Here is a 57,671-nt window from a genome sequence, read left to right as displayed (position 1 = left end):
AAAGTCGATGGAGCCGGCTTGCAGGAGTATGGGCATGAGGCTGAGGGAGGGCGAACGGAATGGCTCGGCGCTATGTCTTCGCGACGGCATTCTGCGTGCGGATGACACCGGCAGCACCAAGCGCGGCGATGTGTTCGGCGGCGTAGCCGAGCGTGTCGAGAATCTCCGCTGTGTGCTCGCCGATGGCCGGAATCGACAGTGATGGTTGTGCCGGATCGCGCTGGAACCGGATCGCGCTGCCGAGATGCCGGCGGCCGTTCGCATCGACGTTCACCATCTGACGGGCCTGCGTGTGTGGCTGCGCTAGCGCATCGGTCAGCGTCATTACAGGCGCGACACTGATACGACGGCCTTCGAACCACGCAAGCCATTCGCTCAGTGTGCGTGTCAGGAACCTCCTCGTCAGGAAGGCGCTTAGCCCGGCTTGCGCTGCGCCGGCCGGTCCGACCGCGACGCTAATCAGATCCGGCCGGCCTAGCGGCGTCAGCAGGTTGGTCGCGAAGTCGAGTTCGCGTCCACCCAGGCAAAGCCACTGCGCATCGCGCGTCTGATACGCGGCGAGTAGGGCAATCGCGTTGCTGCCGTATGCGCTATCGACCGGACCGCTCGCTGCAGGGTTGAGCGCGCGAGCGGTCAAATGCGGCTGTGCGCACAGCGCTGCGTCGTACAGCGAAATATCGACGAAGTCTCCCTCACCCGTTTCACGCGCATGCAACAAGGCCATCAACACGGCGGATAACGCCGTCAACGAACCGGCCAGCGCGGCAAGCGAGGCGCCTGAGGTCACGGGCACGCCGCGCTCATCGCGCGGCAATGTGCCGGCCATGGCCTGGATGACCGGGTCGTGCGCGGGCATTTGCGCAAGCGGGCCGGTCTGGCCGAATGCGGTCAGCGAACAGTAGACGAGGCGCGCATTGGTGCGGCTCACCGTGTCGTAATCGATGCCCAGGCGCGCCGCCACACCCGGCCGTGACGACTCGATGACGACGTCGGCCGCGTCGATCAGTTTACGCGCGATGGCGAGGCCGTCGGGGTGTTTCAGATCCACTGCGATGCTGCGCTTGCCGCGATTGAGCGCCACAAAGAACTCGCTGTCCGACTCGAGCGGCCCGCGTGCCGCCTCGCCCGCCAGCGGTTCCAGTTTGATGACGTCGGCGCCATGGTCGGCAAGATTCGATGCGAGCATCGGCCCAGGCATGAACTGCGACAGATCGACGACGCGAACACCCGCAAGCTTCATGCGGCGGGCACCTCGAATGCGAAGGGCCGTTGCGCGATTGCGGCGGCCTGCTGCATGATTCGCGCGATCAGTTCGGCGCAGGTGGGCAGATCGTGAATCAGGCCTGTCACCATGCCGGCCGGAAAGGCCCCGCCTTCAACATCGCCACTCGCGAATGCGTCCATCCAGCGGCTCGCACCGGTCAGCGCATACAGGTCGGCGGCTGTGGCGCCGCCTGCGTTTTCCAGTTCGATTGCCGCGAGGCTGACGGTGTTCCTGATCACGCGGCTCGAATCGCGGAGCGTGCGTCCAACCAGCAAGGTATCGCGCTCGGTGGCTTCCAGCAGGCGTTGCTTGATCGCGGGATGCACGCGCGATTCCTGCGTGAGCATGAAGCGTGTGCCCATATTGATACCGTCCGCACCGAGCGCGAGCGCGGCCATCAGGCCCCGGCCATCCGCGAAGCCGCCTGAGGCGAGCAGCGGAATCTTCAGCTTGTCCGCGGCGGCAGGGATCAGGATCAGCCCCGGAATATCGTCTTCGCCTGGATGCCCCGCGCATTCGAATCCGTCGATGCTCACCGCGTCAGCGCCGAGCACTTCGGCCTTCAACGCGTGCCGTACGGCGACGCATTTATGGATCACTTTGACGCCGTTTGCCTTGAACGTTTCGATGTACTTTGCGGGATTGCTGCCGGCGGTTTCGACAACCGGTACCCTTCGGTCGATGATGGTGCGCACGTAGCCGTCATAGTCGAGCCCGGCGTTACTGCCGAGCAGCGTCAGATTCACACCAAACGGTTTGTCGCTGAGCGCGCGCACCTGGTCGATCTCCCGCGCCAGTGCGTCGGCGCTCGCATGGGTGTGCGCGGAAATGAAGCCGAGTCCGCCGGCATTACCGACCGCCGCCGCGAGTTCCGCGCGAGCCACCCAGCGCATGCCGCCCTGGATGATCGGGTAGTCGATGCCGAGCAGTTCGGTGATGCGATTCTTTTGAGAGCTCATGGTCGGTCGTGAAGCCAGGATAGCGAATGACAGGTTGAAAAGGATCAGTCGAGCGGGTGTCGTTCAACTGATTCAGGCGACTGCAAGTTCATGCGTGCGCATGGTGCTCAGCAATGGCGAAACACGGGTTTGCGCTTTTCGGCGAATGCGGCCATGCCTTCCTTGCGGTCTTCAGTGGCGAAGGTCGAATAGGCCATTCGCCTTTCGAACAGGATTCCTTCGGCGAGACTCGACTCGTAGGCGCGATTGACACATTCCTTCGCAATTGCAACGACAGGTTGCGAGAATCCGGCGATGACGTCCGCTGTCTTCAACGCTTCTTCCAGCAACTCATCGAGGGGCACGACGCGGCTGACCAGCCCGCAGCGTTCGGCTTCGACGGCATCCATCTTGCGGCCGGTGAGGATCATCTCCATCGCCTTCGATTTGCCGAGCACGCGTGTGAGACGTTGCGTGCCACCCGCGCCGGGGATGGTGGCCAGCGTGATTTCAGGCAGTGCGAAGCGGGCGTTGTCGGCGGCCAGAATGAAGTCGCACATCATCGCCAGTTCGCAACCGCCTCCCAGCGCGAGGCCGGCCACAGCGGCGATCACGGGTTTCCGGCAACGTGCCGTGCGTTCCCAGTTGGACGTGATGAACTGGTTCTTGAACACGTCCATGTAGGTCCACTCGCCCATCATCTTGATGTCGGCGCCGGCGGCAAAGGCTTTTTCACTTCCGGTCAGTACGATTGCACCGATCGCTTCGTCGGCTTCGAAAGCGTCGAGCGCAGCAGTCAACTCATTCGTCAACTGGTTGTTTAGCGCGTTGTACGCTTGCGGTCGATTGAGCTTGATGAGACCGGTCTTGCCGCGTGTTTCGACGATGAGCGTTTCATAGGCCATGAGTTTTCCTCGCATGAATCCGGATGAACACGTATGCCAGCATGCCGTCCCGGCGACGAGGCATGCATCGGTACCCGCAGCGAGTTCCGGCGCGCTGCATCGCAGCACGAATCTGGACGGATCGGCAGCGTGCAGGCTTGCTCGTTATTTGAACGGTGTTTATAATTGTGAATGCGCGATGAGGCTTTGTCAATCGAGCTTCGAGCTGGCGCTCCATCACAATGACGCAAGGAGGCACGGCATGACGACACGCCATGAGGACGGACAGGTACGCACGGAGCAGCGCGGTCACATTCTGTTGATCGGCATCGACCGTCCGGAAAAGCGCAACGGCTTTACCCCTAAAATGTTCGAGGAACTGGCCAAGGCGTACACGCTTCTCGAAGCGAGTCCCGATCTTTTCTGCGGGCTGCTTTACGCCGAGGGCGATCACTTCACCGCCGGCCTCGACATGCCGAAGATCGTGCCGTTGCGCCGCGAAGGCAAGCCATTGCTTCCGGTTGGCGAAGTCGACCCGTTCAATCTGCGCGAACCGTTACGCAAGAAGCCGGTGGTGATCGCGCTGAAGGGAATCAGTTTTACGGTGGCTGTCGAGCTGATGCTGGCGTCCGAGGTGGCGGTGGCCGCCGACAATTGCCGCTTTTCGCAGATGGAGGTCAAGCGCGGCATCATGGCAGGCTGTGGTGCGACGATCCGGATGGTGGATCGCGCAGGGTGGGGTAACGCAATGAAGATCCTGCTCACTGGCGACGAATTCACGGCACAGGACGCGTATCGCATGAATTTCGTGCAGGAAGTGGTGCCGGCGGGTGAGGAGTTCGGGCGGGCGCTGGAAATCGCGGAGCGTATTGCCGCGCAGGCTCCGCTGGCCGTGCAGGCTACCATGGCCAATGCGCGCGTGTCGCTTGGGTCGGGATGGCTGGACGCGTATTCGAAGATCCAGTCGACCCAACAGATTCTTTACAACACGGAAGACGCGAGGGAAGGCGTGCAGTCGTTTGTCGAAAGGCGTACCGCGAGATTCATTGGGCGCTAGTCTGGCGGCAAGCAAGGCAAACGGCCACGAAAAAAGGCGGGGCGCAGGCGAGCGCCCCCGACGCTGGAAGGCGACAGGTCCGGACGCAGCGTCCGGTACGAATTCAACGGAAACGATTCGATATGACGAAAGGTGCGTTGTCCGGGATTCGCGTGCTCGATCTGAGCCGCATTCTCGCAGGCCCATGGGGCGCGCAGATGCTGGCGGATCTGGGGGCGGAAGTGATCAAGGTGGAACGCCCGGGCAAGGGTGACGATTCGCGCCAGTTTGGCCCGCCGTTCCTGAAAGATCGCGATGGCAACGACACGCGTGAATCGACCTTTTTCATCAGCGCGAACCGGGGCAAGAAATCGATTACCTGCGACATCGCCACCGCGGAGGGGCAGGCATTGATTCGGTCGCTCGCGGCGAAATGCGACGTGCTGCTGGAAAACTACAAGGTGGGGGACCTGAAGCGCTACGGGCTCGATTATGCAAGTCTCAAGCTCGTCAATCCGCGTCTCGTTTACTGCTCGATCACAGGTTTCGGGCAGACGGGGCCGTACAGTCCGCGGCCGGGCTACGATTCGATCTTCCAGGCGATGGGTGGCCTGATGAGCATCACAGGCAACGGCGACGACATGCCCGGTGGTGGTCCCATGAAAACCGGTCCGAGCCTCGCGGATATTCTGTGCGGCCAGTACGCGGCGTCCGCGATCGTGGCGGCCCTCTATCATCGTGATGCAGGCGGCGAGCAAAGCGGCGAAGGGCAGTACATCGACCTCTCGCTGCTGGATTCGATGATCGCTGCAACGTCGCACTATGCGAGTCAGTACCTGGTGTCCGGCGAGGTGCCGGTGCGGCGCGGCACCGAGGGTAACGGCGGCATGCCGTCCCGGATGTTTCGCTGCGTGGATCGCGACATCATGATCGTGGCAGGGAACAACGAGCAGTACGCGCGGCTATGCAAGGTACTCGATCACCCGGAACTCGCCACGGACCCGCGCTTTAGCGAGATCGCGCTGCGAGTCAGAAACCGCCGGGCGCTCGGTGATGCGTTTGAGCCGCTGATCGCGCAGTGGCGGAGTGACGAATTGCTGGTTGCACTAGATGCCGCAGGTGTGCCGGCGGGTCCGATCAACAATCTGGAGCAGGTGTTCGCGGATCCACATGTCCAGGCACGGCAGATGTGCGTGGAGGTCGCGCATCCGCTGTCAAACGATGCAGTACGCATGGTCGCCAACCCAGTGAAGATGTCCGGCACACCGATCGATGCGTACATGCCGCCGCCGACGCTCGGCCAGCATACCGAAATCGTGCTCCGCGATCTGCTGGACATGTCGAGTGCGGAAATCGATGCACTGCGTGCACGCAAGGTCATTTGATCCCGCGGCGTAACTAAAGCATCGTCTGTCCGCCATCGACATTGAGGGTCTGTCCTGTCACGTAACCGGCGCTCTCGCTGCAAAGGAATGCAACGACTCGTCCAATATCCTTCTCCGGATCGCCGAAACGGCCCAGCGAGATTTCGGCCAGATAACGCGCGCGCTCTACCGGATTCGCTTCCAGATAGGCATCGGCGGCAGGCGTGAGCGCCGCGGGACACACCACGTTGACCGTGATGCCGAAGGGCCCCCATTCGCGCGCGGCGACTCGCGACAAGGCCCGGATACCTTCCTTGGCTGCAGCGTACGGCGCGAATCCCTGCGTACCTTCAATGCCGGTGCGCGAGGCGAAATTGACGATCCGGCCGGAACCTTGCTGCTTCATGTGAGGCAGTACGGCCTGCATGAAATACAACGTGCCGTAGAGACCGGACTCGAGCGTTTCGCACCAGTTTTCATCGGTTACCGCTTCCAGCGGCACGCCCGGCGTGCTGCTTTGCGCGTTGTTCACAAGAACATCGATACGCCCGAAATGCTCGATGGCGAGGGCCACCGTTTTATCTGCATCGGCACGCTTGCGCGTGTCGCCAGGCACCACGAGTACCTGAACGCCGTGTTCCTTCAGCGTAGTTTCGGCCTTTCGCAGCTTCGTTTCGGTGCGTCCCGTCAGAACGAGGTTTGCACCCTCGCTGGCCAGCGCAATTGCAATCCCCAGCCCTAATCCTTGCCCGCCGCCAGTGATGATGGCAACCCGGTCCTTGAGTGCACTCATGAATCAACTCCTTCGCGATACGACTATTGAACGCTCGCACGATGCGGATCAAACCGGCTCATGATGTAGGACAGCATCGTGTCGAACACATTTGTGAACGTCGTTCAATTATAATGCAAGCATGCCTTTTTATGGTCTTGGCGTAATCCCGAATCCTCCAGGAATATGTATGCTAAACCGGCGACCGACGTGAGACTATGTGAATGGTTCATTTATAATGGGTGCGATCAAATGGAAGGGGAGTGATATGTCGAAAGAAATCCTGGCTTCGGCTGACAAGGATGTAACCGGACCGCGTTCGCTGACTCGTCTGCTCGGGTTGTTCGATGTGTTGGCTAAAGCGTCGGACGGGATGTCGCTGGCAGAACTGAACGTCGCACTGGAGTCGCCCAAGAGTAGCTTGTTGAATCTGTTGCGGCCGCTTGTGGCAGAAGGGTTTCTGATGCACGACGGTGGCCGTTACCGGCTGGGGCCGTCCATTTTCCGGCTGTCCGCGAATGTGATGGCCGTATGGAATTTCTCGAAGATGCTGCGTCCGTATCTGGTCGAACTGTCGGAGCGGACTCACGAGACGGTCTATATCGGTGTCCTCGATCCGGAGCATAAGGTCATTACGTACGTCGACGTCATCGAAAGCGCACAGTCCATTCGATACTCGATGATTGTCGGCATGCGCCGGCCGCTATATTGCACTGCTGCCGGACGCGTTCTGCTGGCTTATGCGCCGGACGAATTTGTGACCGAGTACCTGCGCACCGTCAAGCTCGAGCGTCATACGGAGCAAACCACAGTCAACAAGAAAGTCCTGCGCGAGGAACTGCAGCATATTGTGGAGACGGGTTTGTCGGTCAGCCGCGGCGAACTGCTGCCCGACTCGGCGGGTCTGTCGTCGCCGATTTTCGGGCCGAACGGTGAGGTGATCGCGGCGATGGCAGTCGGTGCGCCGCTGGAGCGGTTCGATCGCCAACGCAAGCATCTCGAGGAACAGATGCTTGCGGTCGCACAGCGGGCCTCGGCCTTGAGTAAGGCGAGCGAAGAAGAGTAAGCCCGGCAAGGCGCCTCACGCTTCTTCACGGCGCTCTCACGGGCCCCAAACAGCGGCGCCCGTGAGAGGGTGCCGCTCTGATTCATTGCATGCGTGCAGGGCCGCTCAGGCCGGCGCCTTCGATAACATTGGGACGGTGTTCCGGGCCGCGACGCTTCGGCAACGCATACGCGATAAAGAGCCCTAGCAGCGCACTGCCGGCGACATATCCAAACACCACCACATAGCTTTGCGCCGCCGGAAACGAGGCGCCGCCGTTGCTCACGGAGGCGCCCTGCAATAGCGTGAAAACCGCTTGCGCGCCAACCGCGAAGAAGCACGAGAAAAACACGTAGAGCAGGCCGGTCGCTTCGCCTGTCTGTTGCGCGGGTGTCGCTTCGATAATCAGGTTGTAGACAGCGGTCTGCGCAAAGGCGAGCCCGAACGAACAGAGCATCGCGCCTGGAACGAACAGCACCACACTGCGATGAAGCGGGATCAGGCACGCCCAGGCAACCACCAGCATGCTCATGCCGATCAGCGCCGCCGGCCGCGCGGCATGGCGTGCGGCAACGCGACCGCTCCACGGACTGGCGAGCATCGCGGTGACGTTAAAGGTGAACATGAGGAGGCCCGCGCCGGTCGCTGTCAGTCCGAACCCGGCGCGTGTCCACGCCGGCTGTTGCAAAAAGAGCGAGAACACCTGTCCGAGTTGCATGGCGCCGACCGCGATGCACATCATGCAGGCGTTCGCGAGGATCACCTGGCGTTTGGCCAGTAAGCGGATGTTGATAAGCGGATCCGCCACGCTGCGCTGATGCCGCGCCCAGAACCACAGTATCACTGCGCCGCCGATCAGCAAGCCGGCGGTTCGCGGATCCCGCAGTCCCCATGTGTGGATTTGCTGCACCGCAAAGAGAATCGCACACAACGCCGGCGCGAAGGCGAGGCCACGCACGAAATCGATTTGCGTGCCGGGCCTGGCGCTCGATTTCGGCACGCACAAACGTACCGCCGCGATTGTCATCACGCACAGCACGACTTTCAGCCAGAACCCGCCTTGCCATGAGTAGCGATCTATCACGATACCGGCGCAAATGTAGATCAATCCGGCCGAGACCATGCCGGCCGCGGTGACAAGTCCGACTGCTGAAGGTATATCGCGGGCCGGCAGATTTTCGCGGACGAGCCCCATGGAAAGCGGTGTGATGCCCGACGCGATCGACTGCATCACGCAGCCGGCGATCAGCACGGCGAGGTTTGGCGCGCATGCCGACACGATGCCTCCCACGGTAGCGATCGCGAGTACCATGAGCAGGACACGCCGGTAGCCGAGCAGATCCCCCAGCCGTCCACAGATTGCCGCGAAGACCGCCGCGCCGAGCCAGTACGCGGTCACCGTCCAGCCAACCGAGGCTGATCCGGGGAAAACCCTGTAGAGCGTCACGAGCATCGTGTAAATCACGGTGATGCCGGCTGACGCCGAGACCGCCGATATCAGTAGCGCAAGCAGGAACCAGCGTCGAGGACCCTCGACGAGCGGTTGACGCGAAGACGATTGCGGCAGTGCATCAGCGTGCATTGGATGTCTCCTTTTTAGGTCGGCTTTTGTTCATTTTCTCATAGTTGAACACCGTGCGCATAGTTACATAAAATATTTCGCGTATGTCCTGCGCATTGTGATGGTCGCTTTCGCCGATATCAATCCGGTATCGGTCTTTCTGGTTTCGATATGGGGGTTTGAACGTCGACTGCGTGTGCCGATACTCTGGTATCAGCAGGCCAACAGGCGCGGCATTGATTGCTCGCTTCATATCGACAGGAGACTTTTTCATGCAGACCTACCAAGGAAAGATCTACGACGCCGACACGCATTTCTACGAAGTGGAGGATGCGTTCAGCCGGTACCTGCCCGAGAAGTTCAAGAAAGAATGGGGCTTTACCAGCCGGGTTACCGCAGAAGGAAACCGCTGCATGTACGTCGGCGATCGCAAGGTGGAGATCAGCGAAGGCTACACGTCGGCAGAAGGGCTCGTGCCGCCGCCGGGGAAACTGCACGAATGGCTGCGAGCCATGAAGGACGGCCAGAGCAACGTCGAAATGCGGGTGCCGCCGACTCCGGACATGTTCAACCGTGACGCGCGTCTGAAGAAAATGGATGAGTTCGGCGTCGAGGCGTGCACGATGTATGTCGGCGAAATGGTGGCGTGCATTTCCTATCTGAACGAACCCGTTGCGGCAAACGCTGTACTGCACGCATACAACCGCTGGATGCTCGACGACTGGACCTTCAACTACAAGGATCGTATTTACAGCACGCCGATCGTGACGCTCGACGATCTCGACTCTGCCGTCGCCGAAGCAAAATGGCTGGTGGCGAATGGCGTGCGTGTGATTCTGATGCCGATGGGTCCGTTCAATGGACGCGCGCCTGGCGACCCGTATTTCGATCCGTACTGGTCGATTCTGAGCGAGGCGGGTGTGTGCGTGACTTTCCACGTTTCAGAAGCCATCTACATGAAGGACCACATGGCCGTATGGGGCGAACCGGTACAGCAGTCGCGCCAGCGCCAGACCGCCTTTGTGTGGATGCATGGTTACGGCGAGCGTCCCGTGATCGAAACGCTGTCGTCCTTCATCTTCTACAATTTCTTCGAGCGTTTTCCGAACGTCAAACTGTGCAGCGCGGAAAACGGCGCGGAGTGGGTACCATCCATGCTGGTCAAGATGGACAAGTGCCGGGGTATGTCGAAAAATGGCTACTGGCCCTGTGGTCAGTTGAAGAGCCGGCCGAGCCAGATTTTCAAGGAAAATGTCTTCGTGGTAGCGTATCCGGAAGACGACCTCGCGCAGATCGTCGAGCAGACCGGTTCGGCGGACTTCCTGTTGATGGGCTCCGACTATCCGCACGCAGAAGGCGTTCCTGAACCCATCGATTTCGCAAGCGAAGCGTGCGGGCCGTTGTCCGAGGAGGACACCCGAAAAATCATGTATGACAACGGGCGCCGATTCCTGCCCGCTCGGGCCTAGGCGCTCGATATTGTGTCGCCACACGGGAGACATCGGGCTGCAAGCCTCACGAGCTTTTTTGACTGATCAAATGACTACGCAAGCGTGAGTGAGGAGCTGCAACGCCCCCGCACATTTGCGTCACTGTGGACAGGCTAGCCATGAATTTACTGGACTATCAGGCGTTGTTGCTGGAGCGTGACGGCGGCATCCTCACCGTTACCCTCAACCGGCCCGATGCGTTGAACGCGTTCGACGAACAGATGGACGTCGAGTTTTCGCGGCTCTTCGTCGACGTTGCGGAAGATCCCGAAACCCGGGTTGTCGTGCTCACGGGGGCCGGCCGTGCATTTAGCGCCGGCGGCGATATCGAGCACATGCAACAGGTGATCGACGATCCGTCGCAGTTTCTTGCCGGTATGCAGCGCGCAAAGAAAATCATCTTTTCGATGCTCGATTGTCCGAAACCCGTCATTGCCAAGATCAACGGTCACGCGGTGGGACTCGGGGCGACCATCGCGCTTTTTTGCGATCTGAGTTACGCGGCAAACCATGCGAAGATCGGCGATCCGCATGTGAAGGTGGGTTTCGTCGCGGGTGACGGCGGGGCGGTGATCTGGCCGCAACTCATCGGCTATGCGAAGGCCAAGGAATATCTGCTGACCGGCGATCTGCTGGGTGCAGAAGAGGCGGCCCGTCTCGGCCTGATCAACTATGCCGTTCCAGCCGACGAACTCGATGCGGTCGTAGCCACGATGGCGAAGCGTCTGGCATCGGGTGCTTCGCTGGCCATTCAGTGGACCAAGACCTCGATCAACATTGGTTTGAAGCAACTGGCGCACTCGATACTCGATGCGTCTATCGCCTATGAAGCACTGTCCAATCAGACCGAGGATCATCAGGAAGCGGTGAATGCATTTCGCGAGAAGCGCGATCCGGTTTTCAAGGGCCGCTAGGCAGCCTGCGCCTGGTTGGGACGGGGCCATTCCGTTACGAAACAGAGGTGTTTTACATGCAACGAGTCGTCGCGATTACAGGTGGATTCGGCACACTCGGACGGGCGGTTGGCGATGCGTTTGCCGCCGACGGGTGGAAGGTCGCGTTGCTGGATCGGGCATCGGCGCCTGACGCGTCGGCCCAGGAGGGGCAGGAAGGGCGGGACACCCAATGGCGGCTGGGTGGCGTCGATCTGACCGATCTCGGCCGCGCACGGACGGCGATGTCGTCGGTCGTCGAGCGGTTCGGATCGCTGAATGCATTGATCAACGTGGCCGGTGGCTTTCGCTGGGAAACGCTGGCTGATAGTGATCTGGATGCTTGGGATCTGATGTACCAGATGAACGTTCGCACGGCGGCGACGGCATCGAGGGCGGCGCTTGATCTGATTGGCGCCGAACCGCAGGGCGGCCGCATCGTCAATATCAGTGCAGGGGCGGCGCTGCGCGCGGGCACGGGGATGGGTGCCTATGCGGCATCAAAAGCGGGCGTGCTACGTCTTACCGAAGCGCTCGCCGACGAACTGAAGGATCGCGGCATTACAGTGAACGCGATTTTGCCAGGCACCATCGATACGCCGCAGAATCGCAAGGACATGCCTGATGCGGATTTTTCGCGCTGGGTGCAGCCTGCTGACATTGCGGCGGTTATTCTCTTCCTCGCGTCCCAGGCTGCCTCGGCCGTGACCGGTGCGGCCATTCCGGTCACTGGCCGTTCATAGAGCCGTGCACGGGGCGCCGTCTTCCGTAGGGTGATGTGCTGGTGGACGCTGCTTTACGCGGCGAGGGTCTGAAGCGGTCGGCGGGCCCTCGCGATCCCCTTGACGTCCAGGATCTCACGAGGGCCTCGCCACTCAGGTCAAACGCGTCAGGGAATCCGTGCTGAATCCGAGGAACGGCTCGCCCAGACGGGCGCGTCGAGCCCAGTGCGCGTCATGCAGCAGCGAGCGTCCCACTCCGATCAGATCGAACTCGTTGCGCAGGAACCGATCGAGCAACGGCGTGAGGTCGGGCTGGGCAACGGTTTCCGTCCCGGCCATCGAGTCATAGAAACCTTTGTTGATCCCGATGCCGCCCACGGTCATCGAGAGCTTGCCTGTCACCTTTTTCACCCAGCCAGCGAGATTCATCTCCGAGCCGTCGAACTCCGCGCGATTGAAATACCGCGTGCTTGCCTCGAAAATATCGACGCCCGCCTCGGCGAGCGGCCCGAGCGTCTGTTCGAGTTCGGCAGGTGTGGTCGCAAGACGTGCCTTGAAATCCTGCTGTTTCCACTGCGAAAAGCGGAAACTGATGGGCATGGCTTCGCCGATCTCCGCGCGGATTTCGCGGACCACTTCCGCGGCAAAACGGCTCCTGGCAGTCCGATCTTTGCCCCAGGCGTCGGCGCGTTGATTGGTCTCACTCCAGAGAAAGGAATCGATCAGGTAGCCGTGGCCGCCGTGAATGGCAATTCCGTCGAACCCCGCGGCCTTCGCGTATGACGCGCTGCGGCGATAGGCAGCGATGACATCTGCGATTTCTTCATCGCTCATCGCGCGGGTAGGGGCACTCACGCGCGCCAGATAGCCGGCATCGAGCGAGGTCAGGCGACCGGCCGGACCCCACAGTCCGGAAGGGCGCATCGGCGCTGCAGCAGGAACGGGACCGGTATTGGCTTCCTTCATCGGACCCATGTGCCACAACTGCGGAAAAATCACACCGCCACTCGTGTGTACCGCATCCGTCACACACCGCCACGCTGCGACCGACTCCGCTCCGGCCAGTGTCGGGATTGAGTTTTCTCCGAGACCGGCTTCGCCGAGCGCCGATGGATGATCGATGCCGACACCTTCAGTAATGATGAGCCCCGTCTCGCCTTCGGCGCGCCGCTGATAATACGAGGCGACATCAGGCCCGGGCATGCCGTCGGGAGAGAAGCCGCGCGTCATCGGCGACATGACGATACGGTTTGCCAGCGTAACTCCGCGGACCGAAAGTGGCGTAAAGAGTGGCGCTGTGATCATACCTGTCTCCGTGCGTATAGTTGACTTGCGTACGGATAATGATACGCTAGATTCCTGCCGCAAAAAAGCGTGCCGGCCCAGTTTCAGGTCGTGGGCCAGATGGATGCACAGACGAGGGCGGGACCTAAGTTCGCGAGTTGTGCTGGTGGTCGGGCAACTGATACCGCCACGCGGAGAGCAGCAACTGCTGAATGTGTGCGGCACGCTGCTCGCGTTGCGCGGGCGTGGTTGGAATGCCCATCAGGACTTCCACGCTGCCGGCTACGAGCGTCAGCAGGTCGCGGGCGGCCTGTGGCGCGTCGGAGACGTTTATTGTCCCGCCTTGAGCGGCCGAGGCGATGAAGGCCGCTACCGGTTCCAGCATCGCATTCACGTATTGCAGAAATCCTTTCGCTACATCCGGAAAGCGATGCGATTCTCCGACACTGACGCGGGTGATTTCTATCGTGTCCGTGGTCGCCATATGGTCCGTCAGTGTGCGCACCAGGACCAGCAATGTCTTCGCGAAGTCGCGGCGCGGCTTCAGCAGTTCTTCGATCCTGCCACGCAGATCCGACATGCCGTGCCAGATAGCAGCGCGAAACAGGTCTTCCTTGGTGCCGTACTGCCGGTAAACGGTGGTCTTGCTGATTCCCGCACGCTCGGCGATTTCTTCGACTCTGGCCCCGCCGAACCCTTCTGCCCGGAAAGTCTGCGTGGCTGCGTTCAGGAGCCTTTCGCGCAATTCGGCGGCGGCGTCCTGCGTGGGGCGCCCCGCGGAGCGCGGTGCGGCTGTCGCAGTGCCGTCAACGGTAGCGGAGCGCGAAGCTCGAAGTGCCGAGGGCTTGACCATGGGCAGAGGGACACGAGGGAAAAGAAGAAAGTGTACTCACGTCCCTGCCGGTCCGCCAGTGGGGCCGACCTTGGGCAGGCCGGCGCGCCAGCTACGTCACACGTCGATCATGCCGCGGACATAAGATTCCATCGTGCCCGCGCAGGACAGTTTGTCCTCGCCTTCCTCGAGATCCGCGTAACGGCCGACCTGCCTGACGAGCGGCCCCTTGAAACCGTCCGTGGCGCCTTCGGGAGAGAAGTCGACTGTCACCTTGTCGCCAGTGATGAATCCGCCCCAGTACCCTTCGGCGAGCAGATCGAAGAACGCAAATCGGCCTTCGACCACTCCCTTGCCATCGGCGGGATTCAGCAGTTTTTCGCCTGACTTGTCGAGTACGAACGGGACGATCCACGGACAGATCGCATAGCCTTGTGCCACCTCGGACCACGGGCCGGTGCCGATCATTTCGGACATGCCATAGCTGTTCTGGACGTTCTCCGGTTGAATGCCATAGAAGTCGATGATCTGCTTGCGGAAATCGGCCGGCGCCTGAGTACCCTTCAAGCCGCCGCCTGTGGTGATAACCGTTTCCGGATGACAGATGCCATCCGCCACGCCGCGCCGGCGCGCGTAGTCGACCAGCGTCCAGTGCAGCGACCAGTTGCCTTGCACGAGCACAGGCCCATCGCGGCGAGCGAGTAGTTTGTCGAGAAAACGGTCAATCATTGCGCCGGTGTGTCGCTGACGCGCGGCCGCCTGCTCCTGGAAAGCCGCTATCTCGCTCGGCTTTGCGCTGCCGTCCGCGAGCGCGCGGCGCATGCGGCCCATCGCGATCGTCGCGGAGGCGAGCGCCGGATCATCGAACATCAGCGTGTTTTCGCTGCCGAGCTGCGTGGCGGCGCTCAGGACCGGCCCGATATGACGATGCGCGCCGCTCGGCGGCATCATCAGAAACACCGCACGTTTGCCGAAATCCCGCGCGATCAGCTTGTTTCCATACACGCCGAGTTTTACGCACGACGCTGTTACGTGGTCCAGGTCGGCGCGCGTCTGATTGATGAAACTGCATTTACCGGAGGTGCCGCTCGAGCTGAACACATGGTGTCCTGCGTTATGCAGGCGATCCATCCATGCATCGACGTTGTCGACTCCGTCGACATTGACGTCAGTCACCGGTCTGCTCGTCAGCGTTTGCAGCCAGGTATTCAGATGCTTCCAGCGACCGCTTTCCACGAACTGTTCGGGATAGCTCTTGTAAATCTGATGCGCGAAAAGCAGCGGCACCATGTCGGCTTCGCTGCGGATTTCATCGACGCCCGTGTCGGCGGCGCGACGGCCTAGCAGGCTGATCTGTTCACGGCGCTGGGCGAAACGTTCCTGCATTGCCGTCAGTTGAAGCGCGCGCAAATTGTCGGCATGGTGGCGAAACGGGTCCCCGTCCTGTTCAAGCAGGCCGTAAAAGAGGTTGAGCGTCGACATGGTATCTCCGGCGTGACGTAACGTTGCGCCACGCGCCAGTGCGTTATTGATCGAAATCCGTGGCGCTCGAGACTTCGAGCCACGCGTCGAGGTTGTCCTGCAAGGACGCAAGTTTGTCGCGTACCACGCTCACGGCATCGGGCCCGAGCGGCAACCGCAACGGTGGCGGTTCGGCGCGAACCGCCTGAATAATCGCCGCCGCAGCCTTGGTCGGATCGCCGGACTGCGTACCGTGATAGTGGGACATCTGTTCGCGTATCCGGCCCACCGATTCCGCGTACGCAGGTTCGACGGCTTCGCTCCAGCGCAGCGAGTCGCCCGCAAAATTGGTGCGAAATCCGCCGGGTTCGACGAGCGTGACGTGCACGCCGAACGGTTTGAGTTCTCGCGCAAGCGACTCCGACAGGCCTTCGACCGCATGCTTGGAAGCGCAATAGAAGCTGCATCCCGCGATGCCGATCAACCCCGCGACTGAAGACAGGTTGACGATATGTCCGGAGCCTCGCTGACGGAAGTGCGGCAGCACGGCCCGGATGGTGTTCACGGTGCCGAAGAAATTCGTCTCGAAGACCTGCCTCGCCTCGGCGTCGGAGACCTCTTCCAGTGCGCCGAACAGACCGTATCCGGCGTTGTTGACGAGCACGTCGATGGTGCCTGCGTGAGAAAGCGCCTCTGCGATTGCGTGAGGCACGGCAGTTGAATCGGTGACGTCGAGCACGACGCCATGTGCGAATCCGTCAGGCGACATCTGTTCGAACGCCGCGATCTGAGATGCGTTGCGTACGGTACCGACCACCCGGTCGCCACGAGCCAGGACGGCTTCGGCGAGGGCGCGGCCGAAACCGGACGACACACCCGTGATGAGCCAGATAGCGGAGGGCGTCGGTATAGCGGTCATCAAAAATCTCTCCCGAATGAAAGCAAAGCGGATTTCACACGGGCCGGCCGGCTTCGGCTACGTCGCCCGCTTCTTCAGATATCCACTTCATGAAACGGTGGATGGGAAACATGCCGTCATGCGGATAGCCGCCGACGCCGTCCGAAATCGATTCGCCGAGCGTCACGATGCGCTGCACGCCGGCACATGCAAGGGCATCGCGTACTTCGACGACGCGATGCGGCGGATAAATGCCCACGGTCTGCGTCGCCACGGTGGCAAAGCGGGTGGCATCACGCAGGCTTTGCACCGGTACGACATTCACGGTTTTGCAGATGGGATGGAAGTCCACCCGCTCGTCAGACCTGATGACGAGGCCCTTGCCGTCGTATCCCCCGAACACGCGATAAAGGGGTTCCATCTCGCGCAATACGTCGACTGCCTCGCGGATGTCGGCCGGTACGAGAGGACCCTGACCGTCGCCATAGCGAAAGTCTTCGCCAAGCGCGGCTGCCAGATGTTCGCAATAGCGGTCGGCGTCCTCCTCATTGCCTTCTATGAACTGGTAGCGGCTCGCGTTGCACGCATCCTGATTGAACGATTGCACGTCGGCTGCACCGGCACGTGCCACCTGCTTCAGCAATTCGTCAGAGGCAAACGCTTCCCGGCCGATCAGCGAGATCGATACCTTGGGGTCGAATGCGACCAGTTCGAGACCGGGGCCGGCGTAACGCATCGCGTGGCGCACGGCGCTTTCGCCGCCCCACACGACAAGCTTGTCGAAGTACTGCGGGCGATACAGGATCGACTCGACGTTTTCGTCGCCACCGCGCCAGTAAGCTGCCGAAAACGACTGTGTCAACGGATGTGCCGGGTCGATCTCGGCCATCGTGCGCAGAATGGCGGTCGCGGTGAACAAATCGTTGGACGGCAGTTTCAGCAGATGCACGCCTTTGGTCAGTGCCGCGCGCATCACCGTCATCGCCGCCACCATCGGCGAATTACCGGCAAGTATGTGAACCAGTCTGGGCGGAAATGCGCGCAGACGGCTTGGGCGGCCACGCAATGTGCGCGGCACCCAGCCGTCAATGAAGCCGGCTTCGCCGAGGCTGAGGCGCACTTCATCTTCGATCACGCTGCGGGAAAACAGGTTCGGGATATCGCGGTAGCAATTCTCCAGAATTCGACGCCCGAGTGGGCTCACTTCGATCATCGATTCGAGTGCCTGTTGCATCAGCTGGTTCACGTCCAGATGCAGCCGCGGACCGAGCTCGACGAGGAAATCGGTGACTTGTGCAATCGGCAGATCGAATGCCGGACCCGCCTGCGCACGGGGCCAGACGAGATCGTCGAGATCTATCGCTGGCGTGCAGAATCCTTTGCCAAGATCGCGCGATACGTGCGTGACTGTATTGCCCACTACCGTTCGCCCGCGATAGACGTGCGGCACAGGCAAGGCCGCGGTGGCGTCACATTGCGGCGATGGCCCGGTTTCCCGGGTTGCTGATTCGACGTGATCCATGGGGTACTCCTGCGCGATTGAATGCAAATATATGCACGACATTCAGAAAGTGCAACGAATATTGTCGTGTGGTTTTCCCCAAGTTGTTAGCGGCCGACAACACGCGCAACGATGCAACATCCTCGGCAGGAGATGAGGTTGGAAGATCTGATGAGACCCTTCGTCACGAACCAGGTCCGGCATTTGCTCGTACTGATAATGCTACTGATAGTTGCATTAAATTGGGCTCAAGACTAGACTCGAATTCCGGGCGTCACGGGTGGGATATCGACCGCACGAATGAGCCGCGACGAACAATAAGGAGACGAAATGACCCCAGTACTGGAAGCTGGTGTGCTGCCGGCCATGCAGGAACTGCACGTATCGAACGATATTCTCGACAACCGCGTGGCACTTGAGGCGGCCTGGGATCGCGATGGCTACTGGTTCTTCCGGGGTGTGCTGGATACGGAGGCGGTCGAGCGCTTGCGTAGCAAATTTCTCGACGAGATCGCGCAGCTCGGCGTGATTTCCCCTGGCGATCCGATCGCTCGCTACAGCGGCAAGAGTCTCAGCGAATTCCCGTTTCGGATGGAACCGCTCGCGGCACGCAAGATATGGAAGCCATTCGTTGCCGAGCCGGCCATCCATCGCTTCTTTACCAGACTGCTTGCCGACGAGCCGTTCTGGATTCCGACTGTGGAATACCGCGCGACGCCGCCGGCACAGGATCGCTCCCGTCCCCGCTTCGATTACGTTCATCAGGACGGCTTCTACAACGCGGGCATACCGTTCCTCATCTGCTGGATCCCGCTCGCGGAAATTGATGCGGATGTCGGTGGGCTGGTACTTGCCGAAGGGCTGCATAAAGGGCCCTATTTGCATGATCTCTCGCAGCCGCCGCTGTTTCCGATCCCCGATGGCGCAGTACCCGCGCACGCGTGGCGTCGCACGACTTATCGCCCGGGCGATGTGGTCATCATGCATTTGAACACTCCGCATACGGGTGTGGCGAACTACTCGGATCGCTTCCGGCTCTCCATGGACATCCGGGTGATGGCGGCGTCCGGTAACACGCCGATCGTCGGCAATATCACCTCGATCACGCAGCGCGAGGTGGCAGTGCAGGGCGAAGATGGCCGCAGTGGAACGTTTACGTTCGATGAAAGTACGTATAGCCGCGGTCTCGATGGCGGCAAGGTACCGCTCGATGAAATCCCCATGCGCTTTCAACCCGGTGACGAGGTTATTCTGGCGTCTCATGAAGGTCGCGTAACAGTCTTGCGTCCTCCTCATTGATTGTTCATCGGTTTACTTCATATTGGGTAACGAGATGCCTTATCCAAAAACATTCCATCAGCGTCTTGCGGGTAAGGTCGCGATCGTGACGGGTGCCGGTTCGCAAGGTCACGGCGTCGGCACGGGCAAGGCGATTGCCTGCGTTTTCGCGCGTGAAGGTGCGTCGGTGTGCCTCGTCGACCAGCACGAGGCGCGAGCCGCCGAGACGCTTGCGATGATTCATGAGGCGGACGGCAATGCGTTTGTCTGTGCTGCCGATGTCACCGACAGTGATGCCTGCGCGCGTATCGTGGCCGCCACGGTCGAACGTTACGGCGCGCTCCACGTGCTGGTGAACAACGTCGGCGTGGCAGGTGCGGGCGGCCGCTTCGATAATCTCGACGAGGCTTCGTGGGATCGCATCATCGACGTGAATCTGAAGAGTGCGTTTCTGATGAGCCGCAGCGCGGCACCGCGACTGATCGCGGATGGAGGCGGCTCGGTGGTCAATGTCAGTTCGACCGCGGGGATCCGGAGTCATGGGTCGGCCGCCTATGGGTCGTCAAAGGCCGGCATGATTGCTTTGACGCGAGAATTGGCGGTCGCGTATGGACGCGACGGCATGCGCGCCAATGCGATTGCGCCGGGTCATATCCTCACGCCGATGGTCGAATCCATGCTGGACGACGAGAGCAGGGAGCGGCGCCGGAAGATCGCGCCGCTCGGCATCGAAGGAGACGCATGGGACGTCGCATCGGCCGCGTTGTTCCTCGCCAGCGACGAAGCGCGCTTCATTACCGGCGCGTGTCTTCCGGTCGATGGCGGCGTGACGGAGATCGCGGCGCTTTGCGCTTATGAATTGATGCAGCTGTAAAGAGTCGGTCAACTCCCGTTGACCTGCCTGCGCAGGTCGGGCTTTCGAACCTTTCCGGAGGCTGTGCGCGGTAACTCTGCAACGATATAAAGACTTTCCGGAGTCTTCTGACGTGCTACGCCAGCCTCGGAGAAATGCTTTTGTACAGAGGCGAGGTCAAGAAACGCGCCTTGTTGAAGCACAACCACAGCGCACACTTTTTCGCCGTACCGTGAGTCGTTTTGGCCGACGACGGCTACGTCCCGTATCGCCGGATGCGTGGCAAGTACACGCTCGACCTCTTGCGATGAGATGTTCTCGCCACTGCGAATCACAATGTCTTTCTTGCGATCGGTGATCGTGAGGCAGTTTGCCGAATCGAGCTTGCCGATGTCGCCCGTGCGAAACCAGCCATCGGCGGTTAACGCATTTGCGTTGAGCGTCGGGTCGGTGTAGCCGACGAACAGCTCGGGACCCTTGGTCAGGATCTCCCCCTGACTACCGAGCGGTAACGCTCGATCCATCTCGTCCACGATGCGCACCAGGCTGCCAGGTTGAACGCGCCCATCCGTGCAAGCGCGCTCCTCGAAGGAGCTATCGCGCCAGCCGATGCTGACCGTCGAGTGTTCCGTTAGCCCATAAGCGCGAGTGCCCGCGAAGCCGGCGCGGTCCGCCAGTTCGATATGTTCGGGGGTGACGCCGGTTCCTCCCAGACCGTAGGCCGCGAGAGACGAGAGATCGCGTCCTTCGAGCCGGGCCGCCTCCAGCAGACCTTGCAGATGGAAGGGCGTGCCACCGGAGAGGCGAACCCGGTAGCGCTCGATCAGCTCGGCTGCGAGCGATGCATTCCAGCGGTCCGTGAACACCATCTCCGTAGCGGTCACGAAGGGGCGCAGCAGAAAATTGAAACCGGCGATGTGACCGGCAGGGAAGGGGGTGAAATAGGGCCCGGAGCCGTCGATGAAGGGGATGGACCATTCGGCGCCGACGGTCTGGTGCGTGTGTTGCACGCCCTTTGGCGCCGCCGTGGTGCCCGACGTATAGAGCAGCAAGCAGACATCCTGTGGCTGTGGAGGCGGCGAATATAGGTCGATCGCCGATGCTTGCGAAAGCGCTTCAACGGCCGCGAGCGTGATGCCGTTGCGTGGCGTCCGATTGCCAACGACGATGACGCGTTCCAGATCGGGCAGGCTGCCAAGTGCATCGACGCGTTCCAGGAAATCGATCCCGCGCCAACGCTCGGGCACGCACAGAAATCGGGCCCGCGAATCCCGCAAGATGAAACCGACTTCGGCAGGCCCGTAGATATGTACGATCGGCACCAGTACCGCGCCGACTTCCAGCGCCGCCAGGTAGAGTACAGCGGTCTCCCGTTGCGTCGGCAATTGCATGGCGATAGCGTCGCCGGCTCGCAGACCGAGAGCGCGCAACCCGTTGGCGATGCGCGTCGCCGCGCTCAGCAGTTCTAGCGTGGTGACGCTCGCGACGCCTTCTTCGCTATGAAAGTGCAGCCGTGTCTCAGGATGAGCCTGCACAGCTCTCGCCAGCAGCACATTCAGCGGGACCTCAGGTTTCCAGTCGGTGCGACTGGCGGCGTTGTTCATGTCGACGACTCCAGTAAATCCCGCAAAACATCGACCCTGACGTCACGTTTGCCATGACCAGGGCCCGGACCTAAGGCGGATTAGGTAAGGTTAGCATCTCTGATCGACTGGACACGTGTACCTTGATTACGGTGCCGTTGCCAGGCGAGCTGGTGACGTCAAGCTCGCCACCCAGCATCAATACACGTTCCTTCATGCCCGCTAACCCAAAGGACTTCTTGCGGATCACCACGGGATCAAATCCGCGACCGTCATCGCGCACTTCCAGCAGACACTCGTCCCCCTTTTGCTCCAGCGTAATGAATACCTGTTGTGCGTCGGCATGTCGCGTGACATTGGTGAGTGCCTCCTGGACGATCCGGAACATCGCAACGGCCCGCTCTTCGGCCAGATCCGGAATTTCTTTCGGCACGCTCAGACGGCAGGTCGTCTGACCCTGCTGCGAAAATTCGGCAGCCAGCCACTCGAGCGCCGCGGCGATACCCGCGTCGAGCACCGCGGGACGCAGCGAGGTCACGACGTTGCGTAGCACCTGCATTGTCTTGTCGGACAGGAGCAATATCTTCTGAACCTGCTCGCCGAGGTCCGGATTGTCCTGGCCGAATCGCACGCGCAGGGTGGAGACACCCATGCGAAGGGCGGTCAGGTGCTGACCGAGTTCGTCGTGCATCTCGCGGGCAATACGCTTGCGCTCTTCTTCGCGCGCCGTTTCGCGGCGCGAAGTGAGTTCGCGCAACAACTCGTAAGACTCATGCAAGCGCTGCTCGGCTTCCTTGCGCTCGGAGATATCGCGCCAGATAGTCAATACGCTCTGGACTACGCCCTTTGCGTCGTACTCGGGCCGAAGGCATGGGCAATAGAAACGGCGAGGCGAAACTCCCGCTCGATATGGTGGCTCATATGGCGTTGACGGCGTACTACGTCAACTGGACCAGCAGACCGGCGTGTCCTGACTTCGCGTATGGGCGCGCCGCAGCGACCCGCCGTGGGGACGTAAAGTTCAGTTTTGTGACAATCCGGACCGCTAAGAAAGCCTGCATTGGCGCAAATACTCGTGTGACGACACCCCACAGATCCTTCGACGTGCGGCGGGCTCCGCATAAGCGGCACCACAGCGCTACTACATTCTGCAAGAACGGGACTACAAGAAAAGACTGCGCGCGCGAGACGAACGAGGAAATCGTTTCGTTATCGATGATCGCCGTTCAAACCTGAATCACTTCGACACCGCATCTGCGTGCCCCAAAACCTTTCAAGGCCGTTGGCCAATGGCGACAGCGGCTTGAAGGTGATGGCATGCTTAGTGCACGTGTGCTCTGCGCGGCGACTCAGTGAAGACGGAATCAGCGGACAAGCAATAGCCGCATAGCAAATCGCTCCTTGATAGCGAAGAGACGGCCTATCCAAGAGGCCGGCACAACAAAAACGGCGAAATCTATGGAATCGAAATGGGTGGTGCAGGGACTGCTGTCCCCTGTGGTTGCGCTTCGATCGTTGACGACTCAACGCAGTCGGTCCTCGCATGGCCCGCAGTAGAACACAGCCCGCGTCGCACTCCGACGTGATTGCCCCCTCGTTCCCCCCCAAAACCTTTCGGAAATTCTGAAAATGAACGACTCGACACGCAGCATGATGATGTACGACGCTCAGAAAAAGAGTGGCGTGGTGGCCTTTCTGCTTTGGCTCTTTCTCGGTAGCCTTGGCGCGCACCGGTTTTATCTCGGCTTCACCGGCACTGCTGTCCTTCAACTGCTGCTGTTTATCTTCGGTTGGACCACGGCGTTCGCCTACATCGGCGTGTTCCTGTTGCTGGCGCTATACGTGTGGCTCTTGATAGACGTGTTCTGCATCTCCGGAGGCGTGCGAGAACACAACACGATGCTGGCGCAACGGCTTTCAGAGTGAAGTCGCGTGGAATGGCAATCAGGGGGTAAGCCATCATGCGTTGGCCCGGGTACTAAAGATGCGCAGCTAAGGTAGTGCGTGCAAAGAGCCCCAAGCCAGCTCGATCGAAGAATTCAAAGTTCTCCGGCCCGAAGCACGAGTACGAAGCGGCATAGCTTACGCGCCTCGACGTCGACGGAATGCAGTTCATTCACGTTTCCGAGGTCGCGGCGAAGGACGAGTTTTTCAACATCGAGAATGTGACGCGCGACGACTTGCTCGCGGCGCATCGTATCCCTCCGCAGCTTATGGGGATCGTCGCGAGCAATACCGGCGGTTTCGGGGCGGACGGCACGGCCGCCGAGGTGTTCGCGTGGAATGAAATCGGCCGTTGCACCGTCGATTTGCACAGATCAAAGAGTGGATCGGTGACGAGGTTGTGCGCTTCAATCCGTATTCGATCAAGACGACGAAGGCCGCGGTGTAAGCGACCCGGGGAGTCCTTGATATGAAAAGGCTACCTCCCTCAAATCAGCCAATCGATGTTGTGCCGAACACCAAACGGGAGCGTGACGCGCCGGAATCGTTAGCGTGGCTGCTCATGGCTCGGCACCACACAAGCGTCGATCTTTTGATGCCCGTTGCACATAAATTCAGACAGTTCCGTTCTGGAGCGTGCCCATGACAGCCTTGAGCCGCCGCTTTTCGTCGATTTGGAGGATCTCCCTCCCGCGCTCGACTTTTTCGGGAGACATCTCTTTTTTGGCAAGCGCACCGAATGATGAACCGATACGGTTGGCAGGTTCAGGCCGCTACGGCCTATGGCCAACCCTTAGCGTACGATTTTTTCCGAATTCTGTGACGACCCCATACTGCTTCACCGGCGCGGTCGACGCCACAGGGTAGTGAGTGATCTGCTCCGGGTGCCCTTCTATGAGCAGTAGGTTGTCAAGATCTTTTTCAAAATGCCTTGCGTGCAACTGGTTGCGGGTTTTCTGAGGCGGCTAAATTTGTCTGCGAGCCGCATCAGGACTGGATCTGGTGATCTGCGCTGCCAGATCGGTTAAAGTCCGGATTTGTGGATGTGACGGATGGCTGGAAGTCAATGCGGGCAAGCGATTCCAACGAAATTGAGCGTTGAGCAGTTCGAGCAATTTGTCTTGCCGCATCTGAGCACGGGTCGGCGCGGACCGGCACCGACGCTGGGGTTGCACAAGATCTTCAACTACATCCTTCAGCTGCTGTACATGGGTTGTCAGTGGAAGGCGTTGCCGATCGAAAAGAATGACGAAGGTCGTCCTGAAATCCACTACACGCGCATCTATCGGGCGTTGCGGCGGTGGCAGGCCGATGGCTGCATCGACAGGATTTTTGCCGGCTCGGTGCACAGGCTTCATCAGGACCAGCTCCTTGACCTCACAGCCATTCACGGCGACGGCACGACCACTGCCGCGAAGAAGGGCGGCGACAACCTGGGGTACTGCGGACACAAGCACCTGAAAGGCGACAAGGTGGTCGCCTTCTGCGATCGCCGCTGCAACGTGATCGCGCCATTCGTTTCTGCCCCGGGCAACCGCAACGAATCGCGGCTGCTGCGTGACGCGCTGCCCTGACTGAACCACATCGCCCGCGCCATTGGCATGGACCTGCAAGGCTCAACGGTCAGCCTGGACGGCGTCTACGACTGCCGGGCCAACCGCAGGGCGATTTTCAACCGGGACATGATTCCCAACATTCCCGAAAACACGCGTGGACGTAAAGCGCCGAAGCGGGGCCGCAAACTGCTCTTCGATCCAGCCATTTTCGAGGAGCGCTTCAGGACCATCGAGCGGGTCTTCGCCTGGGAGGACAAGTTCCGGCGCCTGCTGCTTCGCTTCGAGCGTCTGAGCCCGGTCCACTATGCATTCAAGACCCTCGCTTAACTAGGGGTGCCCAATGGCGCCAGGCTGCCCCGTTACTTCGTCCGTCTTTATAGGTCCGCCAGATCGTCACCCCGAACGATATCGTCGGCATGTGGTGCCGGCGAGCAGCGTTGTGTCTGTTCGGCATTGAATTCCGGCAGGATCTGGCAAGCGGGAAGTTTGCCTCACAACCTTCCCGGATTCCGATCCACGCACCAACGCCGTTGGCGACTCGCAGCAGGCGGCCTATAGTGTTGGGGAACGGCGGATAGTCCACGGGTGACGCCCCAGCAGATGACTTGACGAAGCCGGGAAAAGCCAGGTCCGATGCGTGCCCAGTCCGGTGTCAGTCGGGTGCAGACACCTCGAAAGGATCATCATGACTTTCGGAATGCGACGCGCGGTCCGCGCGGGAATTGTATTCGGGTATGGGTGTCTTTTTCCGGTCATCGTGTTCGCGCATACCGGTCAAGGCGACGTCTCTGGCGGCCTGCTCGCCGGATTCATGCATCCGATTTCCGGTCTGGATCATGTCGTCGCGATGGTTGCAGTCGGACTGTGGGGTGCCCAGCTGGGGAGACCGGCGATCTGGGTGTTGCCGGTCACGTTCCCGATCGTCATGGCCTTCGGCGCTGTTCTCGGCGGCCTGGGCGTCCCGATTCCGGGGATCGAAGTCGGCATTGCGCTATCGGCACTGGCGCTCGGTGCGGCAGTGGCACTTGCTTTGACGCCGCCGCTCTGGATTGCGGGTCTGCTGGTTGCCGTGTTTGCCATCTGCCACGGACACGCACACGGTGCGGAACTTCCCGGGTCCGCGAACGCAATGACCTACGCGATTGGCTTCGTCGCGGCCACCGGCACACTTCATGCACTCGGCATCCTGACCGGCACAGTCAATCGCTGGAAGGCGGGCGGCTACGCACTGCGGGCAGGCGGAGCCCTCATCTCCGGCTGCGGTGTCTATTTCCTCACGTATGCAATTCGGGGAGCGTGACGCATGCGCGCATTGCACCGGATGGTCCGGCAAGCTGCTGCCGGTCTGAGTGCGCTGATGTTGCTTGCATCAGCCGAAGCACACTCGGTGTACCAGGGCGCGGGCGACTTTTACGCCGGGATGCTGCATCCGTTGACGTCGCCGGAACATGTATTGCCCATGCTGGTGCTCGGCGCGCTGGCAGGGCAGAACGGCCTGAAACGGTGTGAATTCGTGCTTTGGGCGTTTCCGGCCGCCATGGCGGCCGGCGCGTGCACTGCCCTTTCAGTTCCGGATCTGCGTGGTGTTCTCCTGCTCAACGTTGTCTCAGCCGTTTTGCTGGGTTCCCTCCTTGCGGCTGCCTTGACGTTGCCGTCATGGCTGATCCTGATTCTATCGGTCGGGTTCGGCCTGACCCACGGGTACGCAAACGGATCAGCCATCATCGGTCAAATCCGCCCAGGCGTTTTCATAGCGGGCATGGTGGTCGCGAGCTTCATCCTGATCGCCTACGCGGTTGCGGCGACCTCGTTCCTGCTGCAGCTACGGCCCGCCTGGATCGCCATCGCCGTTCGCGTCGCGGGCAGCTGGGCCGCAGCAATCGGGCTCCTCGTTCTCAGTCTCACTCAACGTGCGTTGCTTCTCTCATAGGTCATCTCCATAGCCGTCAATTGCATCTAAAGTGCAAGCACTGTAAGCCCGGTCGTTCGTTCATAAATCCACAGGGTCGCGAAAACCGAGATGGCTGCGGATCCGCCGTACAGGGTAGCCAGGCGAAACCAACGACTTGACCGATAGATGTAAAGAATGGGCAACAGCAGCAGGACCAGCGAGATCTGCCCCAATTCCACACCGATATTGAACCCGGCAAGGGCAGCCGCAAGCAGGGATGTCGGGAGGGCCATATCGGTCAGCACGCTTGCGAAGCCGAAGCCGTGGATCAAGCCAAAAGAAAACGCGACAAGCCAACGGCGCCTGCGCACCAGCGGAACAATGTTGTTGAGCGCAGAAAGCAGGATCGTCACGGCGATAGCCACTTCCACCCACCGCGACGGCAACGCCATAACGTGCAGCGTGGCAAGAGACAACGTGATTGCGTGTGCCGCCGTGAACGCAGTGACGAGCTTCAATACATCGATCGACACGGCACCCGGGGAGTCGGCAGGAAACCACTTTTTCCCGTGCAACACGCAAGCTGCCGGCAACATCAGTGACAGGAGAAACAAGGCGTGGTCGAAGCCGCGCCAGATGTGCCACATGCCCTCCCCAACGAAATCGATGAAGGCGCGCCTGACTGCCTTCCCGCGTATGTCCAGGATCTCGGTCGGACGACTGAGCCCAAGAATAGCCGTCGTTGTAGCGCCGTTGCTCACGACGTGTACGAGTCCTTTGTGCAGCGTGTCGACGTCGGCAAACAAGCGGTAGTCGATGCCAAGCCGGATCGGTCGAGTTGGACAGGCCACGTCGAATTCGAGCACCGCGTACGCGCCGTCGCTGTGGTGGTCGATCAGCAGGTCGCCTGGATGAATCGCGCACGCTCGCCCGTCACCCGTAAGCTTGATCCGCGTGAAGGCATACGACTTGATGTCCGCTTCGCGGACGCGGACCTCGCCCCACGTCAGCACGCCGTCCCCGTCCGCATCGAGGATAAGCGGATTGTCCAGGTCCCGAAGTGCGATATCCCATCGGCCCGCAATCGTTTTGTCGCTGACCGTAAGCGTCAGATAACTGTCGCTCGGCTTGTGCGCCTGCACCGCGGCAGCCCAGCACAACATGAAGAGAGCAACCCACCCGGACGCTCGCGGTTTCATGCAGACGGCTCGCCGCGCATCGCCTGCATCGCGAACCCGGTCGCAAAACCAAGGCTTGCCAGCCGCGCCTCGAGTGACGTCAAGACCGGATGGCGCAATCGCGCGGTCTTCAGCCACGTCATCGCGGGAGCGGCGCGGGCAGGCTGCCGGGCGGCGATCGCCGCCTCCATCAGGATCCGGCAATCTGCGACCTCCTTTTGCACCTGCCAGTCAGCCTCGGCCAGGCTGAGCGCTTTCTCCGGGTCGTTAAGGAGTTTCAGGTTGAAAATGGCTTCCTCGCGCAGATGCACGCGATCACCCCGCTCGGCGGATGCCGCAAACCGGCTTCGCAAGTCTTCGACATGAGGCGCCAGATCAGCATTCAGCCCCGCCTGTTTCTCTGCCAGCGCCAGGCGAAGGAGCAGGTTGTCGTTTCGGATGTCGGCCGCGAGCAGGGCGAGGACCTCCCTGGGCCGGTTCCGGTCGAGCAGGAAGTCAGCCCAGGCTGCTTTAAGGTATGCGTCGCGCGGATTGGCGACCAGCGCCTTGCGGAAAAATTGTTCGGCGGCTTCCTGCTTGTCCATCCAGACCGCCGTTTCGGCTTGACTGACCATCAGCCAGGCGTAGAGCGAATCGGTCGGCGGTATCTGCGTGGCAAGATGTTGCAAAAGGAGATAAGCCTGCTCGGGCCTGCCGCTGACCGCTGCCACATTGGCGAGGCATATCCCCGCGACGGCGGTATTCATCAGGATGAGCCGACCGCAACTCTGCCGGGCCTCCAGGTAGCGACCTTGCACTTGCAGGATATTCGCACGGATCAGCCACGCATCCACGTTGTCCGGCTGGGCGTGAATTGCGTGATCGAGATCGTCGAGCGCGCTCGCAAAGAAATGGTTGCTTTGCCGGACGCTCGCACGCAACACCAATGCGCGCGGCGGTGGGTTTTGCTGCCGGAGCCACGGTTCGATTGCGGCTTCGGCCTGGCCCAGGTCGCGCGGGTCCTGATCGCGTCGAAAACGCTCCAGGTGGCGCTTCGCGAGCTCAGCCGCCAGGTCGAAGTTCTGACCGTCCGCAGCCAGGGCTGCGTGCATGCTCGCAATGGCCGAGTTAAGTGCGTCGTGCGCACGGGGCGGGAGCTTTTCCAGCACCTGTGAGTCCTGTTGCGGCCGCACGGGAGCCGCGTTCACCAACGCGCCTGCCAGTCCAACGAAGAGGCACGATACGCAAAGGATGCGGCGCACATTCGTTTCCCTTTTAACGACACGCGTCCGGTTCGAACGATAGGCCCGTGGCACCTTGAGGGCGGTCGATCTTGTTAGCGCCATGGCCGCCTCGGTCTGCCATGCGGCGACAGGGTGAACCCCGCGCCGCATCATGGTCTGCTGCGACCCATTCAGGTTGCGCTTGCCCGGTTATCAATTCATCGCACCCGGGATCGGCGTGGTCAGATAGGGAAAGGAATTGTCAAATACGCTGTCGTCGATGGCTGCGCCGTCTGTCAGCGCAGCCGCTCCGGCCGGAGCGTCGGACGGCGAGCAGCCGAAGATTCCAGGCTTGTTGAATGTACACAGCACTCCTATCACCACCCTGAGTGATGCCGTGACGACATCGTCCCCTGGTCGCCGTCCGTTTGGAAAGCCCGCGTTGTCGCCGGCGAGGACCCCCAGATTCTTCTGACTGCCCTTGGGTGTGGGCGGAATAGACGTGTTCAGACGCAACATTTCGGATGGTGTAACCGTTCTCAGCTGATTGAGTCCCTGAAATCCTGTGAGGAATGTGAAAACCAGATCGAGGCGCGGGAAGTTGGTAGGCGCTTTGGCCCCCGGGAAAAGACTCTCGATCAACGCAGGAAGCGTGGGATTTGTCACATAGTCCGCAAACTGCCCATCGTTCGCGGGCTTCGAATTGTTGAATTTGTCCTTGTCCTTCAAGCCGATCACGAGTTCGTTGACCAGTGGCATCCCGAGCCGGGAAACTTGCGTCCACCCCCTCTCTGATATACCTGCCGCGTCGTCATCGCTCAGCCTCTCCTTGCGAATGCTTGACGTCGTCCAGCCACCAATAACCGGGCCGCCGCGCCCGCCAATCAGACATTGGGCCGGAACCTCGAGCGCGATCGAGGTGATGTTCTTGTCGGACAGATCGTTCGCGTTACCGTTTCGGGGACCCAGCGGATTAAGGTTGAGCAAGTCGAACGTCTTGCCTAGCGCCACCGCAAACGACTCCTTTCTCTGGCCTACAAAAACGCGCCCTGGAGCACCGCACCCGGGAATGTTGATCGTGTACACATATTGCTGCGCGTAGCTGGCATAACCACTTACGCTGCCAAACGTCTTGGTCCCTATGAAGTCCGTTGGTTTGGTGAACGTCGTGATGCCGCCCGGACCCGTGACCACTTCCTCAGAATCTTCGTGATAGGCACCACGCAATACCTTGAGCGTGTACGTTTCGTTAACGTTCAGCTTCGATGAATCGCCCGCTGACACCGGGCCCGCCTGAACGAGCGGAATCGCCACCTGCTTGCCGCCGACGTTCAGTGCGACGTTGCCGACTGTATTCTTGAAACGAAACTGAAACGTCAGGTGCGCTCTGCCGTCGCCCACGTTGTCGATGTGAATTTCGTACAGCGCCTTGGGGTCGAGGGCGAAGTAATTCGGGCCGCCGTAGGCGTCTTCCAAAGGCGAGTAGTTCGCGATCAGCGTCACGTAGCCGTGTCGGTTCGGCTCATAGCTGTTGAACATGTAGAAGTCGGTGCCATCCACCTTCGGCATCGTTGCAATCAGCGGCGCCTCGCGATGGCTCGACGCGTAAGCAACGCTCGCGGCGGCACACAATAGAATTCCGGCGGCGAGTACCTGCTTCGATGCGAGGTAGACCGGCCGCAGATTAAATCCTGAAGTAAGCATGGCAACTCCTAAAAGATACGACGCCGGAACGGCGGTTCGTCACAGGAAGGAGGACACTGTCTCACTATAGGCAAGATTCGTTGCTGCGATATGGATTTCCCGCAGGCACGTAGCGGGATGGTGCCGCGTGGCATGTGCATGTCGGCGGCTGATCGCGTCGCTCTCGCGGCATCGCGCCCAGTATTCGCGACGTCAGCTTGCTGGTCACACTATCGTCAGCACGAAGTGCTGATCGACGCACCTCATCTCTCGATATATGGTCTGGCAAATCCGGTGAACGGTGATGCTCCAGCAGAAATGTTCTTCGATGCGTGTCCAGAGGACCTGGCTCACATGGCAGTTCGCGTGCCGCGAAGTGCGGCCATCGTTTGCACTGCCTGCCACCCCGGCACTCATCGCTGCGTGCTACGTGCGGCGTCACGCCGCGGCTGCTTGCGACCGAGGTTCCGGGACGCACCCAAGGAACCCAAGGCGACTTCCGGGCACGTCCCAGTGCAGGTTGTGCAGTTCGCAACGAACGTGCGCGACGATCGCTACATTTTCACGTCGACGCGTCCGTAGACGCCGTCCGCTTCGTCATTAGGTCCTGTGGCAAAGACCCCGAAACAAGCTTGCCTTGGTTACCTGCCTTCCATCACTTTCACTCAGCGCTTCCATTTGAACCAACTCGCTCCTTAACCCATTCGCGTTCACCGTCTCCGAACGACCTCACGCCATCGGGGATAAGTGAAAGGTGGTGTATCGAGTACTCCTGACGAAAGACGGTCAGGGCGTGACGACCAAAGACGTATGCAGGCCCATCGAGTAATGGCCAGGTCTGTTGCAGATCAGTACGTAGCGGCCGGGTGCCAATTTGAGCGTCATACGCTTGCCCTTACCGGGCGCCATGTCCTCCACCCTGTGATAAAGCGGTTTTGCATTCTTCATCGCGCGATCTTACGCGACTATCCCAACAACGTGACAACGCCGGCTCAGCTAGCGCGCTAGAGAGAAACGGTGAAAGGTCACGGCGGCGACTGCGTGTCGGCGGATATTATCACGTTGTCGATGATCGAACGAGCGAAGACGTATAACATAAGTAGTCCAGATTTATTCGGCGAGGCGATCCAGCATTGAGTGGCCGGTCACGCTTTCTCACGCTTCAAAAGCATGCGTGCGCGCCTGCCGCTTCTCTTGCGTGTTCGCGTTGGCCAACAACGTGACAATACCGTTTGTCGATGCGCTTCCGGCGGCAATTGACATGTTTAATTCGCGCACGGGAATCCATTGCCCAGAAAGCCTGCACGTCATTCAAGGTTCGACGTCCCATCGAGTTGACAACTTTAATGGCGCAAAGTTGACAGCTTTAATGCCTTCTACGGTTCAGGTTCCATCAGTCGCAGATCGCTAGTGCAAATCGTCATATAAATAGGAATGCGAAGCAAATCGAGCGCGCAAATCTGCCGATGGCGGGTTGACGCTGGTCCGTCGCTGACCTATATTGGCCGGGTAGTTCGATTCGGTCCTGTCGTCATGGCAATAAATGCTTACTCACGTCGAACCGAGCGGGTACTTGTACCTGTCCTTTCGACCCCATCGTCCACGCCCGAAGTACCGTTCGCGTTTTCGTATGACGGAAGGTTCAACAATGGGCGATGAAACCACACGTGACCCGATTTTTCCGGCAACCTGCGTGCGCTGCGGCGGCAGGGTTTCGGAGGCGGTTTCTTTCTGTCCGCATTGTGGCGCGCATGCGTGGCTTGCGTTCGGCGATCGTGCGTGGACGAAGAAGCCCGATGCAGCTACGGCGAGCGCAGCGCACGCGCGCGCGCATGTTCCGCATGACAAGCTGCTGTGGCCGTCGCAGTCGAGACCCGTGTTCGCGTCGGCCGATGTCCATTCATATGGCCACACGCGCCCGCATTCGCCTGGCGGTGCCCGCCATTGGCGATTGAAAGCGAGCGTAGCGCTGGCGTTGCTGGCATGCGTCGCCCTTTATGGCGGAACGGTGCTGTTGCACCGGGATGACTCCGCCACGCGTGAACAGCAGACGACGTCGAGCACGGTGGAAGGCAGCGTAACGACAGATGGCGTGAGCCAGGCTAACCAGGGTTCCACGCCGCCGCAGGTGCCGACGATGGGCCAGGGCTCCGGGGCGGCACAAGGCTCGATCACGCCGCAAAGTCCGACGGCGGGGCAAGACCCGGCGACGGCCGCGGCTGTCGCGGCAGCGGCGATCGCGGCAGCGGCGATCGCTTCTTCGGCGGCGCCCGCTGCAGCTGCTTCCTCGGTGGCGTCCGCGCAACCCGTTGCGCCTGCGATCCCGGATCGCGAGACACATTCGCAGGACGAAAAAGCCTCGTCACCGAGCTCGACAGCGAGCAACAAGGGGTATGGCGACAGGAATCACAGGCTGATGTCGCTCGCGCTTGCGCGAGCGCACAGCGGTCTCGAGAAAAATGATCTGGCTATGGCCCGATCAGGGGTCTATTGGGCGCTTTCGTTGCAGCCGGACAATCGCGAGGCACTCATGCTGAAGCAGGATTTGCTCTCGCGGCAAAAGGCGCGTGATGCGGGGTTGCACGCGGCTCGCACCCGATAGCCTTCATCGCGACGATGTAATTCGTGATCGGGAGCGTGGCACGTTCGCGGGGATGATGAACGCCACTCGCGTGGGCGCCGCTTACCATCGCGATGTGCCTATCGATAACTCATCCATTCGACATGCTAACCAATATCCGTGGAGGCGACCCGAAAACGCCCGGGTCGCCTCCGGAACGCGATCGGGCGGACCGACCACGACTTGAACGAGCCGACATGGCCCCACGCGTTCGAGCAGCGCTAGCAACTCGGCGCGTAATGCCGGATAGCCTGGCAGCCGCGCCACGATCCCAACGGAAAATTTCTCCTGCGGTGAGCATACGGGGACGTATTTCGATGCGGCGGTCCACTTGCGAAGCGACGTCACTTATTGAGGCCCGTTACTGAGCGCTTTGGCCCCTCGGCAACGCGCTGCACACCGCTCAGCCTGACTTCTAGTACGCGACCTTGAAGGTCGGCGAATCTTCCGGCCGGCTGCGTCCGCGATCGTAGATCCGGGTGGTGGCAATGTTAGCGTGCCCCAGCCATTCCTGCACTTTCGCGATGTCGGCCTCATGGTCGAGCGCATTGGTCGCAGCGGTCGCACGCAGACTGTGCACTCCCAAGCCCTCCACGCTGATCCTGGCCTGCGCCGCATACGCGAGCACGCACTTGTACAAGTCATCGGCCGTAATTGCGTTGCCGGTTTTCCGGATCGGCTGAAGCAGTGCGGCGGCCGGTGTCACGGCGTGGCCAGCCGCTTCGAGATAGGTATGAAGGCGTTCGGCGCTCGCAGGATGGAGCGGCACGTAACGGGTCCTGCCGCCCTTGCCGTGCACGCGCAAATGAAGCACGCCGCGGCGGCCGTAGATGTCGCTGACCTTCAGCAGGCAGAGCTCCTCACGCCTCAACCCGTGATACAGCAGCACGGCCAGCATCGCACGATCACGCTGTCCCTTGAGCGTCGCCGGATCGGGTGCATCGAGCAGCGCACGGACCTGGTGATCACCCAGCGCCGGCGTCCTGCCCACATGGCTGTCGACCTTCGGACGCTTTGCGCCCTTGACCGGATTGAAGTCGACGGCGTTCCTTTCGCAGAGGTACTCGAACAGCGACGACAGCGCGGCGAGCTTGCGCCGGATCGTCGCGCCCGACAGCGCGCGATCCTCGAAGACCTTGCGCCAGGCGAGCACATGCGCGCGGGTGACGATGCGGAATTCGTCCGGTTGCCGGATCCCGGCAAAACCCATGAAGTCCTGCAAGTCGGTCCGGTACGCACGGCCGCCCGCGTATGCCGTCATCAGGATCGCGCGGTGTTTGAGGCTCCTGATTGATTCGAAGAAAGCGGTGACCTCCTCGCGACTCAGGATCACCGGCAGTGTGCGTGGCTGCTTCGACATGACGATGTCGTCGACTGCCCAGTCGCGTTTGAGCGTAACCGTGTAGAGAAAGCGTAGCGCGGCGGTCGCGGTAACCAGGCTGCTGCGCGCCAGTTGCCGGACTTCGACAAGGTGCAGTTGCCATGCGCGGATCTCTTCGGGTCCCAGCATCGCCGGAGAACGGCCGAAGTGCTTCGCGAAGGCGCTGACCTGCTGCAGGTACGCGCGCTGGGTATTGGCCGAGAGATTGCGAACGCGCATATCCTCGACCATCCGCTGACGTAGGGGTGTCATGGCAGGACTCCTTTCGGGATGAGCAGGTGCGGTGAATTGCACTGTCATCGTCTCACCCGGAAAGGAATGCCCGTGGCGCCGGCCAGGACGGGGACGTCGGCCAGCCACCATGCCGCGTCAGCGGTTTAGTGTACGCCCGTGATGGCGTGCCATTTGCAGGGTGCAAGTCCCTGCCGGAGTTGGCCACAGCTCCGTAGCTGAAGGTAACTGCGTCGTCGTGAGGCGGGGTGGGGAGTAACCGGAAGCGAACTGTCGGTCCGTAGGTTAACGAACCTGTTTCGGCGGGGTATGGCGGCGAGCCTGCACTAAAGTGGCGAAGGCTGGAAGTAACACAGCACGCTGTCGTGGCGGACAAAGCGGTGCGGTGGCGTACCACGTGGTTGAGGACGGAACGATGGGACGGTGGCACGAAGCAAGCGGGGAGACCTGCCGGCGAGGTGAACGCTGGCAGGAGTCAGAGTCCCGATAGTACTGCACACGGAAGAGTCGAGCCGTGGAGACCTGCGTCAGAGCAAAAGGCGCACTAGGGAAGCGGGGCAGGAAAGTTGATAGCAAAAGACCGGAAGGAAGCAGAGATGAAGATCGAAGCATCGCCAGTGTCGGAAACGACTAGACGAGATGCAGACGCGCTGGGAAGCTGCGTGCAGCGGAAATTCGCGTCAGCTTCAATCTGGACGGACGCTATGTTGGCTGCTCTACGAAACGGAGTTAAATGAGGTAAGTGGCACAGTCTGATTGACAAGGTGTTTCGCCTGGACACGCTCGCGCTGGGGTGGGCTCAGGTCGAGAAGAACGCCGGGGCGGCGGGAGTGGACCGCATGAGCGTGAAGCGATTCGCGCAAGCGCGGGACCGCTACCTTGCTGAACTGGCGCAAGCATTGCAGGATGGTAGCTATCGCCCGCAGCCGGTGCGGCGCCTCTACATACCAAAAGGTAAAGGACGTCGTCCGCTCGGTATACCCGCTGTAAAGGATCGCGTCGTTCAGGCGGCCCTGAAGCTGGTAATCGAGCCGATCTTTGAGCATGAGTTCGAGCCGAGAAGCTACGGCTTTCGCCCGGGCTTGGGTTGCAAGGATGCGCTGCGCGAAGTGGACCGGCATGTGAAAGCGGGCTACTGCTGGGTGGTCGATGCCGACCTGCAAAGCTATTTTGACTCGATTCCACACTCACATCTTCTTGCGAGAGTGGCAGGGCGAATCTCGGACGGCCGGGTTCTGGAACTCATCCAGTACTTTCTCAAGCAAGACATCATGGAAGACATGACGCGCTGGACGCCGACTTCCGGCAGTCCTCAAGGGGCGGTTGTCAGCCCCTTGTTGGCAAATCTGTACCTTCACGAGCTTGACGTGGAAATGCTGTAGTCCTCCGGATTGACTGGGGGGCCACTCCATCAAATCTTAGGGTGTATTTCTCGCCATTCAATCTGCATTACTAAATTTTACATAAGCAAAGTTATCACACTCGACAGACAGTGTTAGTCCAAAGTTCAGATGTCGCGTTTCCGCTAACACACCGATACCTTTCCTCGCGAACTGACGCCGAAGATTGCCCAAAGGTGTATCCGGCTGAAATGACAATCCGTCGGGCAACCTTAGGGCCTGCAGATATCAGTCTGCGCACGCAACGTACGCCATGCTAAGTGGGGAACGGGAGTTCATATCCCTGACGCGCTGCCTGGGCTAGATATTCATTGAACCTGAAATGGAAAGAATCGTGCTTGAAGGAGCAGGATGGCGATGATTTTCGGCTCAGCCTCATTTGGTAAAGGACTACCGCGGAACTCGGAGGAAAGCCTACATCTGATCGATACACTGTTAAACGCAATTTTATTCCTAGGAGCGTATTTGCTGCGTTCGACGTTGCCCATTAGATTTGGACGTGCGCCTTTCCACCACGACATTGATGAGGTGTTATCGATGCCTCATCAATTCCCAGGTTGTTCCCCATCTAAACGGTGCAACGGGGATGGGGAGGACGCGTAACGTACGAAAGGTGAAGTCGCAATGAAAATTTGTTTCTCTCTGAAAGAAGTGGCAGAGGCGCTCTCACTGTCGCCGACGACCGTACAGAAACTGGTGCGCGAGAAAACGTTTCCCGAACCGAGGCTACTGTCGGGCCGGAGGGTAGGGTGGCTCGCACACGAGGTCCAGGAGTGGGCTGACGCGCGTCCGATTGCCGATCTCCTGCCGCCAGAGAATACAGGCGTTAGGAAGCGGCCAGTTCCTCAAGGCGGGAGGCCAGCTTCGTGAGCCACTCTCGCTTTTCGGCATCGTAGGTATAAAGGTTGTAGACCCCCACGATACCCGGCTTGATGTGTCCAATTATCTCTTCGGCTACCTCGTTCGCACATCCCATCGCGCCGAGCATCGTGCGCGCGGTGCGGCGAAGATCGTGTGGCGTCCATCCCGTCACAGGGATTGGACGATCACTCACCAGCTTGTTGTTTCCCTTCCAGTAGGGTTGGCAGCGGGCAATGATCTGCCCGACACTCGCTTGAGTAATGCATTTGCGTGACTTGGCTGGGCGGCGTCCCGATTTCGGCGCAGTGTAAGGAAATAAATAGCTGACGCCGTAAATCGCCCATCGCCTCCGGACGATCAGCTCAGCCCGACCGACGAGCGGTACGCGATGCGCAGTCGCACGTTCTATGCGCTTGTTTTTCGTCTTTGCCTTCGGAATAGTCCGCCAGAGACCATCCGTCTCTTCGCTCAACTCGACGCCCTGCATGGCGACAATCTCGTTGCCGCGTTGTCCTGTCCATAGATAGAGTTGCGCCACATCCGCTACATCCTTTTCAAGCACCTGCACCCACGGAACGAGAGCAGTGATCTCGGGGCCAGTCAGTACACGCTTGTCTGCGACACGCTCACCGTTGCGACTGCGGCCCTTGCTGCGCAGCCGCCCGCGCATGATCTGGCGCCACCAGTTTGGGGTATTTTCGGGAAGCCGGCCGGCATCGAGCGCGTAGTCCCATGCCGCGCTAAGTTCCATCTTGATGCGGTTCGCATAGGTTGGGCGATCTCGCAACCTTTCCAGCAGGTCGAAGGCCATCTTGCGAGTGACGGTTTCAGGAAGCTTGTCCAGAATCGGTTCGATGGGGCTGCCGAGTGCGTATCGAGTATTTGTCTGCACTGCGGGGCTAGCGTTGTGCTCGACGTGTCCAGCTAGATAATCGGCGACGAGGCACCGAACGGTATATGCACCGAGACCATGTTTGGCGTCCAGTGCGGCGACGTGCCCCCTGGCCCGGCGTCGCGCGAGGGCGGGATCTTCGCCAGTATCACGGATGCCTCGTTTTGTCTCCCACTGAACGACTGCGGCGGCGAGAGGCATTGCTGGCCAATCCCCGAGCTTGATTTGCCGCATGTTACCGTCGAGAGGCGATCGGTATCGGTACGTCCAAGTGCGTCGCGTCGCCGTAGCTTCAAGTCGTAAGCCGGGGAAGTCGTCGAACGCTATATGTTGTTGCGGCTGGAGGAGCTTGGCTCGTCTGGCGTCGAACTTCATCTTGGGTCTGATGTCGGTTTCCGGACTACTTCGGTTGGAAAAAAACCTACGCTAAATGTTACGCTGGCCGCGAAGTTTTGCAACGCGACAGCGCACGTCGCCACTACGTTGATTGATCCGATTGCTGTCTCAAGCGTTTGTTTTTAAAGTTGTTTTTGTGGTGTCTGTGTGTTTTGATGTATATCTGCAATCGCATCCTTAAACCGGTTTGACAATTCTTAAACGATTTATTTTGAGACTGTTCCTATACTGAGTCGCAAATTGTCAAATCGCTGTTTCCTGAACGCCGGGGGGCACAGCCCGATAGGACAAAAGGCAGACGGGGCCAACCATTGTGCGAGCGAGACCAGCCGACTCGAATAACGATCCATTGAGGTCGATTTCAGTAACAGGCAGAACCTGAGAGACGTTGGGGAAAATCCCATAGAACGGCCCGCAGTGGCCGAGCCGGGCCGGATAGCTGCATAAGTGCATCCGGGAAAAAGAACGGCCGTTTTCGATTATGATGATCTGCCCCCTGGGTAATCAGCGCGTTAAAGCCCAAAATGCGCGCTAATTTCGAGACAGTGGGGCGGCAGAACTGAACAGGGCGCGAGGCAAAGGACCGTTAATCGAAAAACAGTGCGGCCGAAGATGAAAACAGGAAGCTGGATCGTCGGTGTTCGCACCGCCATCCCGGCCATCTGCCGGCTCACCGGCCAACAGTTACGAAGGACGATGTCGCGTTGCGGGGTTTTATGAGAATTGCAGTCCTGGATGACGATTCGGCTCAAGCCGACCTTGTTTGCCAAACGCTGTCGGCGGCCGGCCACGTTTGTCATGCTTACGGCGCGGGCCGTGAACTGGTGCGGCAATTGCGGCGCCAGACCTTCGACCTGCTCGTGCTCGACTGGAACGTGCCCGACATGTCGGGCGAAGAGGTGCTGCGCTGGGTGCGCGAAAGCCTCTCCGAACGCTTGCCGGTCCTGTTCATGACGAGCCGCGGTCGCGAAACCGATATTACTTCGATCCTCAACACCGGCGCGGACGATTACGTCGTCAAGCCGGTCTCCGCGGCGGTCCTGCTGGCGCGCGTCGGCTCGTTGCTGCGCCGGGCGTATCACCTGAAGCCGTCTGCGGCGAAAGAAGTTTTCGGCGAATTCGAATTCGATCTGAGCGCGAAGCACGTGGTGGTGCGCGGCGCGACCGTCGCCGTGACGCAGAAGGAGTTCGAACTCGCGCTGCTGCTGTTCCAGCATCTGAGCCGGCCGTTGTCGCGCGCGCACATTCTCGACGTGATCTGGAAGCAGGCGACGGATATTCCGTCGCGCACGATGGACACGCACGTGTCGATGCTGCGCAGCAAGCTCGGCTTGCGCCCGGAATATGGCTATCGTCTGACGCCGATCTACGGCTATGGGTACCGGCTCGAGCGGATTGAATCCGGCTCGCCGTCCGTGGCCGCCGAAGAACGCCCCGATGCGGGGGATGCGTGACGGTTGCTTTCGATGGGGTAGCGTCCGGCCGCGCAGGTTCGCCGGGCTTGCGCGCCGGCGCGATGCTGGCCGCCGGCCTGATTGCGATGACGTGCTTCGCGCCGGTGTCGGCGGATGCGCAATCGTCGCGCGGGCCGAAGCCACGTACCAGAACGACTGCGCCGGTCTATGTGTCCTACGTGACTCACGACGGCGACACGTTGTACGAAATCGCCGGCCGCTATCTGCGCGACTCCGGCGATTGGGCCATGTTGAGCCGCCTGAATCATGTGCCCGCGCCACGCCGCTTGCCGGCCGGAATCACGCTGCGTCTGCCGGCCGACAGGCTCAGACAGGACCCCGAGTCGGCGCGCGTGATCGCGACGAGCGGTCCGGCGGAGCACGCTTTCGGCAAGAATCCTTATACGCCGCTCACGGCGGGCACGACGCTCGGCGAAGGCGACCGCATTCGCACCGGCCATAACGGCTTTGTCACGCTGGAGTTGTCGGACGGCTCCTACGTCACGGTGTCGCAGGATGGTGTGCTCGATATCGGCACGCTGCGGCGCACCGTGCTGACCGGCGCGGGCGATCGCGTACTCGATCTGAAGCATGGCGAAGTCGAGAGCCAGGTCACGCATGCCACCAAAAAGGACGACCGCTTCCAGATCCGCTCGCCATCGGTTGTGGCGGGCGTGCGCGGTACGCGCTTCAAGGTCGCCTACGACGGCGACGCACAAACCACGGCAGTGGAAGTGCTGGACGGCGCGGTCGGCGTCGACCCGGCCGCCGTCGATGGCCGGATCTCCGCGCCGGCACCCGGCGTGCCGCTGCAGGCGTCGGCGCAACTCGTCAAGGCGCGCTTTGGCAGTATCACGCGAGCCGGCGGCGCGATCGGCGGTCCGGTGGAATTGCTGGCCGCGCCGTCGCTTACCGATCCGGCAAAAGTGCAGGACGGCAAAACGGTCGCTTTCGACCTCGTCCCCGCCGAGCGCGCCGTGGCCTATCGCGTACAGATTGCGCGCGATGCCGATCAGCTCGACCTGATTCGCGATCTGCGCGTGAGTGCGCCGCATGCGGACTTCGGCGATCTGGCCGACGGTACGTATTTCGTCCGTATCGCCGCGATCGACGCGAACGGACTCGAAGGCCTGCCGCAGGTTTACGGTTTCGAGCGGCGCCAACTGGGTCTGGATGCGTCGGCAGGCCCGCGCGCCGGCAGCCTCGACTACGAATTCCGCTGGTTCGTCAGCCGTTCCACGGTCGAGACGCGCTTTCGCTTTGTGCTGGCCACGACCGCCGACCTGCGCCATCCGCTCGTCGACAAGACCGATCTGACGGGCGGCCAGATCGTGGTGAGCGACCTGCCGGGCGGCGTCTACTACTGGACGATTGTCGCCGAGCAGTTCGAAAACGGCCGCTTCTACGAGAAGAGCAGCGCGGTCCGCTCGTTTACGCTTGCACGCTGACGCTGGTAGATTCACGGGGCCGGGTCGACAATCGACCCGTTCCTTAGTTCTCAACCACGCCACGCTTTGCCGACCACACACACGCGCCTGAGCCTCGACCCGCGCGCCCGCCTCGGACGGCGTGCCGGCCGCCGCTTCCTGCTCGAATGGGTGGCGATCGGCTGCCTGGGCATCGTGGTGATTCTGCTCAGTTCGCTCGGCCGGCTGACTGCCGGCGTCGATCATCTGGTCTACGACCGGTTTCTGAGTCTGCGCGCGCAACCGTTGCTGCGCGATATCGTGGTACTCGAAATCGACAACGCCAGCATTGCGCAGCTTGGCCGCTGGCCATGGCCGCGCAGCGTCCACGCGAGGCTGCTGGAACAGATTGCGAAGGCGAAGCCCGCCACGGTGATCTACGACGTGCTGTTTACCGAAGCCAATGCCGAAGACACCGAGCTCGCCCGCGCGGTCGCCCTGAGTCCCACCTATCTGCCGATGCTGCTGACGCCGCCGGACAGCGCCGGCCAGCGCGTCGCGGTCGAGCCGGTGGCGCCGCTCGTGCATGCCGCAGCCGGGCTTGGGCATATCAACCTTGAAGTCGATAGCGACGGCATCGTGCGCAGCGTCGCGCGGTTCGAGGGCGACGCGAATTCGCGCTGGCCGCAATTGATGGTGCCGGTCGCCCAGGCCGTCGAGCGTGGCGCGGTGCAACTGAACGAGCGGCCGCGCCGGCCGTCTTCCGGTGAGGCGGCGGCCCAATCCGATGACCATGACGAAGGCGAGGGCCGCTTCCTGATTCCTTTCGGTCCGAACGCGCAGAACTACGCGAAGCTGAGTTTTGCGGATGTGCTCGCCGGCAATGTCCCCGCGGACAAGCTGCGCGGACGCATCGTGCTGATCGGCGTGACCGCGTCCGGCTTGTACGACCGCTTTGCCACACCGGTGTCCGGCGAGCTGGGGCCGCTGCCCGGTGTCTATATCCACGCGAACGTGCTCGATACGCTGCTGACCGGTCGCGAACTCGAGCCCGCCGAGCCCTGGGTGCTGTTCGCGGTGTCGCTGGCGCCGCTCGCCGCGCTGCTCGCAGGCTTTCTGGTGCTGTCGCCGCGTCGCTCGCTGCTGCTGACCGCCGCGTTGGGCGCGCTTGCCACCGTCGGCGGCGCGGCGCTGCTGTACGGCGCGCGGCTGTGGATGTCGCCGGTGCCGGCGATCGCCGGTTTGATCGTGGTGTATCCGATCTGGAACTGGCGGCGCCTCGAAATGACGATGGCTTATCTGCGCGAAGAGTTGCAACGCCTCGCCGACGAGCCGCACCTCCTGCCGGAAACGCCACAGCGCCGCCGCGAGTTCGGCGGTGACGTGCTGGAGCAGCATATGGCGCTGATGGCGCAGGCGGCGCAGCGCGTGCAGGACATGAAACGCTTCGTGTGGGACAGCCTCGACAGCATGCCCGAGCCGATCCTGGTGAGCGACGTGGAAGGCATCGTGCTGATTGCGAACCACGCCGCCAAGGCGCATTTCGCGCGTCTTGACGCACCGCTGCCGGAGGGCCGGCCGATGCGGGCCGTGTTGGGCGGCCTGACGCTGGTCAAGACCATCGATAGTGGCGCAGCGTCGGACGCCGAGAACAATCTCCTCGCGCATGCCCAGTGGCCGGCGCTGCTCGATCCCGCGCGCGGCGAGTTCGCCGAGCTGATGGCGCAAGGCGTCGAGGTGCGCGACGCCCACGAGCGCGACCATCTGCTGCGCTACGCGAATTGCACGAACGAGCAAGGTGAGACGACGGGCTGGATCGCGGGCCTGGTCGACGTATCGGCTTTGCACGCGGCCGAGCGCCAACGGGAAGACGCGTTGCGGCTGCTGTCGCACGATATGCGCTCGCCGCAGGCTTCGATTCTGGCGCTGGTGGAGATCGAGCGGGCGCGCAGCGAGCCGGTGCTCGCGCGTGGCCTGCTGGAACGCATCGAGCGTTATGCGCAACGCGCGCTGACGCTCGCCGACGATTTCGTGCAACTCGCGCGCGCCGAATCGCAAACCTATGTGCTCGAACCGGTGAGCATGACCGAGCTGTTGATCGACGCCAGCGACGAAGTCTGGCCGCAGGCCCACGCCAAGCGCATCACGCTGCAAACCGATACGGCCGGCGGGACCGATGCCGACGACGGCCACTGGATCTGCGCCGACCGCTCGCTGATGACGCGTGCACTCGTCAACATCCTGAACAATGCAGTCAAGTACAGTCCGCCGGATACGCGGATCACGTGCAGCCTGACGAGCCTCGGCGGTCCCAGTGCCCCGCGCGAGCTTGCGCAGATGGCCGCGCCTGGCGTGGCAAAACGTGTATCGTGCACGATTCGCGACGAAGGCTATGGGATTCCCGAGGAGCAGCAGGCGGGCCTGTTCGAGCGCTTCCGGCGCTTTCACGAGACGGAGCGGCCGGAAGTGGGCGGTGCCGGATTGGGCATGGCATTCGTCAAGACCGTCGTGACGCGCCATGGCGGCGATGTCGAGGTGGTCAGCGCGCCGGGCAAGGGGACCGCGTTTACGATTTCCCTGCCGGCACTCGACGAAGCGCAAGCCGACGTACCCACAATGCCACGCTCATGACTATGAACACTCATCTTATCGAAGCGAGAAGCCGGTGAAAGCGATATTGATCTGTGCTGTGCTGGCCGCGGCGAGTCTGACTGGATGCGCCGGTTTGAACGCCGACGTGCACACGGCGAATCCCTCGGCCGTGCTACAGGGCGAGCGCACCTATACGATTGCGCGCATGCCGTCGCAGGATGCCAGCGCGGATCATCCGCAATTTGAAACGATGCTGCGCGATGAGCTGGCGAAGAACGGCTTCACCGATTCGGCGGGCAAGTCCGCGCACTATTTGCTGTCGATTGCGTATGACACGCGGCCGGCCGCAATCGGCGTGGGCGCGAAGGACTGCACGCCAGGCGTGTGCGAACGCTCGCCCGAACCGCCGTTTTCGCTATTCGGCGGACGCGCTTATCAGCACGCGCTGACACTGCGGTTTTTCGAGCAGTCGAGCGGACAGGAAGTCTACAAGGTGAGTGCGGCCAGCAGCGATCGAGATGCCGACCCGCTGCATGCGATGCCTGTGCTCGTGAAAAGCGCGCTGGCAAAATTTCCGTTCGATGCGCCGCCTGACTGGCGCGTGAAACTGCGGGCCGATCAGGCGGGCGGCGTGCCGGATGTGGTTTCGGTCAAGCCTCTTCAGCCGTAGCAGTCAGAGGTCTGCGCCCGCGTTATTCCGGCGCTTTGTCGTCTGCCGGCCAGCGATTTTCGAACACGCAATCGGCGAGCGGCATGCGGCTCGCCCAGCGTTCGGTTTCCAGCATCGGCTCGCTGTAGAACTGATCGACGTGGCCGAGACACAGGATCGCCACCGGCCGTGCGCCCTCGGGCATATGCAGCAGCGTACGCACCGTGTCGACGTCGAATAGCGACACCCAGCCCATTCCCAGACCTTCCGCCCGTGCGGCCAGCCACATGTTCTGGATCGCGCACGCCACGGAAGCCAGGTCCATTTCCGGCAAGGTGCGGCGTCCGAAGATGTGACGCTCGCGGCCGTCCATCAGCGCCATCACCAGCAGTTCGCCGCATTCCAGCATGCCTTCCACTTTCAGCTTCATGAACTCTTCGCGACGCTTGCCGAGTGCGTCGGCGGTGGCGAGGCGTTCGCTTTCGACGCTCGCGTGCAGCGCCGTGCGCAAAGCCGGGTCGGTAATGCGCGCGATGCGCCATGGCTGCATGAAGCCGACGCTCGGCGCATGATGCGCCGCATCGAGCAGGCGTTGCAGCACGGCAGGGTCAACCGGGTCGCGCACGAAATGGCGCATGTCGCGCCGCTCGTAAATCGCGCGGTAGACGGCTTCGCGTTCGGAATCGTTAAAAGGCTTCGCCATGGAACAGGGCGGCCGTGAAGGCCGGGTTGGAGGGCCAATAAGCATGCATATAGGTTGCCACGATCGAGCCGGCGCGGAATACGGCCTCGCCGGGGGCATCGTTATTTGGCCGGGTGGCTGAACGCAGCGGCGTGAGCGGCGTCGTCAGCTTTGAGTAGTGAAATGTGTGGCCGGTCATTGAACCGTGCAGGCTGTCGATCTGTTGCATGCCGAGCGCGGTGAAGCGCGTTTGCATTGTTGCATGGCCGGGCAGCAGGCCGAGCATCGGCGTTGTGGTGCCGTCCGTGTCGGTCAACTGTTCAAGCAGGTAGAGCATACCGCCGCATTCGGCGACGACCGGTTTGCCTGCTGCAGCATGCGCGAGAATCGTTGCGGCACTGCGCAGATTGCGGGCGAGCAATTCCGCATGCAGTTCGGGATAGCCGCCTGGCAGGTACAGGGCGTCGGCATGCTCCGGCAGCGCTTCATCGGCGAGCGGTGAGAAATAATCGATGTGCGCGCCGAGTGTCGCCAACAGCGTGACGTTGGCTGGATAGATGAACGAGAACGCGGCATCGCGCGCAATGGCGATGCGCTTGCCTTCCAGAAGGCGCGGCGGTGCTTCTTCTATAGGCGTGCCGAATTCGACCGGCGGCGGCAATTCGGCCAGCGCGGTTTGCGCGAGTGCATCGGCGGCGCGATCCAGACGTGTGTCAAGATCGTCGATCTCCGCCGCCTGATGCAAGCCGAGATGGCGGTCGGGCAGCTCGATCTCGTCGTTGCCGCTGATGTGCCCGCACCAGCGCAGGTCCGGCGGCAAAGCCTCTTCAAGCATTTGCGCGTGCCTTGGCGAACCGACGCGATTGGCGAGCACGCCGTAAAACGGTACCTCCGGCCTGAATTGCGCAAGGCCGAAAGCGACCGCGCCGAAGGTCTGCGCCATGGCTTTCGCCGAAATCACCGCGAGTACCGGCACGCCGAACGTGGTTGCCAGATCGGCGCTGCTCGGTGTGCCGTCGAACAGACCCATCACGCCTTCGATCAGAATCAGATCCGCTTCGGCGGCCGCCTGCGCGAGCAGATTGCGACAGGCCGACTCGCCCACCATCCACAGATCGAGCGACAGGACTGGCGCCCCGCTGGCACGCGCCAGGATCATCGGGTCGAGAAAGTCGGGGCCCGTTTTGAATACGCGCACGCGTCGCCCCTGCCGCCGATGGTAGCGAGCCAGACCCGCGGTAATCGTGGTCTTGCCTTGGCCCGACGCGGGCGCGCTAATGAACAGGGCGGGGCACGCGGACATCGCTCAGAACTCCACGCCGCGCTGCGCTTTCACGCCTTGCTCGCGATACGGGTGCTTGACGATGCGCATTTCGGTGACGAGGTCGGCGGCTTCGATCAGCGCGTCCGGCGCGTGACGGCCGGTCACCACCACGTGCAGCATCTCCGCACGCGCGTTCAGTACCGACAGTACTTCGTCGAGCGGCAGGTATTCGTACTTCAGCACCGTGTTCAGTTCGTCGAGGATCACCATCTGATAGTCGCCGCTTTCGATCATGCGGCGTGCTTCGTTCCACCCTTTGCGCGCGGTGGCGATGTCGGCGTCGCGATTCTGCGTGTTCCAGGTGTAGCCGTCGCCCATCGTGACGAAGTCGCAATTGGCGATTGCGCCGAGGAAGTCGCGCTCCGACGTATGCAGCGCACCCTTGATGAATTGCACGACGCCGAGGCGCATGCCGTGCCCAAGCACGCGCACGGCCATGCCGAACGCTGCGGTGGTTTTGCCTTTGCCGGTGCCGGTATTGACGATCAGCAGACCTTTTTCGACGGTGGCGCTGGCCTGCTTTTTCTCATGGCCCTCGCGCCGGCGTTCGGTCATGCGCTGATGGGATTCGGGATCGGTCTTCATGGAAGGTCCTGTTCTTGAGTGTCGTCGTTTGTCTGTTCGCAGGCGCGGCGGGCGGTGGTCGATGCTATCGCGACTGTGACGCCGGCATGTACGGTTTTGCGCACGAGTAGCCGTGCGTTGGGGGTATCGGCTGCAAACGAGGCAATTGGGGTAATTGAGCCAATTGAGGCATGGGCTGCACCAGATTCGGCCGCCGCAGCGAGCAAGGCGCACGGCTCACAGACGCCGTCTATGCCGAGATGCTCGCGTGCGGCCGCCGACGGATCGTCCACGGAGATCGCCGCAATTTGCTCGCGGCTGAACAGCTTCAGCGGCAGCGCATGACGTGCGCAGAATTCGAGTAAGCCGGCTTCCTGGGCTTTGACGTCGACCGAGGCGATCGTGCTGATTTCATCGAATGGATGCGAGCCGAGCGTGGCACGTACAGCCGTTTCGATTTCCTCGGCGGAGCTGTGCAAACGACAACCGATACCGACGGTTAGCGTTTTCATTGCGTGTCCTCGGGGTTCGCTGCCAACATTCACCGCATGCCGCGCCAACGCCAGCGACGCCACACCGCCGATCACCACGATCGCCGGCGAGCCGAGCCCGGCGCGCGAGACCGTATCCGCGAACTCGCCGAGCCGCGCGAGCGCATGCCGTTGCTCGGGGCGCGTAGCCGATTCGATCGCCGCGCACGGCGTATCGGCGCTCATCCCGGCCGCGAGCAACGCGTCGACGATTTCGTTCAGCCGCCGCATGCCCATGTAAATCACCAGCGTCATCCGCGTGGCGACGAGCGCGGCCCAGTCCGGCTCGCCGCTGCCGGCGCCGTGTCCGGTGACGAACACCACACCTTGCGCGTGATCGCGATGCGTCACAGGAATGCCGATTGCCGCGGGCGCCGCAATCCCGGCGGTGATGCCGTTGATCACGTCCACGCTAATGCCCGCGGCATGTAGCGCCTGCTGTTCTTCTCCGCCGCGGCCGAACACGAACGGATCACCACCTTTCAAACGGGCGACGCTGCGTCCCGCCTGCAGATGCTCGAGCATCTGCGCGACGATGCCGGCCTGCGGCGTCGACGGATGCCCGCCACGTTTGCCGACGTACACGACCAGCGCGTCGGCGCGCGCGAACTGCAGCACGTCGGGGTTCACCAGATCGTCGACCAGGACCACATCGGCTTGCGCCAACGCGCGCGTTGCCTTGAGCGTCATCAGTTCGACATCGCCGGGGCCGGCGCCGATCAGCCAGGCGCGGCTCATTGCGGCGTGCATGGCGTGCGCCATGTCGTGATAAACGGAAACGGATGAGGCTCGATGAGGCCGGAGGCGACGGAAATTGAGGTCATGCGGTGCTACGGATTACGCGCGACGAATAACGCTGCTCGCCGCGTTTCTCACAGGGAAACGCCAACGGCCGCGCCACGTCGTGCTTCAGCGCCTTCACATCCGTCCCTCGCGGATTCCGGCGGCCGGCAGCGTGACGTTCGCTGCCTCCGCGTCTGGCCGGTATCCGGGCTGGCGGCCTCATGCGTTTTGCCTTCCCGTCCGGATTCGTCGGACAGTGGCATCAAAAACGCATGCGCGATGCGAAAGCACCGCAGGTCGCTTACCGTTGCGGGGACAGCACAGGTTGAGCGCAGCGAGCGCGGCCTGTTTCCCGTTTAACTGCACATGCGAACGCATATGCGGGCACCAAACGCGCGCATACGATAGCACACGGCGGGCCGCGCCGGCACTGTGGAAAGGCCTTGCCGCAGCCCGCGTTTCCTTGACGGCACGGGGCGCTCGGCCTACACTCGCACGCACTTTGGTGCTCGCGTGCGCGCTCGTGCGCATGCAGTTAAACGGGAAACAGGGTGCCCACCTGCAATGGACCGGGTCAACCTGTGCTGCCCCCGCAACGGTAAGCGAAAAGCGGTGCGTTCAAGAGCGCCGCGGAGCCGGCTTCGATGTCCACGCGCAAGGCCGCGTCGGCATATAACCACTGGGCGAGAAACCACTCGTCCGGGAAGGGGAAGCGGCGCTTTCGTCAGCCCGGATACCGGCCAGACTACGAAGAACGACCATCGCGGGGATGCGGTGGCGCGTTCATGACCTCATTCTCGTTTTCTGTTTTTCGGTTGCCTCGGCAACGCCGTTGTTCGTCCCCGTGTCTGGTTAATGTCGTGGTTTGGGGCATGTGCCCCGTTTGCCCAACCTGTACACAATGCCCCGGCGTGCACGAGCAACTCCTACGGATAGACCTCAGATGCAAACTCAAATGCGCAAGATCCCCGTCACCATCGTCACGGGCTTTCTCGGCAGCGGCAAGACCACGCTGCTGCGGCACATTCTTCAGCATGCGGGCGGCAAGCGCATCGCGGTGATCGTCAACGAGTTCGGCGAACTCGGCATCGACGGGGAAATCCTCAAGGGTTGCGGCATCGGTTGTGATGAAAACGGTGTTGAGGCTGAAGGGCAACTGTATGAACTCGCGAACGGCTGCCTGTGCTGCACCGTGCAGGAAGAGTTTTTCCCGGTGATGGAAAAGCTGGTGGAGCGCCGCGAGCAGATCGATCATGTATTGATCGAGACGTCCGGCCTCGCATTGCCGAAGCCGCTGGTCCAGGCGTTCAACTGGCCGCAGATCAAGAATAGCTTTACCGTCGACGCGGTCGTCACCGTGGTTGACGGCCCGGCGGCGGCGAGCGGCCAGTTCGCCGACAACCCGGTCGCCGTGGATGCGCAACGCAAGGCCGATCCGAATCTCGATCACGAATCGCCGTTGCACGAATTGTTCGAAGACCAATTGTCGGCGGCCGATCTGGTGATTCTGAACAAAACGGATCTGCTCGACGACGCGCAGCAGGCTTCTGTCGAGGCCATCATCCGCGAAGAAATTCCGCCGCAAGTGAAGATCGTGCGCGCGCAGATGGGTCAACTCGACCTGCATACGCTGCTGGGCCTCGAAGCGGCGTCGGAAGAAACGATCCATCTGCGCCACGACCATCACGGTTCGGCCGAAGACGCCGATCACCACCACGACGAGTTCGATTCGGTGGTGGTGCACGCGAATGTTTCGTCGCGCGACGCCGTGATCGCCGCGTTGCAAGGGCTCGTCGAAACGAACACGATTTACCGCGTCAAGGGTTTCGCAGCCTTGCCGGGCGCGGCGATGCGACTGGTGATCCAGGGCGTGGGCCGTCGTTTCGATAGTTACTTCGACCGGCGCTGGCAAGCGGGTGAAACCTGCGAAGGGCAGCAAAGCCGCTTTGTGCTGATCGGCGAAGACCTTGACCAGGCAGCGTTGCAAAAGGCATTCGACGCCGCGTTGGGCGCTGTGGCGAGCGCCCAGCCGCAACAGGCGTAATCGCTCATGCATCTGCTGCGCACTACGCCGGGCGGTTTTGTCGACGATACACAGGGCGTGATCCGGATCGATCAACGGCCCGCCGATATCGTGGTGCTCAGCTCCGCGGATACCACGCTGTCGTTGCTCGCGAGCGTGTTTCCTCGTCTGGGCGCGGGTTTTCCGAGCGTGCGGCTTGCGAACGTCACGTATTTGCGGCAACCGGCTTCGGTCGATTTCTATGTCGAAGACGTGTTGCAGCATGCGCGTGTCGTGGTGGTCGATCATCTCGGCGGCGAGGCGTACTGGCCGTATGGCATCGAACAGGTGGTCGCTCTCGCCGAGCGCAAGCAGCAGACGCTCGCGATGTTCTCCGGCGATCTGCAGGAAGACCCGAATCTGCTCGCGCGCAGCACCGCCGACGCCGATCTGTGTCATCAGCTTTGGCGCTATCTGCGTGAAGGCGGCCCGCAGAATGCCGAGGCGTTCCTGCGCTTTCTCGCGTACCGCGCGCTTGGCTGGGGGCGCGAGCCTGCGCTGCCGCGCGCGTTGCCTGCCGCGACGCTCTACCATCCCGAACGCGACACGCCGACCATTGCCGACTGGCAAGCGCGCTGGCGGGAGGGCGCGCCGGTCGCCGCGATTCTGTTCTACAAGGCGCATCTGCAAGCGGCCAACACGGCCGTGTTCGACGCCCTGATCGATGCGCTCGAAGCACAAGGACTGAATCCGCTGCCGATCGCGATTACCTCGCTTAAAGATGCGATGAGCCGCGACGTCGTACAGCAGTTGTGCGCGCAACATGATGTCGCGCTGGTGCTGAATACAACCGCATTCGCCGCGTCCGCTATCGATGACCCCGAGCCGCTTGCGCTCGCTGGCGACGCACCGGTAATGCAGGTGATCCTGAGCGGCGGTAATCGTGAAGATTGGGTCAAGGACAATCAGGGCCTCAACTCGCGCGATATCGCCATGCATATTGCGCTGCCGGAAGTGGACGGCCGCATCATCACGCGGGCGATCAGCTTCAAGGGCCTCGCCTATCGTTGTCCGCATACCGAAGTCGACGTGGTCCGCTACCAACCGGACCTCGAACGCGTCGGCTTTCTGGCCGAATTGAGCCGCCGCTGGTGCCGTCTGCGCACGCTCGATAACGCGGACAAGAAACTTGCGCTGATCCTCGCCAACTATCCGATGAGCGAAGGGCGCATCGGCAATGGCGTGGGGCTCGATACGCCGGCCTCGGTGGTCGGCATTCTGTCCATGTTGCGCGATGAGGGATATCGCGTGGCCGAGCTGCCCGCCGACGGCGACGCGCTGTTGAAGAAGCTGACCGAAGGCGTCACCAACGACCCGGTCGTGCGTGACTTGCGGCCTGCGTTGCAAAGCCTCGCGCTCGGCGAATATCTTGTGTACTTCAATGCGTTGCCCGCCGAAGCTCGCAATGCGCTGAACGCGCGTTGGGGCTCACCCGAGCAGGATCCGACACTGCGGCGCGGCCGTTTCATGATCGCGGGCTGGCGTTGCGGGCAGGTGTTCGTCGGGATTCAACCGTCGCGTTCGCGCGAGCAGGGTGATTACGCGAGCTATCACGACGCTGAACTCGTGCCGCCGCATGCGTATCTGGCGTTCTATTTCTGGCTGCGTCATCAGTTCGGCATCGACGCGGTCGTGCATGTCGGCAAGCACGGCAATCTCGAATGGCTGCCCGGCAAGAGCGTCGCGTTGAGCGATGCCTGCTGGCCCGATCTGATTCTCGGTCCGATGCCGCATCTGTATCCGTTCATCGTCAACGATCCGGGCGAGGGCAGTCAGGCGAAGCGTCGCGCGCAGGCCGTCATCATCGATCACCTGATGCCGCCGCTCACGCGCGCCGAAAGTTACGGGCCGTTGCAGGACCTCGAGCGCCAGGTCGACGAATACTATGAAGCACTGATGGTCGACCCGCGCCGCTCGAAGCTGTTGAGGCGCACCATTCTCGCGACCATCGTCGAGCATAAGCTGCATGACGAGTTGAGTCTTGCGGAGCCGAACGGTCAGGACGATGAAGATGCGCTGCTGACGCGCGTCGATGCGTGGCTGTGCGAGTTGAAGGAGGCGCAGATTCGCGACGGCTTGCATACGTTCGGGCAGTCGCCTGAGGGTGTGCAGCGGCGCGATACGTTGCTGGCGCTGGGGCGCTTTCCGGTCGGCGATGGCCAGGGCGGCAAGGCTGGTTTGATCGACGCGTTGGCGCGCGATCTGCTGATGGATCATCTGTTCGATCCGTTGTCGGTGGACTGGGCTGCGGCGTGGGACGGTCCACGTCCTGAGGTATTGCAGCGGGTGAGCGATGCGCCCTGGCGGCATTGTGGCGATACACGCGAGCGTCTGGAACTGCTGGCGGCTGAGATGTTGCGTGAAGTGTGCGGCCATGAAACGTCTGATGCGGCGCCCGCAAGCGGAACTTTGCCGCAAGCCGAACGTGTGATCGAACGTCTGCGCAACGACGTATTGCCGCGGCTCGACGCTTGCGGTCCGCAGGAAATGCTGAACCTGAAGCGCGGCCTTGAGGGGCGTTTCGTGCCGCCGGGGCCGAGCGGTTCGCCGTCGCGCGGACGACCCGACGTGCTGCCTACCGGCCGCAATTTCTATTCGGTCGATACGCGCGCAGTGCCGACGCAAGCGGCATGGTCGCTCGGTTTGAAATCCGCGCAGCAGTTGATTGAACGGCATTTGCAGGAGAAGGGCGACTATCCGCGCGCGATCGGCCTCTCGGTATGGGGCACCGCGACCATGCGCACCGGTGGCGACGATATCGCCCAGGCACTCGCTTTACTCGGCGTGCGGCCGAAGTGGGCTCCAGGCAGCCATCGCGTGACCGATTTCGAAATCATGCCGATCGAGGCCTTCGACCGGCCGCGTATCGACGTCACGTTGCGCGTATCCGGCTTTTTCCGCGATGCCTTCGCGAACGTGATGCATCTGTTCGACGCCGCCGTGCAGGCCGTGGCCGAACTCGACGAGCCCGAAAACCTGAACCCGATCCGCGCGCGCGTGCTGCGCGAACGCGACGCGCTGATTGCGCGCGGCATGGACGCCGCCGAGGCGCGCAAGCGCGCCTGCTGGCGCGTGTTCAGCGCGCGGCCCGGCGCGTATGGCGCGGGCCTGCAGGACATGATCGACTCGCAGCAATGGCAGACCGACGCCGATCTGGCGAACGCCTATCAGGCGTGGGGCGGTTACGCCTACACGCAGAAAAGCGCCGGCGAAGAAGCGCGCCAGGCATTCGGCACACGTCTCGCCGCAATGGACGTCGTGCTGCAGAACCAGGACAACCGCGAGCACGACCTGCTCGATTCGAACGATTACTACCAGTTCCAGGGTGGCATGGTCGCGGCGGTACGGCACCTGACTGGCACTCAACCACAGATCTATCACGCGGATCACAGCAATCCGGCCGCGCCACGCGTGCGCACGCTGCATGAAGAGATCGCGCGGGTGGTCCGCTCGCGCGTGGTCAATCCGAAATGGCTCGATGGCGTGAAACGCCATGGCTACAAGGGTGCCGCCGAAATCGCGGCGACGGTCGACTATCTCTACGGCTACGACGCAACCGCGCGCGTGATCGCCGATCATCAATATGCGCTCGTCACCGACGCTTATCTGAACGACGCCGACACACGCGAGTTCTTGCAACGGCACAATCCGCACGCCATGCATTCGATCTGCGAGCGTCTGCTCGAAGCGATGCAGCGCGGCTTGTGGCAGGCGCCCGGCGACTATCGCGCGCAAGTCGAACAGCATCTGCTCGCGAGCGAGCAGCAGATCGAAGGAATGCAAACATGAATGCTGCGACCCAACGGCTCGCTTTCCCCTTTGCCGCGCTGATTGGCCAGACGCCATTGCAGCAGGCGCTCCTGCTCGCTGCGATCGATCCTGGTCTGGGTGGCGTGCTGGTGAGCGGGCCCCGCGGCACGGCGAAGTCGACCGCGGCGCGCGCGCTCGCGGAGCTGTTACCCGAAGGGCAATTGGTGAATTTGCCGCTCGGCGCAAGTGAAGACCGCTTGATTGGCACGCTCGATATCGAAACGGTGTTGCGCGACGGCTCGATGCGTTTTTCGCCTGGCTTGCTCGCGAAAGCCCATCGCGGCGTGCTGTACGTCGATGAAGTGAATCTGTTGCCCGATGCGCTCGTCGATGCGTTACTCGATGCGGCTGCCAGTGGTGTGAATACCATCGAACGCGATGGCGTCTCGCATAGTCACGATGCGAGCTTCGTGCTGATCGGCACGATGAATCCGGAAGAAGGCGAGTTGCGGCCGCAATTGATTGATCGCTTTGGTTTGATGGTCGGGTTGCAGAACTGTTTTGAGCCACAGGTGCGTCAACAGATCGTCAAGGCACGTCTGGCATTCGATCTCGATCCGCAGGGTTTTCGTGCCGGCTATACGCAGCAACAGGAAACGTATGTTCAGCGGATTCATGCGGCACGTGAAGTGCTGCCGCAACTTGACTTCGACGACGCCGTGCATGCGCATGTGAGTGCGCTGTGCATCGACGCGGCGGTCGATGGGTTGCGTGCCGATCTCGTGATGTTGCGCGCGGCGCGGGCATTGGCGGCGCTGGAGCAGGCGGCTGCGGTGACGACGGAGCATGTCGAACGGGTCGCTGAGTCGGTGCTGATGCATCGGCGCCACGATCGCGAGACGCGTGCAGGTGGCGACGCACGTGAGAGTGAAGCGCCGCGGCAGGTTGTCGACGATGCGGATGCTGCGTCCTCGCCATCTTCACTAGATTCAACGTCAAGCGCCGCCGCTGCCGGCGATAGCGATTGGGGTTACTTGTCACCGCAGCCCGCGGGCGTCGCGCAGGTGAAAGGCGTCATTCCGCTCAACGCAAAAAAACGCTGAGCCATCGGAAGGGTGCCGCCGCTGACTCGCGCAGCGGTTTTCGATGGCGGCAAGGTGCCGGCGCAGGTCCGCGTAGCCGCTTGCAAGGTGCGCCGGGCAAGCGCATTGCATGGCTGCCGACGCTCATCGCAATGCGTCAGGACACGTTGCGCACCGAGCATCTGCGTTTCGCGCGAGAGGCGCCGCGGGGCGGGGTGCTGCATTGCTTTGTGCTCGATTGCTCCGGTTCCATGCTTGGCGGCCAACGCCTCGCGCTCGCCAAGGGTCTGCTGATCGCGTTGTTCGATCGCGCCAGCGCCGCTCGCGCCGAGGCGGCGCTGGTGTGTTTTGGCGGGGCTGGTGCCGATCTGCGCTTCGGTCCGGCTGTGCCGCGCTGGTGGAACGAGCGGTGGCTAAGACCGGTGGGCGGGGGCGGTGGGACGCCGTTAGCGTCCGGCGTACGTCATGCCGCGCAGGTGCTGGAGCGCAGCGTCCGACGCAAGCCCGCGCAGCAGCGCTGGCTGTGGATTCTGACCGATGGGCGCAGTGGCGATCAGCCGACGCGGCCGCGCCACGCGGATGAGGTGGTATTCGTCGACTTCGAGCGAGCGGCGATACGGCTGGGCCGTTGCCAGGCACTTGCCGATGCATGGGGCGCGGCGCTGTTTACGCCGGACGAACTGATCGCCTGAGTCTGAGCGACACGCGCGGCACGTTTTCGTGCGCTTATTTCAAACCGTTGGACCAGTACTGCACATCGTCCTGGCGGTCGAATACGAAGACTTTCATCGCCATCTGTTGCGCGGCGTCGAGTTGATCGAGTTCGAGGCCATGGGTCGACGGCTCGCCCGGCGCACTGCCTTTCTGCACGTTGCGGATGACTGCGGTGGTTTCGATCTCCGTTTGCATCTCCGCCGATTTGAGGCAGAAGGCGATGCGCAGTCGTTCGCCGACTGCACCCAGCGTCCACGAAGTGGCCAGCGACATGCCGAGTGCGCTGATGCTTTTGGCGAGGCCCAGACCGTCGTATGAGTCGCCGGTTTCGCCGATGCCGAAGCGCACCGCGAGGTGCGCGTGGACGCGGATCGACTTGCGTTCGCGCAGGCGGCGGATCACGCCGGGCTTCGATAGCACCACGTAGTCGAATGGGGCGCGGCACACGGCCTCGACCGTGCAGACGAAACGAAACACGGCATGGCTTGCTATGGCGACGATCTCGATGTTTTCACCGAGGCGCAGCGGGAGGATGCGGCCATCTTGCAGTGGCGGCGTGACGAAGAGCGCGTGGTTGGGCGCGAAGCCGATGATGCGGCATGGATGCATGGGGGCGCCGCTGCCGAGCTGGGAGCGCACGCCGATTAATGCACCTATCGTCAGGTGCATGTCTTTTAGTGTGAGGTTGCCGGCGGTGTCGGCGGGGTGGTCGGTTTGGGACTCCGGTTGTGGGGCCTTTGCTAGCAGGTCGCCGCGGTGCGGGTGGAAGTTGTCGAAGAGGAATTTACGCTCGTCCGTGGTCGCCAGGATGGTGCCGCCGGCGAAGAGGAGTGTGCCGTCGGAGTCTGCGATCGGCCAGTCGAGTGGGGTGCCTACCGGGACGGCTTCCAGAGTCAACGACGGTGTTGGGGCCGTGGCTTGGGCTTCGGCTTGGGCTTCTGTCTGGTTTTCCATGGTCGGCGGCTAAATATGTGGCGGGATTACTTGTTTACGGCTGTGCTGGGCGGGAGCTTTAGGGGTTGTTTGTCTAGGGGCTGTGGTTTTCCTTGATTTGTTAGTGGTCTATTGGCGTTGCCCCTGTGCGGGGCGCACACCTACTTTTCTTTGCCGGCTGCAAAGAAAAGTAGGCAAAAGAAAGCAGCTCAA

The 57,671-nt window shown here is 61.6% G+C and carries 49 protein-coding genes, 3 pseudogenes and 2 riboswitches (1 of these 54 running past the window's edge); of the genes and pseudogenes, 25 read left to right on the top strand and 27 right to left on the bottom strand.

From position 1 onward, the window contains the following. The 4 genes from M0D64_RS20910 to M0D64_RS20895 all read right to left on the bottom strand — a co-directional run. A protein-coding gene (locus M0D64_RS20910; RefSeq protein WP_266259050.1) for an acetyl-CoA hydrolase/transferase family protein crosses the window boundary here: on the bottom strand, positions 1-36 show its start. The gene continues 1,224 nt to the left of window position 1, outside the view; only the first 36 of its 1,260 coding nucleotides appear in the window; it begins with the start codon at positions 34-36; the stop codon falls past the left edge of the window. Positions 37-70: 34 nt separating this feature from the next. Then, the gene (locus tag M0D64_RS20905) at positions 71-1,240 is read right to left on the bottom strand and encodes a CaiB/BaiF CoA-transferase family protein (RefSeq protein ID WP_266259049.1); all 1,170 of its coding nucleotides are present in this window, start codon (positions 1,238-1,240) and stop codon (positions 71-73) included. Continuing rightward, positions 1,237-2,223, bottom strand: coding sequence for a nitronate monooxygenase family protein (locus tag M0D64_RS20900; protein ID WP_171926224.1), 987 nt, complete (start codon positions 2,221-2,223; stop codon positions 1,237-1,239). The genes M0D64_RS20905 and M0D64_RS20900 overlap by 4 nt, the downstream gene beginning before the upstream one ends. A gap of 107 nt (positions 2,224-2,330) precedes the next feature. Then, a complete protein-coding gene (locus M0D64_RS20895; RefSeq protein WP_266259048.1) occupies positions 2,331-3,107 on the bottom strand; it encodes an enoyl-CoA hydratase in 777 nt (258 codons plus the stop codon). Positions 3,108-3,348: 241 nt separating this feature from the next. Between M0D64_RS20895 and M0D64_RS20890 the strand changes: the two genes are divergently transcribed. After that, positions 3,349-4,143 (top strand): crotonase/enoyl-CoA hydratase family protein, encoded by a 795-nt coding sequence (locus tag M0D64_RS20890; protein WP_171926226.1) that lies wholly within the window; start codon positions 3,349-3,351, stop codon positions 4,141-4,143. Between the two features lie 122 nt (positions 4,144-4,265). Then, the gene (locus M0D64_RS20885) at positions 4,266-5,507 is read left to right on the top strand and encodes a CaiB/BaiF CoA-transferase family protein (protein ID WP_266259047.1); all 1,242 of its coding nucleotides are present in this window, start codon (positions 4,266-4,268) and stop codon (positions 5,505-5,507) included. A 13-nt stretch (positions 5,508-5,520) separates the two neighbouring features. Here the strand turns inward: M0D64_RS20885 and M0D64_RS20880 are convergent, their stop codons facing one another. Then, positions 5,521-6,279 carry an SDR family NAD(P)-dependent oxidoreductase gene (locus tag M0D64_RS20880; protein ID WP_266259045.1) on the bottom strand — a complete coding sequence of 253 codons (759 nt, stop codon included), beginning with the start codon at positions 6,277-6,279 and terminating at the stop codon, positions 5,521-5,523. 247 nt (positions 6,280-6,526) lie between these two features. On the opposite strand from M0D64_RS20880, the gene M0D64_RS20875 reads away from it, so the two are divergent. Continuing rightward, on the top strand, positions 6,527-7,324 hold the full coding sequence (locus M0D64_RS20875; RefSeq protein WP_266259044.1) for an IclR family transcriptional regulator: 798 nt from the start codon (positions 6,527-6,529) through the stop codon (positions 7,322-7,324). 82 nt (positions 7,325-7,406) lie between these two features. Here the strand turns inward: M0D64_RS20875 and M0D64_RS20870 are convergent, their stop codons facing one another. Together M0D64_RS20870 and M0D64_RS20865 are read right to left on the bottom strand one after the other, a co-directional pair. Further along, a complete protein-coding gene (locus tag M0D64_RS20870) occupies positions 7,407-8,885 on the bottom strand; it encodes an MFS transporter (protein WP_266259043.1) in 1,479 nt (492 codons plus the stop codon). Then, positions 8,875-9,138, bottom strand: a complete 264-nt coding sequence (locus M0D64_RS20865; protein WP_171926228.1) for a hypothetical protein — start codon at positions 9,136-9,138, stop codon at positions 8,875-8,877. The genes M0D64_RS20870 and M0D64_RS20865 overlap by 11 nt, the downstream gene beginning before the upstream one ends. Here M0D64_RS20865 and M0D64_RS20860 point away from each other — a divergent pair. The 3 genes from M0D64_RS20860 (at position 9,137) to M0D64_RS20850 (ending at position 12,029) form a co-directional block, all read left to right on the top strand. Further along, positions 9,137-10,333, top strand: a complete 1,197-nt coding sequence (locus M0D64_RS20860) for an amidohydrolase family protein (RefSeq protein WP_266259042.1) — start codon at positions 9,137-9,139, stop codon at positions 10,331-10,333. The genes M0D64_RS20865 and M0D64_RS20860 overlap by 2 nt on opposite strands. Before the next feature lie 140 nt (positions 10,334-10,473). Then, the gene (locus M0D64_RS20855) at positions 10,474-11,268 is read left to right on the top strand and encodes an enoyl-CoA hydratase/isomerase family protein (protein WP_266259041.1); all 795 of its coding nucleotides are present in this window, start codon (positions 10,474-10,476) and stop codon (positions 11,266-11,268) included. A 56-nt stretch (positions 11,269-11,324) separates the two neighbouring features. Further along, positions 11,325-12,029 carry an SDR family NAD(P)-dependent oxidoreductase gene (locus M0D64_RS20850; protein ID WP_266259040.1) on the top strand — a complete coding sequence of 235 codons (705 nt, stop codon included), beginning with the start codon at positions 11,325-11,327 and terminating at the stop codon, positions 12,027-12,029. Positions 12,030-12,161: 132 nt separating this feature from the next. On the opposite strand, the gene M0D64_RS20845 is transcribed toward M0D64_RS20850, so the two are convergent. From M0D64_RS20845 to M0D64_RS20825, 5 genes are all read right to left on the bottom strand, one after another. Then, positions 12,162-13,313: an NADH:flavin oxidoreductase gene (locus M0D64_RS20845; RefSeq protein ID WP_266259039.1), complete on the bottom strand. Its 1,152-nt coding sequence runs from the start codon at positions 13,311-13,313 to the stop codon at positions 12,162-12,164. Positions 13,314-13,437: 124 nt separating this feature from the next. Then, entirely contained in the window at positions 13,438-14,145 is a 708-nt protein-coding gene (locus M0D64_RS20840; RefSeq protein ID WP_154558394.1) for a TetR/AcrR family transcriptional regulator, read from the bottom strand. 96 nt (positions 14,146-14,241) lie between these two features. Then, positions 14,242-15,606, bottom strand: a complete 1,365-nt coding sequence (locus M0D64_RS20835) for a hypothetical protein (protein WP_266259038.1) — start codon at positions 15,604-15,606, stop codon at positions 14,242-14,244. Positions 15,607-15,649: 43 nt separating this feature from the next. After that, positions 15,650-16,504, bottom strand: a complete 855-nt coding sequence (locus M0D64_RS20830) for an oxidoreductase (protein WP_266259037.1) — start codon at positions 16,502-16,504, stop codon at positions 15,650-15,652. 34 nt (positions 16,505-16,538) lie between these two features. Next, positions 16,539-18,005 (bottom strand): acyl-CoA reductase, encoded by a 1,467-nt coding sequence (locus M0D64_RS20825; RefSeq protein ID WP_266259036.1) that lies wholly within the window; start codon positions 18,003-18,005, stop codon positions 16,539-16,541. 333 nt (positions 18,006-18,338) lie between these two features. Here M0D64_RS20825 and M0D64_RS20820 point away from each other — a divergent pair, with 333 nt between their 5' ends. Beyond that, complete coding sequence (locus M0D64_RS20820) at positions 18,339-19,283, top strand: phytanoyl-CoA dioxygenase family protein (protein WP_266259035.1); 945 nt, start codon at positions 18,339-18,341, stop codon at positions 19,281-19,283. A 34-nt stretch (positions 19,284-19,317) separates the two neighbouring features. Continuing rightward, positions 19,318-20,136 (top strand): SDR family NAD(P)-dependent oxidoreductase, encoded by an 819-nt coding sequence (locus tag M0D64_RS20815; RefSeq protein WP_266259034.1) that lies wholly within the window; start codon positions 19,318-19,320, stop codon positions 20,134-20,136. A gap of 8 nt (positions 20,137-20,144) precedes the next feature. On the opposite strand, the gene M0D64_RS20810 is transcribed toward M0D64_RS20815, so the two are convergent. After that, a complete protein-coding gene (locus tag M0D64_RS20810) occupies positions 20,145-21,719 on the bottom strand; it encodes an AMP-binding protein (RefSeq protein ID WP_266259033.1) in 1,575 nt (524 codons plus the stop codon). Between the two features lie 70 nt (positions 21,720-21,789). Continuing rightward, positions 21,790-22,458 (bottom strand): sensor histidine kinase, encoded by a 669-nt coding sequence (locus M0D64_RS20805; RefSeq protein WP_266259032.1) that lies wholly within the window; start codon positions 22,456-22,458, stop codon positions 21,790-21,792. Positions 22,459-23,327: 869 nt separating this feature from the next. On the opposite strand from M0D64_RS20805, the gene M0D64_RS20800 reads away from it, so the two are divergent. The 6 genes and pseudogenes from M0D64_RS20800 (at position 23,328) to M0D64_RS20775 (ending at position 27,128) form a co-directional block, all read left to right on the top strand. Then, positions 23,328-23,624 (top strand): TM2 domain-containing protein, encoded by a 297-nt coding sequence (locus M0D64_RS20800; RefSeq protein WP_266259031.1) that lies wholly within the window; start codon positions 23,328-23,330, stop codon positions 23,622-23,624. 173 nt (positions 23,625-23,797) lie between these two features. Continuing rightward, positions 23,798-24,090, top strand: a pseudogene (locus M0D64_RS20795) (capsid portal protein); the annotation flags it as partial. A 643-nt stretch (positions 24,091-24,733) separates the two neighbouring features. Continuing rightward, entirely contained in the window at positions 24,734-25,216 is a 483-nt protein-coding gene (locus M0D64_RS20790; protein ID WP_266259030.1) for a transposase, read from the top strand. A gap of 27 nt (positions 25,217-25,243) precedes the next feature. Next, positions 25,244-25,525, top strand: a complete 282-nt coding sequence (locus M0D64_RS20785) for a hypothetical protein (protein ID WP_266259028.1) — start codon at positions 25,244-25,246, stop codon at positions 25,523-25,525. Between the two features lie 358 nt (positions 25,526-25,883). After that, a complete protein-coding gene (locus M0D64_RS20780; RefSeq protein ID WP_266259027.1) occupies positions 25,884-26,498 on the top strand; it encodes a HupE/UreJ family protein in 615 nt (204 codons plus the stop codon). Between the two features lie 3 nt (positions 26,499-26,501). Beyond that, positions 26,502-27,128, top strand: coding sequence for a HupE/UreJ family protein (locus M0D64_RS20775; RefSeq protein WP_266259026.1), 627 nt, complete (start codon positions 26,502-26,504; stop codon positions 27,126-27,128). Positions 27,129-27,154: 26 nt separating this feature from the next. Here M0D64_RS20775 and M0D64_RS20770 read toward each other — a convergent pair whose 3' ends face one another. The 5 genes and pseudogenes from M0D64_RS20770 to M0D64_RS20750 all read right to left on the bottom strand — a co-directional run bounded on the left by M0D64_RS20770 (position 27,155) and on the right by M0D64_RS20750 (position 32,100). Beyond that, positions 27,155-28,231, bottom strand: coding sequence for a HupE/UreJ family protein (locus tag M0D64_RS20770; RefSeq protein WP_266259025.1), 1,077 nt, complete (start codon positions 28,229-28,231; stop codon positions 27,155-27,157). 53 nt (positions 28,232-28,284) lie between these two features. Further along, on the bottom strand, positions 28,285-29,415 hold the full coding sequence (locus M0D64_RS20765) for a tetratricopeptide repeat protein (RefSeq protein WP_266259024.1): 1,131 nt from the start codon (positions 29,413-29,415) through the stop codon (positions 28,285-28,287). A gap of 267 nt (positions 29,416-29,682) precedes the next feature. Next, positions 29,683-31,173 (bottom strand): DUF4331 domain-containing protein, encoded by a 1,491-nt coding sequence (locus M0D64_RS20760; protein ID WP_266259023.1) that lies wholly within the window; start codon positions 31,171-31,173, stop codon positions 29,683-29,685. 204 nt (positions 31,174-31,377) lie between these two features. Then, positions 31,378-31,603, bottom strand: a pseudogene (locus M0D64_RS20755) (IS5/IS1182 family transposase); the annotation flags it as partial. Positions 31,604-31,938: 335 nt separating this feature from the next. Beyond that, positions 31,939-32,100 (bottom strand): hypothetical protein, encoded by a 162-nt coding sequence (locus M0D64_RS20750; protein WP_266259131.1) that lies wholly within the window; start codon positions 32,098-32,100, stop codon positions 31,939-31,941. A gap of 700 nt (positions 32,101-32,800) precedes the next feature. Between M0D64_RS20750 and M0D64_RS20745 the strand changes: the two genes are divergently transcribed. Then, a complete protein-coding gene (locus M0D64_RS20745; RefSeq protein WP_266259022.1) occupies positions 32,801-33,754 on the top strand; it encodes a zinc ribbon domain-containing protein in 954 nt (317 codons plus the stop codon). Between the two features lie 433 nt (positions 33,755-34,187). Here the strand turns inward: M0D64_RS20745 and M0D64_RS20740 are convergent, their stop codons facing one another. Then, positions 34,188-35,405, bottom strand: coding sequence for a site-specific integrase (locus M0D64_RS20740; RefSeq protein ID WP_266259021.1), 1,218 nt, complete (start codon positions 35,403-35,405; stop codon positions 34,188-34,190). 743 nt (positions 35,406-36,148) lie between these two features. On the opposite strand from M0D64_RS20740, the gene M0D64_RS20735 reads away from it, so the two are divergent. Both M0D64_RS20735 and M0D64_RS20730 read left to right on the top strand, forming a co-directional pair. Beyond that, the gene (locus tag M0D64_RS20735; RefSeq protein ID WP_266259020.1) at positions 36,149-36,766 is read left to right on the top strand and encodes a reverse transcriptase domain-containing protein; all 618 of its coding nucleotides are present in this window, start codon (positions 36,149-36,151) and stop codon (positions 36,764-36,766) included. A gap of 642 nt (positions 36,767-37,408) precedes the next feature. Further along, positions 37,409-37,654, top strand: a complete 246-nt coding sequence (locus tag M0D64_RS20730; RefSeq protein ID WP_266259019.1) for an AlpA family transcriptional regulator — start codon at positions 37,409-37,411, stop codon at positions 37,652-37,654. On the opposite strand, the gene M0D64_RS20725 is transcribed toward M0D64_RS20730, so the two are convergent. Then, on the bottom strand, positions 37,611-38,912 hold the full coding sequence (locus M0D64_RS20725; RefSeq protein ID WP_266259018.1) for an integrase family protein: 1,302 nt from the start codon (positions 38,910-38,912) through the stop codon (positions 37,611-37,613). The genes M0D64_RS20730 and M0D64_RS20725 overlap by 44 nt on opposite strands. A 737-nt stretch (positions 38,913-39,649) precedes the next feature. On the opposite strand from M0D64_RS20725, the gene M0D64_RS20720 reads away from it, so the two are divergent. The 4 genes from M0D64_RS20720 (at position 39,650) to M0D64_RS20705 (ending at position 45,055) form a co-directional block, all read left to right on the top strand. Then, entirely contained in the window at positions 39,650-40,387 is a 738-nt protein-coding gene (locus M0D64_RS20720) for a response regulator transcription factor (protein ID WP_266259017.1), read from the top strand. Next, positions 40,384-41,835 (top strand): FecR domain-containing protein, encoded by a 1,452-nt coding sequence (locus tag M0D64_RS20715; protein WP_266259016.1) that lies wholly within the window; start codon positions 40,384-40,386, stop codon positions 41,833-41,835. The genes M0D64_RS20720 and M0D64_RS20715 overlap by 4 nt, the downstream gene beginning before the upstream one ends. 66 nt (positions 41,836-41,901) lie before the next feature. Beyond that, complete coding sequence (locus M0D64_RS20710; RefSeq protein ID WP_266259014.1) at positions 41,902-44,424, top strand: CHASE2 domain-containing protein; 2,523 nt, start codon at positions 41,902-41,904, stop codon at positions 44,422-44,424. A 34-nt stretch (positions 44,425-44,458) separates the two neighbouring features. Further along, positions 44,459-45,055 carry a DUF4136 domain-containing protein gene (locus M0D64_RS20705; protein ID WP_266259013.1) on the top strand — a complete coding sequence of 199 codons (597 nt, stop codon included), beginning with the start codon at positions 44,459-44,461 and terminating at the stop codon, positions 45,053-45,055. Between the two features lie 22 nt (positions 45,056-45,077). Here the strand turns inward: M0D64_RS20705 and bluB are convergent, their stop codons facing one another. The 5 genes and pseudogenes from bluB to cobA all read right to left on the bottom strand — a co-directional run. Next, positions 45,078-45,737 carry a 5,6-dimethylbenzimidazole synthase gene (gene bluB, locus M0D64_RS20700; RefSeq protein WP_154566992.1) on the bottom strand — a complete coding sequence of 220 codons (660 nt, stop codon included), beginning with the start codon at positions 45,735-45,737 and terminating at the stop codon, positions 45,078-45,080. Continuing rightward, positions 45,721-47,019: a cobyrinate a,c-diamide synthase gene (locus tag M0D64_RS20695; protein ID WP_266259012.1), complete on the bottom strand. Its 1,299-nt coding sequence runs from the start codon at positions 47,017-47,019 to the stop codon at positions 45,721-45,723. Before M0D64_RS20695 ends, bluB begins: the two co-directional genes overlap by 17 nt. Positions 47,020-47,022: 3 nt before the next feature. After that, positions 47,023-47,625 carry a cob(I)yrinic acid a,c-diamide adenosyltransferase gene (gene cobO / locus M0D64_RS20690; protein WP_054036361.1) on the bottom strand — a complete coding sequence of 201 codons (603 nt, stop codon included), beginning with the start codon at positions 47,623-47,625 and terminating at the stop codon, positions 47,023-47,025. After that, positions 47,622-48,116, bottom strand: a complete 495-nt coding sequence (locus tag M0D64_RS20685; RefSeq protein WP_266259125.1) for a cobalamin biosynthesis protein — start codon at positions 48,114-48,116, stop codon at positions 47,622-47,624. The genes cobO and M0D64_RS20685 overlap by 4 nt, the downstream gene beginning before the upstream one ends. Positions 48,117-48,155: 39 nt before the next feature. Then, positions 48,156-48,872 (bottom strand): annotated as a pseudogene (gene cobA, locus M0D64_RS20680) (uroporphyrinogen-III C-methyltransferase); the annotation flags it as partial. Between the two features lie 223 nt (positions 48,873-49,095). Next, positions 49,096-49,324, bottom strand: a riboswitch (cobalamin riboswitch). Positions 49,325-49,403: 79 nt separating this feature from the next. Then, positions 49,404-49,677: riboswitch (cobalamin riboswitch) on the top strand. 183 nt (positions 49,678-49,860) lie between these two features. On the opposite strand from cobA, the gene cobW reads away from it, so the two are divergent. The 4 genes from cobW to M0D64_RS20660 all read left to right on the top strand — a co-directional run bounded on the left by cobW (position 49,861) and on the right by M0D64_RS20660 (position 56,503). Next, entirely contained in the window at positions 49,861-50,961 is a 1,101-nt protein-coding gene (cobW, locus tag M0D64_RS20675) for a cobalamin biosynthesis protein CobW (protein ID WP_266259011.1), read from the top strand. Between the two features lie 6 nt (positions 50,962-50,967). After that, positions 50,968-54,768 (top strand): cobaltochelatase subunit CobN, encoded by a 3,801-nt coding sequence (gene cobN, locus M0D64_RS20670; protein WP_266259010.1) that lies wholly within the window; start codon positions 50,968-50,970, stop codon positions 54,766-54,768. Continuing rightward, positions 54,765-55,832, top strand: coding sequence for an ATP-binding protein (locus tag M0D64_RS20665; protein WP_266259008.1), 1,068 nt, complete (start codon positions 54,765-54,767; stop codon positions 55,830-55,832). The genes cobN and M0D64_RS20665 overlap by 4 nt, the downstream gene beginning before the upstream one ends. 80 nt (positions 55,833-55,912) lie before the next feature. Continuing rightward, positions 55,913-56,503 (top strand): VWA domain-containing protein, encoded by a 591-nt coding sequence (locus M0D64_RS20660; protein WP_154566998.1) that lies wholly within the window; start codon positions 55,913-55,915, stop codon positions 56,501-56,503. Positions 56,504-56,537: 34 nt separating this feature from the next. Here the strand turns inward: M0D64_RS20660 and M0D64_RS20655 are convergent, their stop codons facing one another. After that, complete coding sequence (locus M0D64_RS20655; RefSeq protein ID WP_266259007.1) at positions 56,538-57,479, bottom strand: flagellar brake protein; 942 nt, start codon at positions 57,477-57,479, stop codon at positions 56,538-56,540. Positions 57,480-57,671: the final 192 nt, after the last annotated feature.

Source organism: Paraburkholderia sp. WS6, assembly GCF_030464835.1.
Lineage (GTDB): Bacteria > Pseudomonadota > Gammaproteobacteria > Burkholderiales > Burkholderiaceae > Paraburkholderia > Paraburkholderia madseniana.
This window is presented reverse-complemented; position numbering and strand designations above follow the sequence as displayed.

Coding starts and splice junctions, on each gene's coding strand:
- M0D64_RS20905 (WP_266259049.1), bottom strand. CDS start 1,240: ATGAAGCTTGCGGGTGTTCGCGTCGTCGATCTGTCGCAGTTCATGCCT.
- M0D64_RS20900 (WP_171926224.1), bottom strand. CDS start 2,223: ATGAGCTCTCAAAAGAATCGCATCACCGAACTGCTCGGCATCGACTAC.
- M0D64_RS20895 (WP_266259048.1), bottom strand. CDS start 3,107: ATGGCCTATGAAACGCTCATCGTCGAAACACGCGGCAAGACCGGTCTC.
- M0D64_RS20890 (WP_171926226.1), top strand. CDS start 3,349: ATGACGACACGCCATGAGGACGGACAGGTACGCACGGAGCAGCGCGGT.
- M0D64_RS20885 (WP_266259047.1), top strand. CDS start 4,266: ATGACGAAAGGTGCGTTGTCCGGGATTCGCGTGCTCGATCTGAGCCGC.
- M0D64_RS20880 (WP_266259045.1), bottom strand. CDS start 6,279: ATGAGTGCACTCAAGGACCGGGTTGCCATCATCACTGGCGGCGGGCAA.
- M0D64_RS20875 (WP_266259044.1), top strand. CDS start 6,527: ATGTCGAAAGAAATCCTGGCTTCGGCTGACAAGGATGTAACCGGACCG.
- M0D64_RS20870 (WP_266259043.1), bottom strand. CDS start 8,885: ATGCACGCTGATGCACTGCCGCAATCGTCTTCGCGTCAACCGCTCGTC.
- M0D64_RS20860 (WP_266259042.1), top strand. CDS start 9,137: ATGCAGACCTACCAAGGAAAGATCTACGACGCCGACACGCATTTCTAC.
- M0D64_RS20865 (WP_171926228.1), bottom strand. CDS start 9,138: ATGAAAAAGTCTCCTGTCGATATGAAGCGAGCAATCAATGCCGCGCCT.
- M0D64_RS20855 (WP_266259041.1), top strand. CDS start 10,474: ATGAATTTACTGGACTATCAGGCGTTGTTGCTGGAGCGTGACGGCGGC.
- M0D64_RS20850 (WP_266259040.1), top strand. CDS start 11,325: ATGCAACGAGTCGTCGCGATTACAGGTGGATTCGGCACACTCGGACGG.
- M0D64_RS20845 (WP_266259039.1), bottom strand. CDS start 13,313: ATGATCACAGCGCCACTCTTTACGCCACTTTCGGTCCGCGGAGTTACG.
- M0D64_RS20840 (WP_154558394.1), bottom strand. CDS start 14,145: ATGGTCAAGCCCTCGGCACTTCGAGCTTCGCGCTCCGCTACCGTTGAC.
- M0D64_RS20835 (WP_266259038.1), bottom strand. CDS start 15,606: ATGTCGACGCTCAACCTCTTTTACGGCCTGCTTGAACAGGACGGGGAC.
- M0D64_RS20830 (WP_266259037.1), bottom strand. CDS start 16,504: ATGACCGCTATACCGACGCCCTCCGCTATCTGGCTCATCACGGGTGTG.
- M0D64_RS20825 (WP_266259036.1), bottom strand. CDS start 18,005: ATGGATCACGTCGAATCAGCAACCCGGGAAACCGGGCCATCGCCGCAA.
- M0D64_RS20815 (WP_266259034.1), top strand. CDS start 19,318: ATGCCTTATCCAAAAACATTCCATCAGCGTCTTGCGGGTAAGGTCGCG.
- M0D64_RS20810 (WP_266259033.1), bottom strand. CDS start 21,719: ATGAACAACGCCGCCAGTCGCACCGACTGGAAACCTGAGGTCCCGCTG.
- M0D64_RS20800 (WP_266259031.1), top strand. CDS start 23,328: ATGAACGACTCGACACGCAGCATGATGATGTACGACGCTCAGAAAAAG.
- M0D64_RS20785 (WP_266259028.1), top strand. CDS start 25,244: ATGGACCTGCAAGGCTCAACGGTCAGCCTGGACGGCGTCTACGACTGC.
- M0D64_RS20780 (WP_266259027.1), top strand. CDS start 25,884: ATGACTTTCGGAATGCGACGCGCGGTCCGCGCGGGAATTGTATTCGGG.
- M0D64_RS20775 (WP_266259026.1), top strand. CDS start 26,502: ATGCGCGCATTGCACCGGATGGTCCGGCAAGCTGCTGCCGGTCTGAGT.
- M0D64_RS20760 (WP_266259023.1), bottom strand. CDS start 31,173: ATGCTTACTTCAGGATTTAATCTGCGGCCGGTCTACCTCGCATCGAAG.
- M0D64_RS20750 (WP_266259131.1), bottom strand. CDS start 32,100: ATGAAGAATGCAAAACCGCTTTATCACAGGGTGGAGGACATGGCGCCC.
- M0D64_RS20745 (WP_266259022.1), top strand. CDS start 32,801: ATGGGCGATGAAACCACACGTGACCCGATTTTTCCGGCAACCTGCGTG.
- M0D64_RS20740 (WP_266259021.1), bottom strand. CDS start 35,405: ATGACACCCCTACGTCAGCGGATGGTCGAGGATATGCGCGTTCGCAAT.
- M0D64_RS20730 (WP_266259019.1), top strand. CDS start 37,409: ATGAAAATTTGTTTCTCTCTGAAAGAAGTGGCAGAGGCGCTCTCACTG.
- M0D64_RS20725 (WP_266259018.1), bottom strand. CDS start 38,912: ATGAAGTTCGACGCCAGACGAGCCAAGCTCCTCCAGCCGCAACAACAT.
- M0D64_RS20720 (WP_266259017.1), top strand. CDS start 39,650: ATGAGAATTGCAGTCCTGGATGACGATTCGGCTCAAGCCGACCTTGTT.
- bluB (WP_154566992.1), bottom strand. CDS start 45,737: ATGGCGAAGCCTTTTAACGATTCCGAACGCGAAGCCGTCTACCGCGCG.
- M0D64_RS20695 (WP_266259012.1), bottom strand. CDS start 47,019: ATGTCCGCGTGCCCCGCCCTGTTCATTAGCGCGCCCGCGTCGGGCCAA.
- cobO (WP_054036361.1), bottom strand. CDS start 47,625: ATGAAGACCGATCCCGAATCCCATCAGCGCATGACCGAACGCCGGCGC.
- M0D64_RS20685 (WP_266259125.1), bottom strand. CDS start 48,116: ATGAAAACGCTAACCGTCGGTATCGGTTGTCGTTTGCACAGCTCCGCC.
- cobW (WP_266259011.1), top strand. CDS start 49,861: ATGCAAACTCAAATGCGCAAGATCCCCGTCACCATCGTCACGGGCTTT.
- cobN (WP_266259010.1), top strand. CDS start 50,968: ATGCATCTGCTGCGCACTACGCCGGGCGGTTTTGTCGACGATACACAG.
- M0D64_RS20665 (WP_266259008.1), top strand. CDS start 54,765: ATGAATGCTGCGACCCAACGGCTCGCTTTCCCCTTTGCCGCGCTGATT.
- M0D64_RS20655 (WP_266259007.1), bottom strand. CDS start 57,479: ATGGAAAACCAGACAGAAGCCCAAGCCGAAGCCCAAGCCACGGCCCCA.